The organism is Achromobacter spanius, from assembly GCF_002812705.1.
In the GTDB taxonomy this organism is placed as follows: Bacteria; Pseudomonadota; Gammaproteobacteria; order Burkholderiales; family Burkholderiaceae_B; genus Achromobacter; species Achromobacter spanius.
In genome coordinates, this window is sequence record NZ_CP025030.1 from 5015474 (window position 1) to 5071195 (window position 55722).

At 65.6% G+C, this 55722-nt stretch carries 56 protein-coding genes (1 of these 56 running past the window's edge); 36 read left to right on the forward strand and 20 right to left on the reverse strand.

Annotated features, from left to right (window positions below; all coding sequences use genetic code 11):
- The 4 genes in view from CVS48_RS22595 to hpaI are tightly spaced (at most 20 nt apart) and all read left to right on the forward strand, a layout consistent with a single transcriptional unit that may run on beyond the window.
- Positions 1–425: the final stretch of a fumarylacetoacetate hydrolase family protein gene (locus tag CVS48_RS22595; protein WP_100856387.1), read on the forward strand. Its footprint begins 628 nt before the window's first position; 425 of the gene's 1053 nt are visible here — the last part of the coding sequence; its start codon lies off the left edge, out of view; the stop codon is at positions 423–425.
- Positions 426–435: 10 nt separating this feature from the next.
- Positions 436–1191 (forward strand): fumarylacetoacetate hydrolase family protein, encoded by a 756-nt coding sequence (locus CVS48_RS22600; protein ID WP_100856388.1) that lies wholly within the window; start codon positions 436–438, stop codon positions 1189–1191.
- A 20-nt stretch (positions 1192–1211) separates the two neighbouring features.
- Positions 1212–2015: a 2-oxo-hept-4-ene-1,7-dioate hydratase gene (gene hpaH, locus CVS48_RS22605; protein ID WP_100856389.1), complete on the forward strand. Its 804-nt coding sequence runs from the start codon at positions 1212–1214 to the stop codon at positions 2013–2015.
- Between the two features lie 15 nt (positions 2016–2030).
- The gene (gene hpaI / locus CVS48_RS22610) at positions 2031–2831 is read left to right on the forward strand and encodes a 4-hydroxy-2-oxoheptanedioate aldolase (RefSeq protein ID WP_100856390.1); all 801 of its coding nucleotides are present in this window, start codon (positions 2031–2033) and stop codon (positions 2829–2831) included.
- A 59-nt stretch (positions 2832–2890) separates the two neighbouring features.
- Here the strand turns inward: hpaI and CVS48_RS22615 are convergent, their stop codons facing one another.
- Positions 2891–3610, reverse strand: a complete 720-nt coding sequence (locus CVS48_RS22615) for an SDR family oxidoreductase (protein ID WP_100856391.1) — start codon at positions 3608–3610, stop codon at positions 2891–2893.
- Positions 3611–3784: 174 nt separating this feature from the next.
- Complete coding sequence (alr, locus tag CVS48_RS22620; protein ID WP_100856392.1) at positions 3785–4912, reverse strand: alanine racemase; 1128 nt, start codon at positions 4910–4912, stop codon at positions 3785–3787.
- A 128-nt stretch (positions 4913–5040) separates the two neighbouring features.
- Between alr and hpnC the strand changes: the two genes are divergently transcribed.
- Genes hpnC through hpnE form a run of 3 tightly spaced genes read left to right on the forward strand, consistent with a single transcriptional unit; the run spans position 5041 to position 8070 of the window.
- Positions 5041–5871: a squalene synthase HpnC gene (gene hpnC, locus CVS48_RS22625; protein ID WP_100856393.1), complete on the forward strand. Its 831-nt coding sequence runs from the start codon at positions 5041–5043 to the stop codon at positions 5869–5871.
- 16 nt (positions 5872–5887) lie between these two features.
- Positions 5888–6751, forward strand: coding sequence for a presqualene diphosphate synthase HpnD (hpnD, locus tag CVS48_RS22630; RefSeq protein WP_100856394.1), 864 nt, complete (start codon positions 5888–5890; stop codon positions 6749–6751).
- Positions 6748–8070 (forward strand): hydroxysqualene dehydroxylase HpnE, encoded by a 1323-nt coding sequence (gene hpnE / locus CVS48_RS22635; RefSeq protein WP_100856395.1) that lies wholly within the window; start codon positions 6748–6750, stop codon positions 8068–8070. The genes hpnD and hpnE overlap by 4 nt, the downstream gene beginning before the upstream one ends.
- A gap of 71 nt (positions 8071–8141) precedes the next feature.
- On the opposite strand, the gene crcB is transcribed toward hpnE, so the two are convergent.
- Complete coding sequence (crcB, locus tag CVS48_RS22640) at positions 8142–8534, reverse strand: fluoride efflux transporter CrcB (protein ID WP_100856396.1); 393 nt, start codon at positions 8532–8534, stop codon at positions 8142–8144.
- Positions 8535–8778: 244 nt separating this feature from the next.
- Here crcB and CVS48_RS22645 point away from each other — a divergent pair, with 244 nt between their 5' ends.
- From CVS48_RS22645 to CVS48_RS22665, 5 genes are all read left to right on the forward strand, one after another.
- Entirely contained in the window at positions 8779–9405 is a 627-nt protein-coding gene (locus tag CVS48_RS22645; protein WP_100856397.1) for a PepSY-associated TM helix domain-containing protein, read from the forward strand.
- A 28-nt stretch (positions 9406–9433) separates the two neighbouring features.
- Positions 9434–9949, forward strand: a complete 516-nt coding sequence (locus tag CVS48_RS22650; protein ID WP_100856398.1) for a DUF2271 domain-containing protein — start codon at positions 9434–9436, stop codon at positions 9947–9949.
- Between the two features lie 31 nt (positions 9950–9980).
- On the forward strand, positions 9981–10781 hold the full coding sequence (locus CVS48_RS22655; protein ID WP_100856399.1) for a DUF4198 domain-containing protein: 801 nt from the start codon (positions 9981–9983) through the stop codon (positions 10779–10781).
- Positions 10782–10863: 82 nt separating this feature from the next.
- A complete protein-coding gene (locus CVS48_RS22660; protein WP_167401136.1) occupies positions 10864–11856 on the forward strand; it encodes an FAD:protein FMN transferase in 993 nt (330 codons plus the stop codon).
- 4 nt (positions 11857–11860) lie between these two features.
- Positions 11861–13234 carry a sulfite reductase subunit alpha gene (locus CVS48_RS22665; protein ID WP_100856401.1) on the forward strand — a complete coding sequence of 458 codons (1374 nt, stop codon included), beginning with the start codon at positions 11861–11863 and terminating at the stop codon, positions 13232–13234.
- A 33-nt stretch (positions 13235–13267) separates the two neighbouring features.
- Here the strand turns inward: CVS48_RS22665 and CVS48_RS22670 are convergent, their stop codons facing one another.
- Positions 13268–14227 carry a tripartite tricarboxylate transporter substrate binding protein BugE gene (locus CVS48_RS22670; protein WP_167401042.1) on the reverse strand — a complete coding sequence of 320 codons (960 nt, stop codon included), beginning with the start codon at positions 14225–14227 and terminating at the stop codon, positions 13268–13270.
- On the reverse strand, positions 14224–15699 hold the full coding sequence (locus CVS48_RS22675) for an N-acyl-D-amino-acid deacylase family protein (protein WP_197723142.1): 1476 nt from the start codon (positions 15697–15699) through the stop codon (positions 14224–14226). The genes CVS48_RS22670 and CVS48_RS22675 overlap by 4 nt, the downstream gene beginning before the upstream one ends.
- An 89-nt stretch (positions 15700–15788) precedes the next feature.
- On the opposite strand from CVS48_RS22675, the gene CVS48_RS22680 reads away from it, so the two are divergent.
- On the forward strand, positions 15789–16778 hold the full coding sequence (locus tag CVS48_RS22680; RefSeq protein ID WP_100856403.1) for a LysR family transcriptional regulator: 990 nt from the start codon (positions 15789–15791) through the stop codon (positions 16776–16778).
- A 43-nt stretch (positions 16779–16821) separates the two neighbouring features.
- Here the strand turns inward: CVS48_RS22680 and CVS48_RS22685 are convergent, their stop codons facing one another.
- The gene (locus tag CVS48_RS22685; RefSeq protein WP_100856404.1) at positions 16822–17652 is read right to left on the reverse strand and encodes a phosphoenolpyruvate hydrolase family protein; all 831 of its coding nucleotides are present in this window, start codon (positions 17650–17652) and stop codon (positions 16822–16824) included.
- Between the two features lie 11 nt (positions 17653–17663).
- On the reverse strand, positions 17664–18884 hold the full coding sequence (locus tag CVS48_RS22690; RefSeq protein WP_100856405.1) for a Tm-1-like ATP-binding domain-containing protein: 1221 nt from the start codon (positions 18882–18884) through the stop codon (positions 17664–17666).
- A 177-nt stretch (positions 18885–19061) separates the two neighbouring features.
- Here CVS48_RS22690 and CVS48_RS22695 point away from each other — a divergent pair, with 177 nt between their 5' ends.
- Entirely contained in the window at positions 19062–19709 is a 648-nt protein-coding gene (locus tag CVS48_RS22695) for a TetR/AcrR family transcriptional regulator (RefSeq protein ID WP_100857809.1), read from the forward strand.
- Between the two features lie 161 nt (positions 19710–19870).
- Positions 19871–21514 carry a CehA/McbA family metallohydrolase domain-containing protein gene (locus tag CVS48_RS22700; protein ID WP_100856406.1) on the forward strand — a complete coding sequence of 548 codons (1644 nt, stop codon included), beginning with the start codon at positions 19871–19873 and terminating at the stop codon, positions 21512–21514.
- A gap of 121 nt (positions 21515–21635) precedes the next feature.
- Here CVS48_RS22700 and clpB read toward each other — a convergent pair whose 3' ends face one another.
- A complete protein-coding gene (gene clpB, locus CVS48_RS22705) occupies positions 21636–24242 on the reverse strand; it encodes an ATP-dependent chaperone ClpB (RefSeq protein WP_100856407.1) in 2607 nt (868 codons plus the stop codon).
- 149 nt (positions 24243–24391) lie between these two features.
- On the opposite strand from clpB, the gene CVS48_RS22710 reads away from it, so the two are divergent.
- From CVS48_RS22710 to CVS48_RS22740, 7 genes are all read left to right on the forward strand, one after another.
- A complete protein-coding gene (locus CVS48_RS22710) occupies positions 24392–24829 on the forward strand; it encodes a gamma-glutamylcyclotransferase family protein (protein ID WP_100857810.1) in 438 nt (145 codons plus the stop codon).
- Between the two features lie 98 nt (positions 24830–24927).
- Positions 24928–25656 carry a helix-turn-helix domain-containing protein gene (locus CVS48_RS22715; RefSeq protein WP_100856408.1) on the forward strand — a complete coding sequence of 243 codons (729 nt, stop codon included), beginning with the start codon at positions 24928–24930 and terminating at the stop codon, positions 25654–25656.
- A 14-nt stretch (positions 25657–25670) separates the two neighbouring features.
- Positions 25671–26873: a hypothetical protein gene (locus CVS48_RS22720; protein WP_100856409.1), complete on the forward strand. Its 1203-nt coding sequence runs from the start codon at positions 25671–25673 to the stop codon at positions 26871–26873.
- A gap of 67 nt (positions 26874–26940) precedes the next feature.
- Positions 26941–27414 carry an ArsR/SmtB family transcription factor gene (locus CVS48_RS22725; RefSeq protein ID WP_100856410.1) on the forward strand — a complete coding sequence of 158 codons (474 nt, stop codon included), beginning with the start codon at positions 26941–26943 and terminating at the stop codon, positions 27412–27414.
- The gene (locus CVS48_RS22730; RefSeq protein WP_100857811.1) at positions 27336–27764 is read left to right on the forward strand and encodes an SRPBCC family protein; all 429 of its coding nucleotides are present in this window, start codon (positions 27336–27338) and stop codon (positions 27762–27764) included. The genes CVS48_RS22725 and CVS48_RS22730 overlap by 79 nt, the downstream gene beginning before the upstream one ends.
- Before the next feature lie 78 nt (positions 27765–27842).
- Positions 27843–28541: a DUF899 domain-containing protein gene (locus CVS48_RS22735; protein ID WP_100856411.1), complete on the forward strand. Its 699-nt coding sequence runs from the start codon at positions 27843–27845 to the stop codon at positions 28539–28541.
- A 46-nt stretch (positions 28542–28587) separates the two neighbouring features.
- The gene (locus CVS48_RS22740; protein WP_100856412.1) at positions 28588–28944 is read left to right on the forward strand and encodes a hypothetical protein; all 357 of its coding nucleotides are present in this window, start codon (positions 28588–28590) and stop codon (positions 28942–28944) included.
- Positions 28945–29024: 80 nt separating this feature from the next.
- On the opposite strand, the gene CVS48_RS22745 is transcribed toward CVS48_RS22740, so the two are convergent.
- The 3 genes from CVS48_RS22745 to CVS48_RS22755 form a co-directional block, all read right to left on the reverse strand.
- The gene (locus CVS48_RS22745; RefSeq protein ID WP_100856413.1) at positions 29025–29357 is read right to left on the reverse strand and encodes a 2Fe-2S iron-sulfur cluster-binding protein; all 333 of its coding nucleotides are present in this window, start codon (positions 29355–29357) and stop codon (positions 29025–29027) included.
- A 25-nt stretch (positions 29358–29382) separates the two neighbouring features.
- Positions 29383–29979 (reverse strand): NUDIX domain-containing protein, encoded by a 597-nt coding sequence (locus CVS48_RS22750; protein WP_100856414.1) that lies wholly within the window; start codon positions 29977–29979, stop codon positions 29383–29385.
- A 109-nt stretch (positions 29980–30088) separates the two neighbouring features.
- Complete coding sequence (locus CVS48_RS22755) at positions 30089–31342, reverse strand: Hsp70 family protein (RefSeq protein ID WP_100856415.1); 1254 nt, start codon at positions 31340–31342, stop codon at positions 30089–30091.
- Positions 31343–31732: 390 nt separating this feature from the next.
- Here CVS48_RS22755 and vasI point away from each other — a divergent pair, with 390 nt between their 5' ends.
- Together vasI and CVS48_RS22765 are read left to right on the forward strand one after the other, a co-directional pair.
- On the forward strand, positions 31733–32353 hold the full coding sequence (vasI, locus tag CVS48_RS22760; protein ID WP_197723141.1) for a type VI secretion system-associated protein VasI: 621 nt from the start codon (positions 31733–31735) through the stop codon (positions 32351–32353).
- Positions 32350–34665, forward strand: a complete 2316-nt coding sequence (locus CVS48_RS22765; protein WP_197723140.1) for an ImcF-related family protein — start codon at positions 32350–32352, stop codon at positions 34663–34665. The genes vasI and CVS48_RS22765 overlap by 4 nt, the downstream gene beginning before the upstream one ends.
- 9 nt (positions 34666–34674) lie before the next feature.
- On the opposite strand, the gene CVS48_RS22770 is transcribed toward CVS48_RS22765, so the two are convergent.
- The gene (locus tag CVS48_RS22770; protein ID WP_100856416.1) at positions 34675–35013 is read right to left on the reverse strand and encodes a hypothetical protein; all 339 of its coding nucleotides are present in this window, start codon (positions 35011–35013) and stop codon (positions 34675–34677) included.
- Between the two features lie 210 nt (positions 35014–35223).
- On the reverse strand, positions 35224–35460 hold the full coding sequence (locus CVS48_RS22775) for a DUF3820 family protein (RefSeq protein ID WP_100856417.1): 237 nt from the start codon (positions 35458–35460) through the stop codon (positions 35224–35226).
- A 134-nt stretch (positions 35461–35594) separates the two neighbouring features.
- Between CVS48_RS22775 and CVS48_RS22780 the strand changes: the two genes are divergently transcribed.
- Both CVS48_RS22780 and CVS48_RS22785 read left to right on the forward strand, forming a co-directional pair.
- Positions 35595–36020 carry a copper resistance protein NlpE gene (locus CVS48_RS22780; protein ID WP_100856418.1) on the forward strand — a complete coding sequence of 142 codons (426 nt, stop codon included), beginning with the start codon at positions 35595–35597 and terminating at the stop codon, positions 36018–36020.
- 182 nt (positions 36021–36202) lie between these two features.
- Entirely contained in the window at positions 36203–36940 is a 738-nt protein-coding gene (locus CVS48_RS22785) for an ABC transporter substrate-binding protein (RefSeq protein ID WP_100856419.1), read from the forward strand.
- Between the two features lie 74 nt (positions 36941–37014).
- Here the strand turns inward: CVS48_RS22785 and CVS48_RS22790 are convergent, their stop codons facing one another.
- Both CVS48_RS22790 and fmdA read right to left on the reverse strand, forming a co-directional pair.
- Positions 37015–37347 (reverse strand): FmdB family zinc ribbon protein, encoded by a 333-nt coding sequence (locus CVS48_RS22790; protein WP_100856420.1) that lies wholly within the window; start codon positions 37345–37347, stop codon positions 37015–37017.
- Between the two features lie 11 nt (positions 37348–37358).
- Positions 37359–38588, reverse strand: coding sequence for a formamidase (gene fmdA / locus CVS48_RS22795; protein ID WP_100856421.1), 1230 nt, complete (start codon positions 38586–38588; stop codon positions 37359–37361).
- A gap of 235 nt (positions 38589–38823) precedes the next feature.
- Between fmdA and CVS48_RS22800 the strand changes: the two genes are divergently transcribed.
- A complete protein-coding gene (locus tag CVS48_RS22800) occupies positions 38824–39192 on the forward strand; it encodes a hypothetical protein (RefSeq protein WP_100856422.1) in 369 nt (122 codons plus the stop codon).
- Between the two features lie 61 nt (positions 39193–39253).
- Here the strand turns inward: CVS48_RS22800 and CVS48_RS22805 are convergent, their stop codons facing one another.
- Positions 39254–40741, reverse strand: coding sequence for an aminotransferase class V-fold PLP-dependent enzyme (locus CVS48_RS22805; protein ID WP_100857814.1), 1488 nt, complete (start codon positions 40739–40741; stop codon positions 39254–39256).
- Between the two features lie 92 nt (positions 40742–40833).
- Between CVS48_RS22805 and CVS48_RS22810 the strand changes: the two genes are divergently transcribed.
- The 9 genes from CVS48_RS22810 (at position 40834) to CVS48_RS22850 (ending at position 51448) form a co-directional block, all read left to right on the forward strand.
- Positions 40834–41319, forward strand: coding sequence for an Lrp/AsnC family transcriptional regulator (locus CVS48_RS22810; RefSeq protein ID WP_100856423.1), 486 nt, complete (start codon positions 40834–40836; stop codon positions 41317–41319).
- A 177-nt stretch (positions 41320–41496) separates the two neighbouring features.
- Positions 41497–43257 (forward strand): ABC-F family ATP-binding cassette domain-containing protein, encoded by a 1761-nt coding sequence (locus tag CVS48_RS22815; RefSeq protein ID WP_100856424.1) that lies wholly within the window; start codon positions 41497–41499, stop codon positions 43255–43257.
- A gap of 110 nt (positions 43258–43367) precedes the next feature.
- Positions 43368–43880 (forward strand): winged helix DNA-binding protein, encoded by a 513-nt coding sequence (locus CVS48_RS22820; protein WP_100856425.1) that lies wholly within the window; start codon positions 43368–43370, stop codon positions 43878–43880.
- Positions 43881–43889: 9 nt separating this feature from the next.
- The gene (locus tag CVS48_RS22825; protein WP_167401043.1) at positions 43890–45743 is read left to right on the forward strand and encodes an ABC transporter ATP-binding protein; all 1854 of its coding nucleotides are present in this window, start codon (positions 43890–43892) and stop codon (positions 45741–45743) included.
- Positions 45744–45797: 54 nt separating this feature from the next.
- Positions 45798–47330, forward strand: a complete 1533-nt coding sequence (locus CVS48_RS22830) for an ABC transporter substrate-binding protein (protein ID WP_100856426.1) — start codon at positions 45798–45800, stop codon at positions 47328–47330.
- Positions 47331–47376: 46 nt separating this feature from the next.
- Positions 47377–48300 carry an ABC transporter permease gene (locus CVS48_RS22835; RefSeq protein ID WP_100856427.1) on the forward strand — a complete coding sequence of 308 codons (924 nt, stop codon included), beginning with the start codon at positions 47377–47379 and terminating at the stop codon, positions 48298–48300.
- Between the two features lie 5 nt (positions 48301–48305).
- A complete protein-coding gene (locus tag CVS48_RS22840) occupies positions 48306–49172 on the forward strand; it encodes an ABC transporter permease (RefSeq protein ID WP_100856428.1) in 867 nt (288 codons plus the stop codon).
- Positions 49173–49244: 72 nt separating this feature from the next.
- Complete coding sequence (locus CVS48_RS22845) at positions 49245–50996, forward strand: M14 family metallopeptidase (protein WP_100856429.1); 1752 nt, start codon at positions 49245–49247, stop codon at positions 50994–50996.
- A 14-nt stretch (positions 50997–51010) separates the two neighbouring features.
- Positions 51011–51448 carry an acetyltransferase gene (locus tag CVS48_RS22850; protein WP_100856430.1) on the forward strand — a complete coding sequence of 146 codons (438 nt, stop codon included), beginning with the start codon at positions 51011–51013 and terminating at the stop codon, positions 51446–51448.
- Between the two features lie 281 nt (positions 51449–51729).
- On the opposite strand, the gene CVS48_RS22855 is transcribed toward CVS48_RS22850, so the two are convergent.
- The 4 genes from CVS48_RS22855 to CVS48_RS22870 form a co-directional block, all read right to left on the reverse strand.
- Positions 51730–51912, reverse strand: a complete 183-nt coding sequence (locus CVS48_RS22855; RefSeq protein WP_100856431.1) for an oxidoreductase-like domain-containing protein — start codon at positions 51910–51912, stop codon at positions 51730–51732.
- Between the two features lie 9 nt (positions 51913–51921).
- Entirely contained in the window at positions 51922–52497 is a 576-nt protein-coding gene (locus CVS48_RS22860) for a GNAT family N-acetyltransferase (RefSeq protein WP_100856432.1), read from the reverse strand.
- A 136-nt stretch (positions 52498–52633) separates the two neighbouring features.
- Positions 52634–54028, reverse strand: coding sequence for a lytic murein transglycosylase (locus tag CVS48_RS22865; RefSeq protein ID WP_242001187.1), 1395 nt, complete (start codon positions 54026–54028; stop codon positions 52634–52636).
- Between the two features lie 309 nt (positions 54029–54337).
- Positions 54338–55633, reverse strand: coding sequence for an MATE family efflux transporter (locus CVS48_RS22870; RefSeq protein ID WP_100857816.1), 1296 nt, complete (start codon positions 55631–55633; stop codon positions 54338–54340).
- Between the last annotated feature and the right edge of the window lie 89 nt (positions 55634–55722).

The following is a 55722-nucleotide window of genomic DNA, read 5'->3' on the forward strand; positions in this document are numbered from 1 at the left end:
GCCGCGCCACGCGCGTGAGCGAAGCCAGCGCGTTGGACCATGTGGCGGGCTACCGCGTCGTGGCGGACTTGTCCGTGCCGCATGCCAGTTACTTCCGCCCCGCGCTCAAACAGAAATGCCGCGACGGCTTTTGCCCCATGGGCGACACGCTGACGCCCGCCTCCGCAGTGGCGGACCCCGATGCGCTGGATATCGAAGTGAGCGTGGACGGCGTAGTGGTGCAACGCGCCAGCACGGCCGATCTGGTGCGCCCCGTGGCGCGGCTGATTGCCGACGTGACGCAGTTCATGAGCTTCGAGGCCGGCGACATGCTGCTGGTGGGCGCGCCCCACGACGCACCGCGTGTGCGAGCCGGGCAACGCTACGACATCCGCATCGTGCAGGTGGGCACGCTGGGCAACACCCTGGCCGCGGCCGCACTCTGAGGAATCCGCCATGAAACACGCACGCATCGCCTATGAAGGCGCCATCCACCGCGTCACCGAGGCGGACAGCGCCCCCGGCCACGTCCTGCTGCCGGATGGGCGCGTCCTGGCCGAAGACGCCGTCACCTGGTTGCCGCCCATCGAGCCCCGCACGACGTTCACGCTGGCCATCAACTACGCGGACCACGCCAAGGAACTGGCATTCAAGGCGCCCGAGGAACCGCTGGGTTTTTTGAAAGCCGCCAACACCTTCGTCGGCCATCGCGCACGCACGCTGCGCCCGGCCGACGTCGCGTTCATGCACTACGAATGCGAATTGGCGGTGGTCATCGGCAAGACGGCGCAGCGCGTCACGCGCGCCAACGCCTATGACTATGTGGCCGGCTACACCGTCGCCAACGACTACGCGCTGCGCGACTACCTTGAAAACTGGTATCGGCCGAACCTGCGCGTGAAAAGCCGTGACACCTGCACGCCGCTGGGGCCTTGGCTGGTGGATCGCGACGACGTGCCCGACCCCATGAACCTGAACCTGCGCACCACCGTCAACGGCGTTGAAACGCAGCGCGGCAACACGCGCGACATGGTGTTCGACGTGCCCGCGCTGATCGAGTATTTCAGCAGCTTCATGACCTTGTCGCCCGGTGACCTGATCCTGACCGGCACGCCGGACGGCATCGTCAACGTGATGCCCGGCGATGAAGTCGTGACTGAAATCGAAGGAATCGGAAGACTGGTCAATACCCTGGCCGCCTTCCCGTCGTAACACCCACTTCCGGACTCTCCATGCTAGACACCCAAACCGTACGCGCCATTGCCGCGCGCCTGCACGAAGCCGAGCGCACGCGCACGCAAATCCGCCAGATATCGCTGGACCATCCCGACATCAACATCGCCGACGCCTACGCCATCCAGCGCGCCTGGATGGACATCAAGCTGGCGGCGGGCCGCGTCAAGCGCGGCCACAAGATCGGCCTGACCTCGCGCGCCATGCAACAGTCATCGCAGATCGACGAGCCTGATTTCGGCATGCTGCTGGACGACATGTTCTTTGAAGACGGCGGCGCCATTCCGGCCGGCCGCTTCATCCTGCCGCGCCTGGAAGTGGAGCTGGCCTTCGTGCTGGGCAAGCGCTTGCAAGGCCCGAACGTGACGCTGTTCCAGGTGTATGACGCCGTTGAATACGTGATCCCCGCGCTGGAGATCATCGATGCGCGCTCGCACGGCATCGACCCCGACACCCAGCGGCCGCGCAAGGTGTTCGACACCATTGCCGACAACGCCGCCAACGCCGGCGTGGTGATGGGCGGACGGCCGGTGAAGATGGGCGACATCGACCTGCGCTGGGCCGGCGCGATCCTGTCGCGCAATGCCGTCATCGAAGAAACCGGCGTGGCCGCGGGCGTCTTGAATCACCCGGCCAATGGCGTAGTATGGCTGGCTAACAAGCTGGCCGCCCACGACGTGGCGCTTGAGGCGGGCGAGATCATTCTGTCGGGCTCGTTCACCCGCCCCGTGGCCGCCCGGCCGGGCGACACCTTCCACGTCGATTACGGCGTGCTGGGTTCCGTCAACTGTCATTTCAACTAACACGGCACGCCGTCCATGGACATCCTGACCAATACCTTCAAAGAAGCCCTGCGCAACCGCGAGCCCCAGATCGGCCTGTGGGCCGGACTGGCCAGCGCTTATACCTCTGAAATCATTGCGGGCGCCGGCTTCGACTGGCTGCTGATCGACGGCGAACATGCGCCGAACACCTTGCAGACCACGCTGTCGCAACTGCAATCGGTGGCGGCGTACCCGGTGGCGCCCGTGGTGCGGCCAGCCTGGAATGACCCGGTGCAGATCAAGCAGATTCTTGACACGGGCGCGCAGACCTTGCTGGTGCCCATGATCCAGTCGGCCGAGGAAGCCGCCGCCGCCGTGGCCGCGGTGCGCTATCCGCCCGCCGGCATCCGGGGCGTGGGCAGCGCGTTGGCGCGGTCGTCACGCTGGAACCGAATCCCCAACTACCTGGAACGCGCCAACGACCAGATGTGCGTGCTGGTGCAGATTGAAACCCCGGCCGGCATCGACGCGCTGGACGACATCCTGGCCGTGGACGGCGTGGATGGCGCCTTCATCGGCCCGGCCGATTTGTCAGCGGGCATGGGCTATCTGGCGCAACCGGACCACCCCGAAGTGCTGGCCACCATCGACCAGGCCATCGCGCGCATCGTGCGCTCCGGCAAGGCCGCCGGCATCTTGCACAGCGGCGTGGCGCAGGCCAAGCATTACCTGTCGCTGGGCGCAACGTTCGTGGCGGTCGGCGTGGACGCCGTGCTGCTGGCGCGCGCGGCGGAAAGGCTGGCGGGGGAATTCAAGGACGTGAAGAGCGTGACGGCCGGCAAGGGACCTTACTAAGGCAAAAAAAATGGCGCACCGTCAAAAACGTGCGCCATTTTGTTTTCGCCACTGTGCAATCAGGAGCGCCCGGCCAGGCTGCCGCCGCCGTCCACGCCCAGCACCTGCCCGGTGATGAACCCGGCATCGTCCGACAACAGGAAGGCAATGGCAGCCGCCACTTCGGCCGGCGTGCCCAAGCGCTTCATGGGCACCGAGGCCAGCGCGCGCTTTTCAGCTTCGCTACCCGCGGGGCGGGTGGCGCGGAACATTTCCGTTTCGATCGGGCCGGGTGCCACCGCGTTGGCGGTGACGCCGTATTCCGCCAGCTCAAGCGCCCAGGTGCGGGTGCAGCCCACCAGCGCATTCTTGGCGGCCGAATAGGCCGTGCGGTCAAGGCCGCCGTAGATGGCGCGGCTGACCACGTTCACGATGCGGCCGGCGCGGCGCACCTTCATCGATTCGATAAAGGCCTGCGTTACCTGCACCGCCACGCGCACGTTCAGGTCCAGCACGTTGTACAGCGTGGCCAGGTCGATTTCGCCCAGCGGCTGGGGCGACGCGATGCCCACGTTGTTGACGACCGCGTCCACGGGAAACTTGTCGCGGATTTCTCGCAAGACCTCTTCGGTGCGGCCGGCATCCGCCAGGTCACAGGGGTAGAGGTAGCCGGGAAAATCCACATCGTTGGTATTGCGCGCAATGCCAACCACATGACAGCCCATGTCGGACAGCCGCTGCGTGAGCGCCCAGCCTATGCCCTTGGTGGCGCCCGTTATGAGCACGCATTTGTCCTTCATGGATTGAAACCTCGTAGTCAGATTGCTCGGTCAAAAACGGGCGCGTGGGCGCCCGGTGTTCCAAGTAGACACCATCCTGAGATGGCTGTCTTGTAAATTGCGTAGCAATTCTTGCGCACCGGACAGCCACCGAAAAAGAGCGGCGGGTGGCGCGCGCGATGCGAAAAACGCCTGTCAGGCGTCGCGGCTGACAGGCACGCGCGGCGCCAGGGCGCACAGCAATTCGTAGCCGATGGTGCCGGCGGCCTGGGCCACTTCATCCACCGAGGGGCCGTCTTCGCCCCACAGCACGACGGGCGCGCCGACACCGGCGGCGGGAATCGGGTCCAGGTCGACGATCAGCATGTCCATCGACACGCGGCCAACCAGTTGGGTGCGAATGCCGGCCACGACGACAGGCGTGCCGGTGGTGGCGTGGCGCGGGTAGCCGTCGGCGTAACCGCAGGCCACGATGCCCACGCGCATGGCGCGTTCGGCACGGAAGATGGCGCCATAGCCCACCGAATCGCCCGCCTTGAGTTCTTGCACGGCGATGATCTCGGAACTGAGCGTCATGGCGGGGCGCAGGCCGAAGGACGCGGCCTCGGCGTCGGCGAAGGGCGAGGCGCCATACAGGCAGATGCCCGGGCGCACCCAATGCGTCTGCGTGGGCGAGCCCACCGCGATGTCGGCAAAACGCAGCGTGGCCGCGGAGTTGCAGACGCTGATGGCGCCAGGCATCTTATGCGTCACCGAATTAAACAGCGCCAATTGCTCGGTCACGCCCTGGGGGCCGTCCGCGCAGGCGAAGTGCGTCATCTTGCCTACCGACCCCAGCGTGCCCTGCTGCTGCAACAACATGGCGCGTTCATGCGCGGCGGGGTAGGACGCGGGGCTGAAGCCCAGCCGGTTCATGCCGCTGTTGAGCTTGAGCATGACGTCCACGCGCCGGGTGAAGCGGGCGCGCGCCAGCATGTCGAGTTGTTCCCGGTTATGCACCGTGGTGCTCAGGTGGTAGCGGTCGATCAGATCCAGGTCGGCGGGTTTGAAAAACCCTTCCAGCAGCAGGATCGGGCCGCCCCAGCCCGCCTCGCGGCAGCGCACGGCTTCGTCCAGGTCGAGCATGGCCAAGCCCTGCGCCTTGGAAAACCCCGTCACGGCCTGCTCGATGCCGTGGCCGTAGGCGTTGGCCTTGATGACCGCCCAGATCGACGGCGGCAGCCCCGACGCGGCCTGCGCGGTCTGTTCAAGGTGACGGTGCACGGTGGCAAGATTGTGCGCAAGCGCGGAAACGGAGACAGTGGCGGATATGGGGCGCGGCATGGTGTGAGATCCTGTGGCGCTTAAGTCTAACTGATCGCCGCTGGCATCGGCACGGCATCTCGCCCCGAAAGGCGACTACTCTAAAATGGTGCGAACCCGCTCCGGGGCCGCCCTCTGCACCACGACCCATGTCCATCGATCACTACGAGAACTTTCCCGTCGCCTCGCTGCTGCTGCCGCGCAGGCTGCGCGGCGCCGTGACCGATATCTACCGCTTCGCCCGCGCCGCGGACGATATCGCCGACGAAGGCAGCGCCACCGACGAAGAACGCCTGGCGCAATTGGCAGCCTATCGCACCGAGCTACACCGCATCGGCGCCGAACCGGGCAACACGCCCCCGCCGGGCCTGCCGCCGCTGGCCGACATCTTCACGCCGCTGGCGCGCACCATCGCCCGGCATCAACTGCCCATCACCCCGTTTTACGACCTGTTGTCCGCTTTCGAGCAGGACATCACCGTCAAGCGCTACGAAGACTACGCCACGCTTGCCGACTACTGCACCCGTTCGGCCAACCCGGTCGGCCGGCTGATGCTGCACCTGTTCGACGCATCCAGCCCGCGAGACGTGGCCGAAAGCGATGCCATCTGCACCGGTTTGCAACTGGTGAATTTCTGGCAGGATGTGCGGGTCGACTGGCACAAGCAGCGCGTCTACCTGCCCCAGGAAGACCTGCGCCGCCACGGCGTCACCGAAGACGACCTTGCCGCCTGCCGCCTGACGCCGCAGTGGCGCGAACTGATGGCGTTCCAGGTTGAACGCACGCGGGCACTGCTACACTTCGGCGCTCCGCTGGCACGCCGCCTGCCCGGCCGCATCGGCCTGGAGCTGCGCCTGGTGGTGCAAGGCGGGCTGCGCGTGCTGGAGCGTATCGAGGCGAGCAGCTACGATGTATTCATGAACCGCCCCGAATTGGGCGCCAAAGACTGGGCCATCATGCTGTGGCGCTCTATCAAGTAACAGGCCCTGCCTATCTATGACCCCTGACGAATATTGCCAGGAGAAAGCCGCCAAAAGCGGTTCCAGCTTCTACTACTCATTCCTGTTCCTGCCGCCCGAACGCCGCCGCGCGATCACGGCGCTTTACGCCTATTGCCGCGAAGTGGACGACGTGGTCGATGAATGCACCGACCCGTCGCTGGCCCGCATCAAGCTGGCCTGGTGGCGCACGCAGGTCGACCAGATGTTCGACGGCAAGCCCGACCACCCCGTCACGCGCGCGCTGCAACCGCACCTGGAAAGCTGTTCGATCACCCGCGAGCGCCTGCTGGCCGTGGTGGACGGCATGGAAATGGACCTGGACCAGACGCGCTACCTGGACTGGCCCAGCCTGCGCAAGTACTGCTGGCACGCGGCCGGCGTGGTGGGCGAGCTGTCCGCCGGCGTGTTCGGCTACAGCGACCCCAAGACGCTGGTCTATGCCGAAAAGCTGGGCCTGGCGTTTCAGATGACCAACATCATCCGCGACGTTGGCGACGATGCGCGCCGTGGCCGTATCTATATTCCGGTCAACGACATGCAGCAGTTCGAGGTCAAGGCGTCGGACATTCTGAATGGCGAATACTCCGACCGTTTCAGCGCCTTGATGAAGTTCCAGGCCGACCGCGCCCGCGAACTCTATCGCGAGGCCATGAGCAATCTGCCCGAAGCGGACCGCCGTTCGCAACGCCCGGGCCTGATGATGGCCGCGATCTACTACGCGCTGCTTGATGAAATTGAACGCGACAACTGGCAGGTGCTGCACCAGCGCATCTCGCTGACGCCGCTGCGCAAGCTGTGGCTGGCCTGGAAAACCTGGGTGGGCGGCGGACGCGGACTGGTCCGCCGGTTGGCGCGGTGAAGGCGGCGGTTATTGGTGCGGGCTGGGCCGGCTTGGCGGCCAGCATCGCCCTGCGTGAAGCCGGCGCCAAGGTCACGGTGTTTGAAGCCGGCCACACGCCCGGCGGCCGCGCCCGCCGCGTATTCCATGAATCGTTCGACGCCCCGCTGGACAACGGCCAGCACCTGCTGGCGGGCGCCTACCGGCAAACGCTGGCGCTGATGCGCCGCGTGGGCCGCAACCCCGACGCCCTGCTGATGCGCCGGCCGCTGCGGCTGGCCAGCCTGGACGGCCGCTTCCGCTTGTCCGCCCCCCGGCTGCCCGCGCCCTTGCACATGGCGGTTGCCATCCTGCGCGCACGCGGCCTGACCTGGGCCGACCGCTATGCCGCGCTGCGCCTGATGCGCGGCCTGAAAGCCATGTCGTGGTCGCCCCCGCGCGACTGGACCGTGCTGCAACTGCTGCACTATCACGCGCAATCCGATGTGTTGATCCGCCAGCTCTGGGAGCCGTTGTGCCTGGCCGCGCTGAACACCCCTTGCGCCACCGCCAGCGCCGCGCTGTTTGCGCGCGTGCTGCGCGATAGCCTGGCTGGCGCCCGCGAAGACAGCGACCTGCTGCTGCCCTGCACCGACCTGTCGGCGCTCTGGCCCGACGCCGCGGCGCGCCAGGTCACCATGCGCTATGGCAACACGGTGCGCCAACTGCATCCCTCGGCTGACGGCATCGTCGTCAACCAGGAACGCTTTGATGCCGCCGTGCTGGCCGTGCCGCCCACCTATGCCGCCCGGCTGCTGGACGCGCCTTTGCGCGAGGCCGGCGCCATCGGCTTGCTGGAAGCGCTGAAGGCATTCGACTACCTGCCGATCGCGACCCTGAACGTGCGCCTGGCCGACCCCTGGCGCTTGCCGGAACCCATGATGATGCTGCGCGAGGAAGCCGCGCGCGGGCACGTCGGGCAGTGGGTGTTCGACCGCGCGCAATTGGCGGGCGACACCAGGGCCGGCGAACTTGCCGTGGTGGCCAGCGCCGCCACCCGCATCGCGGAACGCAACCGCCGGCAGGTCATCGAAGCGTTGATTGATCAAGTCGCAGAACAGGCGGCGCGCAACCCCGCGCGCCTGCCCGCCATGCCCGAAGTGACGGCCGCCGAACTCCTGATTGAAAAACGCGCCACCTTCGCCGCGGTGCCGGGCTTGACGCGCCCGCTGAACACCACGCCCTGGCCCACCTTGGCGTTGGCGGGCGACTGGACCGATACGGGCTACCCCGGTGTGTTGGAAGGCGCGGTGCAAAGCGGCCTGCAAGCGGCTCGTGTATTGAATCCCCGCGCGGATTGAGTCGCGGCGGAGGCGCAGGACGGGGCGGACACACTCCCGCCGCGTTTTTCCTCCGCGCCTTTCCTATCCTTTCAACGCAATAAATGCACGGTGGCGATGCCCGCCGCCGTCAACGCCAGCGACCCCACCAGGCTGATGCCCGCATAGCTCAACGCGGTGCCATAGGCGCCGCGCTCCAGCATGGACACGGTCTCGGCCGAGAACGTGGAGAACGTGGTCAAGCCGCCCATGAAACCGGTGATGGCGCCCAGCCGAATCCAGGCCGGCCATTCCGGGTGGCCCGCCACCAGCGCCAGCGCCACGCCCACGAAATAGCCGCCCGCCAAATTCACGGTGAACGTGCCCCAGGGCCAGGACTCCACGTTCAACCACATGCTGACCAGCCAGCGCGTCCACGCGCCCAGCATGGCGCCCAGGCCGACGGCCAGGAAGTTCAGCGGAATCAAGGTTTGGTAAATGGACATGGGCGTCGGGGCGTCCGGCAGAGTCGAACGCCAAGCAAAAGACCAGCAGCAGCATAACCCGCGCTTCCTCAAATCTGGCTGAAAAACTCAGGTTCTTCGCCGCTGTTCGGCCCTTGATCCCCCAGGGGTTTCGCGACCCCGCCACGTCGTAATCGATTGAAATTTCCTTGCTCGCGCCGCCCTGCCTTTTATAAGAGTAATTCTCATTAAATGTTAGAATCCGCCGCTTCAAACCGAATCCCGCATGGACAGTCAACCCACTCCGAAGCGCCGGGCCTACTGGCTCAAGACCTTGCATCAATGGCACTGGATCAGCTCCGCGCTATGCCTGCTGGGCATGCTGCTGTTTGCCATTACCGGCCTTACGCTGAACAACGCTTCGCACATTGAATCGAAGGCGGTGGTGACCAGCCGCCAGGCGCATTTGCCCGAAGCCGTGCTCAAGCAGTTGACGGTGCCATCCGGGCAGAAGAAGGCGCCCTTGCCGCCCCCCGTGGCGCAATGGCTGGACGACACGTTCGATGCCGGCGCGGCGGGCAAAGCCGCCGAATGGTCGGCCGACGAGGTCTATCTGTCTTTGCCCCGCGCGGGCGGCGACGCCTGGTTGTCCATCGACCTGGCCAGCGGCGACGTCGAATACGAACGCACCGATCGCGGCTGGGTTTCCTACCTGAACGATTTGCACAAGGGCCGCAATACCGGCCTTGCCTGGAGTTGGTTCCTGGACATCTTCGCCGTTGCCTGTCTGGTCTTTTCGCTGACCGGGCTGGTGCTGTTGAAGATGCATGCCGGCAACCGTGGCGCGACCTGGCCCATGGTGGGGTTGGGCGTCGTGATCCCCGTCGTCCTGGCGCTGCTCTTCATCCACTGATTCCTTCGATCCGCCCCTGGAGATTTCCATGCGCAAACTGTTGTTGTCGGCCCTGCTGGCCGGCGCCATCGCCCGAACGGCCAATGCGGCCGACATCGGCCTGTCCATCGAGGTGCCGCGCCTGGATGTGGCCGAATACCACCGCCCCTACGTGGCGATCTGGATCGAAAACGCCGACCAGAGCGTGGCCGCCGACCTGGCCGTCTGGTACGACGTGGCCAAGAAGAACAACGAAGGCACCGAGTGGCTCAAGGACATGCGCCAGTGGTGGCGTCGCAGCGGCCGCAACCAGCAGTTTCCGGTGGATGGCGTCAGCGGCGCGACCAAGCCCGTGGGCAAGCATGCGCTGAACTTCGACGCATCCTCCAAGCCGCTGGCCTCGCTCAAGCCCGGCCAATACGCCGTGGTGGTGGAAGCGGCGCGCGAAGTTGGCGGCCGCGAATTGCTGCGCATTCCTTTCCAGTGGCCGCCGCAAAAGGCGGAGCAACTGAGCGCGCAAGGCGAACACGAACTGGGCGCCATCGCGCTCAACCTCAAACCCTGATGCCCACCCCTTGCCCTCAAGGAACACGAACATGAAATCCGCCGCCAAACTGGCCGCCGCCCTGGCGCTGTGCCTGCCTTTCGCCGCCCACGCGCATGATGTGTGGATGGTGCCGTCATCGACCGTGCTGTCGGGCACCGATAGCTGGATCACCGTTGACGCCGCCGTCGGCAACGACAAGTTCTATTTCAACCACGCGCCACTGCGCCTGGACGGCCTGGCCGTCATCGCGCCGGACGGCAGCGCCGCCGACGCCGAGAACATCAATCGCGGCAAGCTGCGCAGCACCTTCGACCTGCAACTGAAGCAAAGCGGCACCTACCGCGTTGCGGTCGTCAACGACGGCGTGTTCGCGCGCTGGAAGGAAGACGGCAAGAACAAGCGCTACTTCGGCAAGGTAGAAGGCATGGCGCAAGCCGTGCCCGCCAACGCGCAAGAGCTTGAGGTATCGCAAAGCCTGGGCCGCGTGGAAACCTTCGTCACGGCGGGCAAGCCCAGCACCGTCAAGCCGGTGGGTCGCGGCCTGGAACTGGCGCCTGTCACCCACCCGAACGACTTGTTCACGGACGAAGCGGCCACCTTCCAGATGCTCTTGGACGGCCAGCCCGCCGCCAACCTGGAAGTGAACGTCGTGCCCGGCGGCAGCCGCTATCGCGACAAGGTCGGTGAAATCAAGCTCAGCACCGACAAGGACGGCAAGTTCTCGGTCAAGTGGCCGCAGCCCGGCTTGTACTGGATTGAAGCCGGCATGGAAGACGCCAAGGTCAGCGTGCCGCAGGCGAAGAAGCGCCGCCTGTCCTACGCCGGCACCGTCGAAGTGCTGCAACCCTGAGCAGGACGATCGCGTGCCGGTTGCTCCGTCCTATGCGCCTGGGGGCACGACGCCCCCCGTCGTGCGCGTGACCTATGGCGCCATGCCCACGCCGCTGCCCGCCCTGGCGGCATTGGCGGGCGCGACCATGGGCACCACCTGGTCAGCGCGCATGGCCTTGCCCGCCGGGTGCCGCGAGGACGCAGCGCGGCGCGCCATCCAGGCCGCGTTGGACGAGGTGGTGGCGCAGATGAGCACCTGGGAATCGGTGTCCGACATCACGCGCTTCAACCAGGCCGCGTCCGGCTGGCTGGCACTGCCGGATGGATTCTTCCATGTGCTGCGCCATGCCATGCTGTTGGCCGAGGACAGCGGCGGCGCCTACGACCCCACGGTGGGTCCGCTGGTGAATGCCTGGGGCTTTGGTCCGCACCAGCGCGCCTTCGAACCGCCCTCGCCCGCCGCCATCGACACCGCCCGCGCGCGCTGCGGCTGGCAGCGCGTGCGGCTGGATACCGCGCGGCAGGCGGCGTATCAGCCGGGCGGCGCGTATCTGGACCTGTCGTCCATTGCCAAGGGCTATGGCGTCGACCGCGCCGCGCTGGCGTTGGACGCGCTGGGCATTACGCAGTACCTGGTGGAAGTGGGCGGAGAATTGCGCGCACGCGGCAAGCGGCCCGACGGCCAGCCCTGGCGCGTGGCGATTGAAGTGCCCGATGCCAGCGACGACCACGCGCTGGCCTTGCCGCTGCAAGACCACAGCATCGCCACGTCGGGTGACTATCGGCGCCACGCCGGCAACGGCGACGCGCGCTATGCCCACACCATCGACCCGCGCACCGGGCGGCCGGTACGCAATAACGTGGCGTCGGTATCGGTGCTGCACCCCGAATGCATGCAGGCCGACGCGCTGGCCACCGTGTTGACGGTGCTGGGCGAAACGGACGGCCTGGCCTATGCCCGCCGCCACAACCTGGCGGCCTTGTTCATCCTGCGCGACGCCCACGACTACCGCGTCGTTGCGACTCCGGCATTCGAGGCGTTGGTCCAGACCCTGCCCCCGCGCCCGCCCCAAGCTCTGGCCCAAGCGCGCTGATCCAATGAGCCCTACCCGCCTGATCGCAGCCGCTGGCGTCATCACGATATGGCTGCTGCTGTGCCTGCGGGCATGGCGCCGTGCACAGCAACACAAGGCGCGGCAGGCCCAGGCGCTGCAAGCCCTGAACGCCCCCGCCGCCGACGATGCGCTGCTGGTCGCTTACGCAAGCCAGACGGGCTATGCCGAAACCTTGGCGGCGCAAACCGCCGAATCCCTGCGCGCGGGCGGCTTGACGGTGCGCGTGGCCGAGCTTGGTCAGTTGGACCTGGCCCGCCTGTCCGGCTACCGCCGCATGCTGTTCGTGGTCAGCACCTATGGCGAAGGCGATCCGCCCGACTCGGCCGCCGCGTTCGCCAGCCAGATGCAGACCCGGCACACACGCGCACTGGCCGGAGCGCAAACCGCCGTGCTGGCGTTGGGTGACAGCGAATACGCGCAGTTCTGCGGCTTTGGGCATCAGCTTGATGACTGGCTGCATGCGCAAGGCGCCACACCGCTGTTCGACCTGGTGGAAGTGGACAACGACGACCCCGCCGCGCTGCGCCACTGGCAACATCATCTGGGCCTGCTGGCGGGACGAAACGACCTGCCCGATTGGCAGGCCCCGGTCTACGAACCTTGGCGGCTGGCGGCACGCACGCTGCTGAATCCCGGCAGCCAGGGCAACCCGTGCTACCTGCTGACGCTTGCGCCGCCAACCGGCCAGCCCGCGCACTGGCAGGCCGGCGATATCGCGGAAATTGGTCCGCGCCTGGAGCGCGGCGGGCCGCTGCAAACGCACCGCGAATATTCCATTGCGTCGCTGCCGCAAGACGGCGCCATCGATCTGCTGGTGCGCCAGATGCGCAGCGCGGATGGCGGCCTGGGCGTGGGTAGCGGCTGGTTGACCCATGTGGCCCAGGTCGGCGAGCAGATTGACCTGCGCGTGCGAAGCAATCGCAACTTTCGTGCGCCCGACGATGCGCGCCCGATGATCCTGGTGGGCAACGGCACCGGGCTGGCCGGGCTGCGCGCGCTGATCAAGGCGCGGCGCGCGGCGGGCCACCGTCGCAACTGGCTGATATTCGGCGAGCGCAACGCCGCGCATGACGACTTCTGCCGAGACGACATCAGCGCCTGGCGCGAAGACGGCACGCTGGAACGGGTGGACACGGTCTATTCGCGTGACCAGCCCCAACGCCGGTACGTGCAGCACGTGTTGCGCGAAGAAGCGGACAGCGTGCGGCAATGGGTGTCGGCGGGCGCCGCGATCTATGTCTGCGGCAGCCTGCAAGGCATGGCCGCGGGCGTGGACGCCGCGCTGGAAGACATTCTGGGTGCGGAGCCCCTACAGGCGCTGCTACACGCCGGCCGTTACCGGCGCGACGTGTACTAGGCACGCTTTGGTACGTGCCCCGACCCGCGTTGCTTATTGCAGCTTGATCTGCGCGCGGTCGATCACCGTCTTCCAGCGATCGCGTTCGGTACGGATCTGCTCGCCGAATTCGGCCGGGGTATTGCCCAGCGGAAACGCGCCCGTCTCTTCCATCTTCGCGGCCGTGGCCGGGTCCCGCATGGCTTGCGCGAAGGCCTGCGCCAACTTGTCGCGCACGTCGGCCGGCATGCCCGCCGGACCCACCACGCCGTACCAGGCGGTAACGTCGTAGTCCTTGTAGCCTTGCTCGGCAAACGTCGGCACATCCGGCAGGCGCGGGTTGCGCTGCGCACCCGTGATGGCCAGCGCGTGCAGATGCTTGCTCTTGATGTAGGGCAGCGACGACGGGAAGTTGTCGAAGATCACCGGCACCACGCCGCCCACCGTGTCGGTCAGCGCAGGCGCCGATCCTCGGTACGAAATGCTGTTCATCTTGCCGCCGATCAGTTGCATGAACCAGATCATGCCCAGGTCATTCACGCCGCCCGCACCGGCATTGGCGTAGCCGTCCTTGTTCGGATTGGCGCGCACATGTTCGACGAATTCGGCCAGGGTCTTCGCCGGGTATTTCGGGTTGACGCTAAGGATGTTGGGGCTGGTGACCAGGTTGCTGATAGGCGTGAAGTCCTTGACCGGGTCATACCCCAGCTTGGGAAACAGGTGCGGCGCGGTGCCGTGGGTGCTGACGGTGGCCAGCCCCACGGTGTAGCCGTCCGGCTTGGCGCGCGCTGTGGCGGTCATGCCGATGGTGCCGGACGCGCCCGTGCGGTTTTCCACCACGATCTGCTGGCCCAGGATCTCGCCCGCCTTCGCCGCCGCCACCCGCCCGACGATGTCGGTGGGGCCGCCGGCCGGAAACGGCACGATCAAGGTGATGGGATGGTCCGGAAAGGCGGCGTGGGCGGCAGGCAGCACGGCGGCCAGCGCCATGGCAATCAGAGTCTTGCGCATCATGATGGGTTGATCTCCTTGGGGGTGTTGTTGTGAGCGGCCTCGCGCCGCAATATCTTGCCGGGCCGTGTCATGCCCGGCGTGGCGGGAAACACCTGCCGGCCATTGACCAGCACGTGTTCAACGCCAATGGATGGCAGCGTGGGCGCGTCCCAGGTGGCGCGGTCGGCCACGGTGTCCGCGTCGAACACCACGATGTCCGCCCAGGCCCCGACGCTGAGTTGGCCGCGTCCGGCCAGGCCGAACACGCGCGCGGGCAAGGCCGTCATCTTGGCCACGGCCGCTTCCAGCGTCAGCAGTTGGGCTTCGCGCACATAGCGGCCCAGCACGCGCGTAAAGCTGCCCCACAGGCGGGGGTGCGGGTGCGCGTCGTTGGGCAGGCCGTCCGAACCGACCATGCAGCAATCGTGTTTGAAAATGCGCTGCACCTCGGCCTCGTCCATCGCGAAATAGATGGCGCCGGCAGGACAAAGGCGCTGCGCGGCTTCGGTCTTGTCGCAACCCCAGCGCGCGGCGATATCGGCCAGCGTTTCGCCGCTGCATTCGGGATGCGGCACCGACCACGTGATGCGGATGTCGTCGATGCTGTCCGCGCGCTCGGGAATCAGGATCGTTGAGCTGCCCGGATACGGATAGATGTCCAGCGCCACGTCGATACCCTCGGCGCGTGCGCGGTCGATGTTGGCCAGCGTGGCGCGGCTTTTGCCCCAGTTGCGCGGCATCATGCATTTGTGATGCGACAGCACCGTGGCGCAACCCGTATTGCGGCCCACGGACAGCACTTCGTCCACGGCGGCCTCGACCTCGTCGCCCTCGTTGCGGATGTGGCTGGTGTGCAGCGCGCCGTGGGCCGCGGCCACACGTGCCAGGCCGTCCAGTTCCGCTTGCTCGGCCACGCCACCCGGCTGGTAGGCCAGGCCCGTGCTGAATCCCACCGCGCCCGCGGCCAGGGCATCGGCCAGCATGCGCTGCATGGCGTCCTGCTCGGCCGGGGTGGGCGCGGCGGTGGGGTCGCGCATGGCGGCCAGGCGCAGGTTGGCGTGGCCGACCAGCGCCGCCACGTTGATCATGGGCTGCTGCGCGCGCAAGGTGTCGAAATAGGCGTGCATGTCGGCGAACAAGGGCGTTTCGCCCAGCAGCGCCAGCGCCGCCGCCGTGTTGCCGGGCAAGGGCGCGGGCGCGCCGCTGACCCCGCAATTGCCGACCACCACCGACGTGATGCCCTGACTGGTCTTCCATTCCAGGCCCGGCTTTTCCACGAACATCAGGTCATCGTGGCCGTGCGAATCAATGAAGCCCGGCGCCACGATCTTGCCGTGCGCGGCCACCCGTCGCGCGGCGCTTGCGCCAGACAGGTCGCCGATGGCCGCGATACGTTCGCCCGCCACGCCCACGTCCGCGCGCCGCCTTGGGCCGCCCAAGCCATCGATGACCCAGCCGCCTTCAATGATCAGATCCAACTGTTCCTGCCGCATGATTGTCCCGCCTGGATGAAGCCCCTAGTATCGTCGGCGCGATCAATCTGGAAAAATTGTTTTTATTGATCTATCTATCGTGATTTGAAATGAATCGCCTACCCAAGCACGTCACCCTGAAGCACCTGACCGCGTTCGTCGCGGTGGCGCAGGAATCCAGCTTCACGCACGCGGCCAAGCGCTTGTTCCAGACCCAGTCGTCCGTGACCAGCCTGGTGCGGCAACTGGAAGACGCCTTGGCCACCCAGCTTTTTGCGCGCACCAGCCGGCGCGTGCTGCTGACCGCGGCGGGCGAAGAATTCCTGCCGCGCGTGATGCGCTTGCTGGCGGATTTTGATGGCGTGATCGAAGACGTGGTGCGCTTTGGCGCGCTGGAGCGCGGGCGCGTGGGCGTGGCGGCGGCGCCATCGGCCATCACGCAGATCATCGCGCCCGCCGCCACGGCCTTCGCGGCGCAATACCCCGCCGTGCGCCTTTACCTCAGCGACGACAACTCCGGCCGCATCCAGCGCAAGGTGGCCGCCCGCGAGGTGGACTTCGGCCTGACCAGCCGCTGGGCCGATGCGCCGGGGCTACGCTTTGACCCCTTGCTGGAAGATCGATTCGGCGTGCTGTACCGCGCCGATGACGACAGCTTGCGCCCGGGGCGTGACGGCACCATGCGGTGGTCGGACCTGGCGGGGCGCAAGCTGGTGGGAGTGGTGGACGAAACCGGCATCATGGCGCTGCTGCGCGCCCGCGCCGACCTGCCGATCGAGGCGGGCGCGCCGTTCTATGAAGCGTCCAGCACCACGTCGCAAGCGGCGCTGGTCAAAGCGGGGTTAGGCGTGGCCCTGCTGCCCGCGCTGGCCGCTGAACGGGTGCGGGAACCCGGGCTGGACTATGCGCTGCTGGCGCGCCCGACGGTCGTGCGTACGGTGTGCATCATCCGGCACAAGGAATATCCGTTAAGCCCGGCAAGCCAGGCGCTGATCCGCGCCATCCATGATTACCTGCGCACGGCGACGCTGCCCGCCGGCTGCAAGCGGGTGCGAGCCAGTCCCGCCAGGCCGAAGCCGGAGCCGGGTCTTGGTCAATAGGCTGAATCCACCGCATGAATCAACAGCGTGAATCCCCCCCGAATCAAAAACTCAGATTCTTGAACTCGCGCGTGGCGGCGGTCAGCGCCTGTTCGGTGGGCAGGCGTTCCATGGAACTGGCGCCGTAGAAGCCGTGGCAATGCTTGCAGGCGCGCAGCACGTGGGCGGCGTCCTCGGGCGTGGCGATGGGGCCGCCATGGCACAGCACGATGATGTCGGGCCGCACCGCCAGCGCGGCGGCGGCGATGCGGTCGATGGCCGCCACGCAGCCGTCCAGCGTCTGCGCGGTTTCCGCCCCGATGGAGCCGCCCGTGGTCAGGCCCATATGCGCCACGATGATGTCCGCGCCCGCCTGCGCCATGGCCACCGCGTCGTCCTCGTTGAACACGTAGGGCGTGGTCAGCATGCCCTTCTGGTGCGCCAGGCGGATCATGTCGACCTCCAGCGCGTAGCCCATGCCGGTTTCTTCGAGATTGGCGCGGAAGGTGCCGTCGATGAGACCCACCGTGGGAAAGTTCTGCACGCCCGAGAAGCCTTGGCGCTTCAGGTCGTCCAGGAATACATCGAAGTCGCAGAACGGATCCGTGCCGTTCACGCCCGCCAGCACCGGCGTCTGCTTCACCACGGGCAGCACTTCGCGGCCCATGTCGACCACGATCTCGTTGGCGTTGCCATAGGCCAGCAGGCCCGCCAGCGAACCCCGGCCCGCCATGCGGTAACGGCCCGAGTTATAGATGACGATCAGGTCGATACCGCCCGCTTCCTCGCACTTGGCCGACAAGCCCGTGCCCGCGCCGCCGCCCACGATGGGCGTGCGCGCGCGCACCATGGCGCGAAACTTTTCCAGCAGTTCATTACGGTCAAAACGCGGCATGGCGGCGATCCTTAGCGGGTAGCGATTTCAAGAAATTGGTCGACCGCTGTCTGGGCGAACAAGGGGTCGTTGATATGGCAGGGCACGCGCACCAGGCGGCGGTCCGGCGTCTGCACCACGTGCTTTTCCAGCGCGGCGAACAGCGCGGCATCCGCCTCGGGGTCCCAGAATGCCTGGCCGGGTGCGTCCAGCGCCGACACGCCGCCTTCCGGTATCAAAAAGCGCACCGGCCCGTTGCATTGGTTCAGCTTCGCGGCAATCCATTCGCCCTGCCGCGTGTTCTCTTCGGCCGTGGTGCGCATCAGCGTCACCTGCGGGTTATGCGGGTAGAACGTGCGGCCCTGATAGCGTTCGGGCACGGTGTCCATGCCGCCGAAGTTCACCATGTCCAAGGCGCCGCACGAGCCGACATACGGCGCGCCGGTGCGGGCCACGGCGCCCAGGCGGTCTTCGGTGCAGGCCAGCACACCGCCAAACAGGAAGTCGCAGACTTCGGTCGTGGTCAGGTCCAGCACTCCGGCAAGCAAGCCGCTGTCCAACAGCTTTTCCATCGACTGTCCGCCCGTGCCCGTGGCGTGAAACACCAGGCAGTCGTAACGCGCGTCCAGCAGCGGCGTCACCTGCTGCACGCAAGCGGTCGTGACGCCGAACATGGTGATGCCCACGGCGGGGCGGCTGTCGTCGTCGCCGGCGGAGGCATTGGCGGCGGCCATGCGGTGCGCCCCCGCGATGGCGCCCGCCGCGTTGGCCAGCACGCGGCGTGATATGCGGTTCAGGCCGGCCACGTCCGTCACGGAATACATCATGGCGATATCCGACGGGCCGACATAGGGCGCGACATTGCCCGAGGCCATCGTCGACACCATCACCTTGGGCGTGCCTATCGGCAGCGCGCGCATGGCGGGCGTGATCAACGCCGTGCCGCCCGAGCCGCCCAGGCCCAACATGGCGCCGATGCCCGCGTGGCTGGCCACGTAGCGTTCAAAGGCCAGCGCCATGGCCGCGATGGCCGTGCCCCGGTCGCCGGTGAACACGGCGTCCACCCCACCCGGGTGGCTGGCCGCCACGTCGCGCGCCTGGATCTGCGCCGTGCTGGCGGCGCCTGTGGTGGACACGTCCACCGACACCACGTCCAGCCCTTCGCGCTTGAGCAGGTTCACCACGTACTCGGCTTCCTGGCCCTTGGTGTCATAGGTGGCGGCAACAAAGACCTGCTGATTTGAATGCGTCATGGCTCCTCCGTGGGCGGCTACACTCGGTGCGCGCCTCGATATGTGAGGCCTAAATGTAAGGTCCCGATGAAGGTCCAAACAGGCCTGTAGAATCAAGAAATGAGACGAAAGAATCATACTGAGACACCAGTCTCACGTCAAACCTCGCCCCCTGTCCGCCCGCCCTCGGCAGCGCGCCTGATCGCGCCCGCGAGCCCGCAGGCGGCAGCAAGCGGCGAGCCGCCGCACGGCCCGCGCGCGCGCATGCGCAAAACCTTGCTGGACGCCGCCCAGCAGTTGATGGCGCAAGGCATCACGCCATCGGTCGCCGAACTGGCCGAACACGCCCAGGTGTCGCGCGCCACGGCGTATCGCTACTTTCCCAGCCAGAGCGCGTTGATCGCGGCGGTGGTGGACGAAAGCCTGGGCCCCATCCTGGCTTGGGATTCCGACGCGCCCGACGCCGCCACCCGCGTCGACGAGCTGCTGCGGTTTGCCTACCCCCGGCTGGCCTCGCACGAGGCGCCCTTGCGCGCGGCCATCATGGTGTCGTTACAGCAGCACGCCGAAGCCAACGCGGGCAAGCCCGCCGCCGACCCCAGGCTGGTGCGTGGCCACCGGGTCGACATCCTGAAGCGCGCCATCGCGCCCTTGGCAAGCGAGCTGACGCCGGCGCAGCAAGACCGCGTGGCGCAAGCGCTGTCGCTGGTTTATGGCACCGAAGTGTTCCTGGTCTTGAAAGACATCTGGCATCTGGACCTGCCCGCCGTCACGGACGTGGTGCGCTGGACCGCCAACGCCATCATCCAGCAAGCGCTGGCCGAGGCGAGCACGCCGCGTCGGTAGCGACTGCGCGTCGCCGCTGCCCATAGCCCCTGCACACCGCAACGGCGCACCATCACCGCGAAAGGCAGACGCCTTGCTGTCACGGCCGCGTCACCCGCCACGGGCATAGTTCGGCGTTTTGCGGCCTGCCTTCGCGGGCCGCGCGACGTTGGAGTGTGTCCATGCAGTTCGAAGTATCCCGCTTGCGCCGGGCCATCATGCCCTTGTCCCTGGCTTGCGTCACCCTGTTGAGCGCCTGCGGTAACGATGACGATAATGAAGCCGCCGTCGCCCCCACGCCTCCGGTCGTCACGGAGCCGGCCCCCACGCCCGTCGAAACCGGCGCCTGGACCACGGGTGACCTGCACGTGCACACCTACCAATCGGACGACGCGCAAGTCAGCCTGGAAAGCGCGCTGGACCAGGCGTTTGACCGCTACAAGCTGGACTGGGCCGCGCTCTCGAACCACCTGCGGTTGTCGAACCGCGACCATACCGGCACGACGTTGGCCGGCGGCGCCATTCCGTTTTCCACCGGCATGGCCTTGTATGAAGTGCCCTTCATCAAGACCGCGCAGGCAGCCGGCCGTTATGCCGGCAAGATCATTTTCTCGTCCTTCGAATGGGACATGCCGACGCATGACCACGTCAACATCGGCATCGGCACGGATGACCCGCTGTCGGACAAGTCGCTCACGGCCGTGGCCGAATTCGAGTACCTGTTCACCAACCGCGCCCCCGCCCTGTTCGACCCCTTGCTGGTGTCGCGCCTGTCTGGCGAAACCCGCGCCTACACCACGCATGCGGATTCGCTGGCGGCGCTGAAGTGGCTGCGCGACAAGCATCCCGACAGCTACATGCTGTTGAATCACCCGTCGCGGTACGCAGGCAAGTACACCGTGGCGCAATTACGCGAGATGAATGACCTGGCGCCCAATGTCTTCTTCGCCATCGAAGGCATGGTGGGCAACCAGATGGAACCCGACCGCGGCGGCTACGCCGAGGCCTATACCGCCGGTTTCCTGCCCAACCGCACCTATGGCGGCGTGGACTACCTGGTGGCGCATCTGGGCGGCACGTGGGACGCGCTGCTGGGCGAAGGCCGGCGCATCTGGACGGTGGCGGATTCCGACTTCCATTTCCGTACCGCCTCGGGCCTGTATAGCTCGGGCTATGCGCCCGGCGAATACGCCAAGACGCACGTCTGGAAAGACGGCGACAACATGGCGGCGGTGGTGGCCGGCCTGAAAAGCGGCCGCGTGTTCGGTGTGTTCGGCGACCTGATCGATGCCCTGGACTTCCAGGCGCAAGGCGCGGCCGGCACCGTGCACATGGGCGGCGAACTGCAAGCCACGAAGGGCGAAAAGGTGGAAGTCACCATCCGCTTTCGCAGCCCGGACAGCAACAACTATGAATACCCGATCGAAAGCGGCAACCCCACCTACGTCAAGCCCACCGTCAACCACGTGGACCTGATCGTGGGTGACGTGGGCGCGCGCGCCGCCGCCGGCACGCCCGATTACGACGCCGACACTAACCCGACCACCCGCGTGCTGGCCCGCTTCACGCGCGCCGACTGGACGGTGGACGCCGACGGCTACAACGTCATCAAGACCACGGTGACCGCGGACAAGAGCCAGTATCTGCGCCTGCGCGGCACCAACCTGGGCGTGGACGTGGCCGGCGAAACCGCCGCAGGCGAACCGCTGCCTGACGCCAAGGTGGACCTGGCCGATAACGTCGCGCGCTTCAACGCCATCAACGCGCGCAACTACAACGACCTGTGGTTCTATTCGAACCCGGTGTTCGTGACGGTCGCGCAGTGAAGTAGCCTCCGTCGGTGAACCCCGCCGGTAAGCCCCCTCGGTAAACCCGGCGCGCCGAACACGGCACAAAAAAAGCCTGGCATCTTTCAATGCCAGGCTTTTTGCTTACTGCAGGTTTTGCTTACTGCAAGGTTCGGGTGAAGATGAATTCACCGTCTTGCCAATCCACCGGCACCACATCGCGTGGCCCGAACTTGCCTTCCAGGATCATGCGCGCCACCGGGTTTTCGATCTGCTGCTGGATCGCGCGCTTCAAGGGGCGTGCGCCAAACACCGGATCGAAGCCGGAGCGGGCCAGTTCGGCCACTGCGGGCTCGGTGACCTCAAGCCGCATTTCCTGCTTTTCCAGCCGCGCGGCCAGGCGGCGCAACTGGATGCGGGCGATGGACTCGATGTGCTGCGCTTCCAGCCCGTGGAACACCACCACTTCGTCGATACGGTTCAGGAATTCGGGACGCAGGGTTTCCTTGAGTTCGCCCCACACCACTTCCTTGACCACGTCGTAAGGCTGGCCCGCCAGGCTCTGGATGTGATGCGAGCCCAGGTTGGACGTCATCACGATCACCGTGTTGCGGAAGTCCACCGTGCGGCCCTGGCCGTCGGTCAGGCGACCGTCGTCCAGCACTTGCAGCAGCACGTTGAACACGTCCGGATGCGCCTTTTCGACTTCATCCAGCAGCACCACGCTGTACGGCTTGCGGCGCACGGCTTCGGTCAGGTAACCGCCCTCTTCGTAGCCCACGTATCCCGGCGGCGCGCCGATCAGCCGCGCCACCGAATGCTTCTCCATGAATTCGCTCATGTCGATGCGGATCATGTGGTCTTCGGAGTCGAACATGAATTCGGCCAGCGCGCGCGTCAGCTCGGTCTTGCCCACGCCGGTGGGGCCCAGGAACAGGAACGAACCGTAGGGCCGCGACGGGTCCGCCAGACCCGCGCGCGAACGCCGAATGGCGTCGGACACCAGGCGCACGGCCTCGTCCTGGCCCACCACGCGCTTGTGCAGGAATTCCTCCATCTGCAGCAGCTTCTCGCGTTCGCCCTGCATCATCTTGGACACCGGAATACCGGTGGCGCGAGACACCACTTCGGCGATCTCTTCCGCGCCCACCCGGGTGCGCAACAGACGCGGGCGGCTACCGTCGCCCTCGGCGTTTTCAGCGGCCTGCGCGGCGCCCACTTCGGCGGCCTTCAGGCGCGACTCCAGGTCCGGCAGCTTGCCGTATTGCAGTTCGGCCAGCTTGTCGAATTGACCCTTGCGTTGCAGTTCCGCCATTTCGGCGCGCACGCTGTCGATCTCTTCCTTGATGGCCTGGGTGCCTTGCACGGCGGCCTTCTCGGCCTTCCAGATTTCCTCGAAGTCGTTGTATTCGCGTTGCAGCTTTTCCAGCTCGTCTTCAATGACGCCCAGGCGGCGCTTGGAGGCGTCGTCGGTTTCCTTCTTGACGGCCTCGCGCTCGATCTTCAACTGGATGATGCGACGGTCCAGCTTGTCCATCACTTCCGGCTTGGAATCGATTTCCATGCGGATGCGCGCACCGGCTTCATCGATCAGGTCGATGGCCTTGTCGGGCAGGAAGCGGTCGGTGATGTAGCGGTGCGACAGTTCTGCCGCCGCGACGATGGCCGGGTCGGTGATTTCAACGCCGTGGTGGATTTCATAGCGTTCCTGCAAGCCGCGCAGGATGGCGATGGTGGATTCCACATCGGGTTCGTCGACCAGCACCTTCTGGAAGCGGCGTTCAAGGGCCGCGTCTTTCTCGATGTACTTGCGGTATTCGTCCAGCGTGGTCGCGCCGATGCAATGCAGCTCGCCGCGCGCAAGCGCCGGCTTGAGCATGTTGCCCGCGTCCAGCGCGCCCTCGGCCTTGCCCGCGCCCACCATGGTGTGCAGTTCGTCGATGAAGACGATGTTGCTGCCGTCGTCCTGGCCCAGCTCTTTCAGCACGGCCTTCAGGCGTTCTTCGAATTCGCCACGGAACTTGGCGCCGGCCAGGAGCGCGGCCAGGTCCAGCGACAGCACGCGCTTGCCGCGCAGGGTCTCGGGCACTTCGTCGTTGACGATGCGCTGCGCCAGGCCTTCGACGATGGCGGTCTTGCCCACGCCGGGTTCACCGATCAGGACCGGGTTGTTCTTGGTGCGGCGCTGCAGGATCTGGATGGTGCGGCGGATTTCGTCGTCGCGGCCGATGACCGGGTCCAGCTTGCCCTGCCGGGCGCGCTCGGTCAGGTCCAGGGTGTACTTGGACAAGGCCTCGCGGTTGGACTCGCCTTCGGCGCCCGAGACGTTTTCGCCGCCGCGCACGGCGTCGACCGCGGCTTCCAGGGCTTTCTTCTGCAAGCCCGCTTCACGCAGGATGCGGCCGGCCTCGCCTTTGTCGTCGGCCAGCGCCAGCAGGAACAATTCGCTGGCGATATAGGTGTCACCCCGGCGCGCGGCTTCCTTGTCGGTGCGGGTCAGCACCGCGTTCAAGTCGCGGCCAACCTGCACGTTGTCGTCGCCCTGCACTTGCGGCAAGGACTTCATGGCGGCTTCCAGCGCGGGCTGCAGGCGGTTGACCGCCACGCCGGCGCGCGCCAGCAGGCTGCCTGCGCCGCTGTCCGGATCGGACAGCAATGCCGACAGCACGTGCACGGGCTCGATATAGGGATGATCGTTACGGGCGGCCAGACTTTGAGCGTCGGCCAGGGCTTGCTGGAACTTGGTGGTTAGTTTGTCGAATCGCATAATGGTCGTTTGGCTTGTTGGAGAGCCTGACCGATACGTGCCGGCTGGCTCGATATCCTGAATATGCGGCCGGATGAGAGAATTTCAACACCTGCCGCCCCATGGTTTGCTTCGACGTGCTGGGCTTCGACGGCTTGAAGAACCGATTTATGAGCATATACGTTTTTATCTACGGCACCCTACGCGCAGGCGAAATCAATGATCTGGCGCAAGCCGCCGCGCGGCGCGGCCTGCCCGCGGCCCAATGGGTGGCACGTGCCACGGTGCCCGGCATGCTGGTGGATTTCGGCCAGTGGCCGGGGCTGATCCCCGTGGCTGACGGGCGCCGGGTGCGGGGCGACGTCTATCGCGTGGACCCGGCCCTGATCGCCCTGATGGACGAAATCGAGGAATACGTCCCCGGGCAGCCCTGCTGCTTTGTGCGCCGCGAGATCACCGCGCGGCTGGAAGCGCCCGTTGATGGTGCTCTCGACCTGCCCTGCCAGTACTATCCGATTGATCCGGCGCACCGGGCGTTGGCCGTCGACATTGCGCAAGACGACTGGATCGCCTACCGGCAAGCGCGGCCGGCGCCCACCGGCCCGTAAGACACCCGTAGTAACAACCGACTACAATGGATTTTGTCTTCACGCTTGTACACCCGTGCGCGCCTTCCCGGCGCGCCGGGCACTATAAAGGTCATCGTATGCAAAAACGGGTTCCCGTTGCCCCGGATGCCGCCCACTGTTCCACGTGTATGTTGGGTCACGTGTGTGTGCCCGTGGGCATGGCCGCCGCCGAAGTGGAAAAGCTGGACGAGCTGGTGCAAGAGCGCGTGCGCCTTGAAAAGGGCAAGATGCTGTATTCGCTGGACCACCCGCTTGACGCTGTATACGGCGTGCGCTTTGGCAGCATCAAGACGCAACTGGAAGACGCCACCGGCCAGATCCAGATCACCGGCTTCCACCTGCCCGGCGAAATCGTCGGCATGGACGGCATGCTGGAAGGCAAGCACGTGTCGGCGGCCGTGGCGCTGGAAGACTCCGAGGTTTGCGTCATCCGCCTGAACGAAGTGGACCGCGTGGCCGCGCACCTGCCCTCGTTGCAACAACAGTTCCGCCGCCTGATGAGCCGTGAAATCACGCGCTCGCATCAAATGCTGGCGTCGCTGGGTTCGATGCGTTCGGAACAGCGCCTGGCGGCTTTCCTGCTGAACCTGTCGCAGCGCTATGCCTCGCTGGGCTATTCGTCGACCGAGTTCGTATTGCGCATGAGCCGCGAAGAAATCGGCAATTTCCTGGGCCTCACCCTTGAGACCGTCAGCCGATTGTTCTCTCGTTTCGCGCGCGAAGGCCTGATCAAGATCAATCAGCGCGAGGTCCGCATCCTGGACCTGCCCGCCCTGAAGCAACTGCTGGGCCAAGAAAGCTGCTGAACGCCCCTCGCGCCATGCGTTGCGCGCCCGCTCCTTCCTTGTCCCACGTTACGCGCCTGGCCCGTGGGCGTCGGCTGGGCGCGGCCGTGGCGCTGACTGCGATGCTGGCCGCGATACAGACCCCCGCGGCCGTGCATGCCCAGACGCCGCTCCCCCCGCCCTACGACTACGACGAGCCCGTCCCCACGCCCCAGCGCGCCGCGCCCTTGCGGTGGCAAACCGTTGAACTGGGCAAGCCGGGCCACCGCTACAAGATGCCGGTCTACGCCAATCGCAACCTGGCCAAGGATGACCTGCGCGACATCAAGCAAATCGTGATCGTCGTGCACGGTGTCAAGCGGGATGCCGACAGCTACTACGAGACCGTCGCGCAACTGCTCACGCACAATCCGGACCGGGCGCGCAACACGCTGATCCTGGCGCCGCGCTTCTCGGGCTCGATCGATTCCGGGTTCGGCGGCATGGCCGCATGGCGTAAAGCCGACTGGGAAGACGGAGGCGAAAGCGTCAAGGCCAGCGGCCGGCCCGCCCCGGTCACGTCCTTCCAGGTGCTGGACGACCTGCTTGGCAGCCTGGACGATCGCAAGCGCCTGCCCACGCTGGCCGGCATTGTGCTGGCCGGCCATTCGGCCGGCGCGCAGTTGGTGCACCGCTACGCCATCCTGAACAATCTCGACGGCACGCTGCGGCGCGACGGCCTGTCGCTGCGCTACGTGGTCGCCAACCCCTCGTCCTACCTGTACCTGAGCAACGAGCGGCCCCGCGCCGACGGCAAGGGCTACGCCCGTTACGAACGCGGCATCTGCCCCACCTACAACCAGTACAAGTACGGCACCGACAAGCTGCCCGCCTACGCGGGCGACACCGACGACAGCCGGCTGTTCGTGCGCTATGCCGCGCGCGAGGTCATCTACCTGTTGGGCGGCGCGGACAACAACCCCGAACACCGGCTGCTGGACAAGACCTGCGGCGCCGAGGCGCAGGGCGCCACCCGCCTGGCACGTGGCACCGGCTACGTGCAGTACGAACATGTGTTGGCCGCACGCGGCGCCAAGCCCGTGCCGCTGCATCACAGCAGCTTTGAGGTGGGCGGCGTGGGGCACGACAGCAAGCGCATGTTCGGCTCGGTCTGCGGCGCCCAGGCGCTATTGGGTTTCGGCGCCCAGACGGGCGAGCGCGCAGCCGCCTGCGACATCATCAAGCCGCGCGGTAAATAAGAACCTAGGGAAATTCCTGACGGCGTCGGCTTGACGCCGGCGTTGTGGCGGGCCGATACTTAACCTTATGGTTAACTTAAACGACGACACGCTGGATAGCGTTTTCTCTGCCCTGGCCGACGGCACCCGCCGCCGCGTGCTGGCGGACCTGGAACAGGGCACCGCGACGGTCAGCGAACTGGCGCGTCCCCACGCCATGTCGCTGCCGGCCTTCCTGAAGCACTTGCGCGTGCTGGAAGACGCGGGCCTGATCGCACGCGCCAAGGACGGCCGCGTGGTCAGTTGCACCTTATCGCCCCAGCCCATGCAGGCGGCATCCGACTGGCTGACGCGTTACGAGAAGTTCTGGACCGGCCAATTCGATTCGCTGGCCCGCTACCTGTATCACGACGAGGAGATCCACCCATGTCCACCGCCCCCAGCAACACCCCCGCCCCCGGCCCCGCCCAGGGCAACACCCCCATCGAGCTCCGGCTCACCCGACGCTTCACCGCCACCGCCGACCGGCTCTGGCGCGCGTGGACCGACCCGCAAGCGCTGATGAAATGGTTTGGCCCCGCCGGCACCCAGCGCGTGCTGCAGGCCGACACCGACGTGCGTGTGGGCGGCGCCTATCAGGTGGGCTTTGTGACCGAAGACGGCCAGGCGCATTACGCCAGCGGGGAATACCAGGAGGTCGAGCCGCAACGCCGCCTGGTGTTCACCTGGGCATGGCGCGATACGCCGGACGACACCTCGCTGATCACCCTTGAATTCACCCCCGTGCAGGGCGGCACCGAGCTGGCCTTCCTGCAAACCCCCTTTGTCGACCAAGCCACCCGAGACGGCCACGAAACCGGCTGGGCGGGCGCCATGGACCGGCTCGCGGATCACCTCGCAAGCCCGGTCTGACTTGCCGATTGCCCCACAGGCGGGTCGCAAGGCCCGCCCCGCTGCGGGTCTCAGCGCCCGCCACTCAGGAGACGCACCATGCACACCGACCACGCCGTTGTATCCCGCCCGGAATGGGAAGCTGCCCGCGCAGCCCTGCTGGTCCGCGAGAAAGCCCTGACGCGCAGCCAGGACGCGCTCGCGCGCGACCGGCTCGCCCTGCCCTGGATGCGCGTCGAAAAGCGCTACCAGTTTCAAGGCGAGCAAGGGCCGCTGGGCCTGGCCGACCTGTTTGGCGGCAACAGCCAGTTGATCATCTATCACTTCATGTATGCGCCCGAATGGGACGAAGGCTGCGTGGGGTGCTCATTCCTGGCCGACCACCTGGACGCCGCGCTCGTGCACCTGCGCCATCACGACGTGACGGTGGTGGCGGTATCGCGCGCGCCGCTGGCCAAATTGAACGCGTTCAAGCGGCGCATGGGCTGGCGCTTTACCTGGCTGTCTTCCGAAGGTTGCGACTTCAACGGCGACATGCACGCCTCCGTGCCCAACGCCGACGGCAGCATGGAAGACCGGCCTGGCGCCAGCGCTTTTTTTCGCGATCCGGACGGCAACATCTTCCTGACGTATTCCGCCTTTGAACGTGGCGTGGAAAGGTTGGCGGGCGCCTATAACTATCTGGACTTCGCCGCGTTTGGCCGCAATGAAAACGGCCCGAACTTCGACGTGACCGATTGGGTGCGCCATCATGACCGGTACGACCACGCAAACGCCAACTGCCACGTCTGCGGCTAAACGGCTGCGCGCGATAACCGGCCCATGGCTTGCCTGTGTAGCGGCCATGCTGATCGGCCTGCTGGCCGACACCCGCCACACGCCCGCCGCCTTGCTGGCCAGCGAATGCGGCGCGCCGGGCGGCTTGCTGGACATGGCGTGGCGGCACGCGGTGCTGATGCCCGTGACCAGCACCGCCATGGCGCTGGCCGCCCTGGCGCCCTGGCCCGCAGCGCCCCCGTTGACCGAGCGTGTGCTCTGCGCCGGGCTCATGGCCGTGGGCATGATTTTGGGTGCAAGGTTGGGCGTGGTGACGGCGCTGGGCTTGGGCGCGCCGATATTTGCCGGCCTGGTGCTGGGCATGGCGGCCGGGATGGCGGCCGCGCTCTTGCCCTTGGCGCTGCTTGGCCGGGCCCGCGATTAGCGGTGCGCGTAGTGGCCCAAGTAGTGGCTCAGGTAATGGCTCAGGTAATGGCCCAAGTAGGCGCGCATCTAGTGACGCTCTTAGCGACGCGCCCCGGTCAGCGCACGCTCCACCGGCGCGGCGGGTTCTATCGGTGCGGCTAGCGGCGCCTGGATCGTCAGCGCGGACGTGGCCTGCGCCACGCAGGGCAAGATCCAGCCTTCTTCCTTTTCATCCCGCGACAGCCCCGGCCATTCAACGGCATACGTCACGGAACCCTCCAGCATCAAGCACATACAGGCGCGGCAGGTCCCGTTGCGGCAAGAACTGGGCAGCTTGATCCCGGCGGCCTGCGCCGCAAGCAGCACCGAACTGCCGGCGTCCGCGTCATAACGCAGGCCGGCCGGTTCGATCAGAATGGAAAATGCGGCCATGACGACGACGGGTCCAGGCGACGCCTTAGGCGGCGTTGTCCTGCCAGTCCAGCTTCCAGGCGCCGGACAGCACATTCTGCATCCACAGCACGCAGGTCAGCGTCTTGGCGTCGGTAACTTCGCCCTTGCTGCATGCAGCAAGAAGCTCGGCGGGGTCCGCGCTGATCACGTCCAGGAACTCGTCCTGATCCAACTGCCGCGGCCCGGCGCGCAAACCGCGCGCGAAGAAGATGTGGATGATCTCGGTGGAATAGGCGATGGCCAGGTGCAGGGCGCCGGCGTGCGCCCACTGGTCGGCGGTGTAGCCGGTTTCTTCAAGCAATTCGCGCTTGCCGCACACCAGCGGGTCTTCGCCCGGATCCAGCTTGCCCGCCGGAAACTCCGTCATGACGCGCCCGATGGGATAGCGAAACTGGCGTTCAAGCAACACCCTGCCGTCGTCCAGCAACGGGATCACCACGACAGCGCCCGGATGCACGATGTATTCACGCGTTGCGGTGTTGCCGTTGGGCAGGCTGACGGTGTCGCGGCGAACCTTCAGGAAACTGCCTTCAAACGGCGCTTCGCGGGTCACCAGCGTTTCAACAAGATGCGTATCGCTTTCAGCGGAGGGGCGGGTCATGACGGCGTCTTAGTCTCTTGAAACAGGCGGGCGGCGAGCCGCCCCGGGGCAAGCCATGCAGCTTACCACCGCCGCCCGACGCCGCACGGCCGCTTGCCCGGCCGGAGGCTCAATCGAACTTGCGTTTGGCGTCCAGCGCCAGGCCGGCGCCAATGCTGCCAAACAAATCGCCTTCCACGCTACGCGCGCCCGGCACCAGCGCCGACACGGTCTCGCGCAAGCGCGGCACGCGGCTGGAGCCGCCCGTGAAGAACACCGTGTCTACATCCGCGGTGGCCACGCCCGCATCGCGCAGCAACGCGCCCACCGTGGTCTCGACCTTTTCGATCAAGCGGCCCACGCAGGCATCGAACGACGGGCGTGTCACGTCCACCGCCAATTCCGGCGCAATCCGCGACAGGTCGATGCGTGCCAACGGGTTTTCCGACAGCGCGATCTTGGCCTCTTCCACCTGCACCGCCACCCAGTGGCCGGCGCGCTGCTTCACCAGGTTCAGCAACAGGTCGATCTTGTCGCGGTCGCCGGCTTCGGCGCGAATATACGCAAAGTGCTCCGCGGCCTTGCGGGTGTACGCCTGGTTGATGGTGTGCCAGCAAGCCAGGTTGCCGTATTGGGTTGACGGCACATCCTTGCCGCTGCGCAACTGGCTGCCCAAGCCCAGCAGCGGCATGACGTGTGCCAGGCTCAACTGCTTGTCGAAGTCCACCCCACCGATGTGTACCCCGCCGTAAGCCAGGATGTCGTCGCGACGATCTGCCTTGGCGGCGCGGCCCGGCCCCAGACGGATCAAGGAAAAGTCCGAGGTACCCCCGCCGATGTCGATGACCAGCACCAGCTCTTCGCGATCAATCTGCGATTCATAGTCGAAGGCGGCAGCCAAGGGTTCGAACTGGAATTCGATGTCGGTGAACCCCACGCTGCGCGCGATTTCGCCCAGCGTGTCTTGCGCGGTCTGGTCGGCCGCCGTGTTGTCGTCGACGAAGAACACCGGCCGGCCCAGCACCGCCCGCGTGAAATCGCGCCCTGCGGCAGTTTCGGCGCGCCGCTTCAGTTCGGCGATGAAGCGGGTCAACAGCACGCGAAACGGAATCGAACGCCCTTGGACTTCGGTGGACCCATCGATCAACGAACTGCCCAGCAGGCTCTTCATCGACCGCATCAAGCGCCCGTCATAACCCGCCAGATAGTCGGAAATCGCGGCGCGGCCATAGCTGACCTCCGCGTCTTCATCGTGGAAAAAAATGGCCGACGGCAAGGTGGTCTTGCCGTCTTCCAGGGCGAGAAGCGCGCGCTGGTCGGGGCGGCTCCAGCCTACGGTGGAGTTGGACGTGCCGAAGTCGACGCCGCATGCGGTGGAGATCATGGAGATTTCTGGGGCTGAAAGCAAAACGGCGGACAAGTGTACTCGCTTCGCCGGGGCGGGGGCGTCATGCGCGGTTCCAGGGCATCCGGCCCCTTCTACGAAGCGTGTTGCCGCAGACGGCTTGCCGAGCCGTCGCAATAGGACGAATTCGAAAATAGAAAAACAATCATCAACGCGCGCAATGACGCTTGGAATTTGCCGCCATTCACGCCGCTTTCTGATTCTTCCTATGGATAAAAACGAAGTGGCATGGTCTCGTTGTTGATTACCACTTTGTTCAAAAGTGTGCGATTCATGATCGCTGGATGCCTCTCAAATCCTGAGCATCTTCAAAAACATGTTGGCGCGCCGCTGTCAGGCGTGAAATCTGCACGGGGAGGAACACTCTGCATGAAACCCACAGCTACCCTGCTTATGCTGTTGATGGCCGCGCCGGCCGGCCACGCCGCGCTGGCCGCCGATACCCCTTTGCGCCACTGCACACAGCTCATCTCCAACGTCGAGCGGCTGGCATGCTTTGACGCGGCCACGGGAACACCGCCATCGGCGCGCGCGTCGGACGTCATCCGGCAGAACGAATCGACACGGCCTGAGGGCGACTCGACGTTCCTGCTGACCGACTCGAACGAGCCTCCTGCCGGGCAACAGCGCGTGGTGATTTCCGCGCCGGCGCTGAACACGCAACCTCCCATCTATCTGGCCATCACCTGCCTGTCCAACATTTCGCGCTTGCAGTTGCAGGCGGATCGGCCCTTCGAGCGCCACCAGATGACCGTCCAGCTTTATATGGATGATCGGCCCTTGTCCGCCGCCCGCCCGTGGCGCGTGCTGGCCGAAGGCAACGTGGCCGACGCCGGACGAGGCCTGGTCGCCATTGACCAGTTGCGGCCCTTCGTGGCGGGCCAGCGCCTGCGGGTGGAGAGCGACTACGCGTTGTTCAACGGCTTGACCTTCAACGCCACCGGCTTGCAAGCGCTGTTGTCGCGCCAACGCGAGGCGTGTCACTGGTGACCCATCGCGTCATGCGCAACATGGAAGGCTTGCAGGCGCCGTGGCGGCGCACACTGATGGTGCGCTTCGGCGTCGCCGCGCTGGGATGCCTGCTGATGGCCGCTGGCTGGTATCACGCCCATCGCGTGAACCGCCAGACAGCGATGCCGGTGCAGGAGATGAACCGCGAATTCAGCGTCAGCAAGATCAACGGCAACGACTCATCCGGCCGCACGCTCTTGCAGCCGCTGGATCAGCTTCGCAGCGCCGTCGCCGTGGTCGGAGACTACCGCAAGGCTTGGCCCGTCCTCTCGGAACTGGGCCTGTATCAAGGCCGCAAGATCGGGGCGACCGTGGACGACGCTTACGTGCAGTGGTTGTCCAGGCGCTTTCTACCGGAACTGGCAAACGGCGTCATGAACGCCATCAATGGCGCGCCTTCCGGCAGCAACCAGCAACTGGCGGCGCTGCGCGTCTACCGCATGATCGAAGACCGTCAGAACCGCCGCCCCCCCATTGTGGAAGACTGGATGAAGCAACAATGGCAGGCAGCCTTTCCCGGCCAACGATGGGTGCAGAACGCGCTGATGCGCCATCTGGACTACGCCATGAAGCATGCCGACGCCGAACTGCCCCGCAACCTGGCCCGCATTGCCGAGGTGCAGCAGCGCCTGCGGCAGATACCCATGCCGCAGCGCGTCTACATGACCCTGCGCGAGCAGGCCGGCAAGATCCTGCACTCGCCGCTCGACCTGCGCAATGAAGTCGGCCCCGCATTCGACATCGTCTACAAGAATCCCGCCGCAACGACGGGGCCGCACCGAGCATCAACCAGCATCGATCCCTTGTTGACGGCAGCCGGTTATCACGGCTATTTCACGGCGCACGGCACGGACTACATCGACCTCGCAATGATCGACCGCTGGACGCTGGGCGAGCGACACCGAATTGATTTCTCGGACGCCGACAAACAGGTGCTGGCCGAACGGGTGCGCGCGCTGTACCGCAGCGATTACATCGATACCTGGCAACGCGGCCTGAACCAGCTTGAGGTCGTTGACTTCAACGACCTGGGCCAGGCCGTGACCGTGTTGGGCAGTGTGATCGGCCCCGCGGCGCCGCTGCGCCGGCTGGTCGAGACGGTGCGCGACAACGCCGGCTCCGAGGCCGCCATCGCGCGGCCCTTCGCGCCCTTGGCGGACCTGTTGGTGGCCAAGGGCGACAAGCCGTCCTACCTGGACGAAAGCATGGCCGCCATCAGCCGTGTCCACGACACCCTGAAGACCGTGCACGACAGCCCCGAACCCGGCAAGGCCGCGCTTGCGGTGGTGCTGGACCGTTTTGCGCTCAAGGGCGCGGACCCGATCGGGAACCTGCAGCGCGTGGCCGTCGGCTTGCCCGAGCCCTTGAACCGGCAGGTGAAGAAGCTGGCCGACGAATCGTCGCAAGTGCTGTTGATCGAAGCCCTGAAAGAGCTTGAGCGGCGCTGGGAGACGGACGTGTACCGCTACTACCAGGAACGCCTGGCCGGACGCTATCCCTTCAACCCGAATAGTCGCATCGACGCATCGCTTGAGGATTTCACCGCGTTGTTCGGGCCGCAAGGCAGGCTGGCGCAGTTCAAGGAGCAATACCTGAAACTGTTCTTCGACGACAACCTCGAGGCCCTGTATTCAGAGCGCCGGGGTGGCTATCTGGTACGGATGGATGTGCTGGCGCAGCTTGAGGCCGCCGACCGCATCCGCGACGCCTTCTTCAACAGCCGGGGCGCGCTGGGCGTGCAGTTCAGTATCCAGCCCCTGGGGCTGACCTCCAGCCGCCGCAGCAGCGTTCTTAGCGTGGAAGGCCAGTTGATCAGTTACAGCCATGGCGCCAGCAACAGCGTGGGGCTGATCTGGCCGAATAGCCTAGGCGACTCCACGGAAAGCCGCATCACACTGGTCAGCGCGGCCGGCACCAGCAGCGGGCTGGCGTATCGCGGGTCGTGGTCGATGTTTCGTTTGCTGAGCCAGGCGCGGCTGGATAGCGCGACGGCCAATAGCGTCGATTTGAGTTTCTCGGCAAACGACGGCGCCATGCGCTACCGGATCACCGCCGAAAAGGCCAACAACCCGTTCACGCAAGCCAGCTTCGACGGCTTTGCGCTGCCCGACACCTTGCTGGCCGAGGCGTCCAAACCCTCGCCGCCCAAGCCCGCGCCGGTTGCGGCGCCACGGGCTCGCCCGAAAACGCCTGCCTCGAAGAGCCCGCCCCGATCGCCCCCGAAGGCCGGCGCGGCGGCGCCCAGGCTGGCTGATGAGCCAAACGTCTTGCCGCACCATGCGCCCGCCTGACGCGCCGCGCTACTGCTGGCGGCGCTGCTCCAGCTCTTTCAGGCACTGCGCCACGCCGGCCTGCATCTGCGCGTTGGACACGGCGGCGCGGTCGGATACTTCGCGGCAGCGCACATATTCAGCTTGGCTTTCCGCCGAATCCCGGATCACCACGGGGCCGGTTCCTGGCGCGGGGGTAACCGTCATGCGCAGGGTCGACGGCGGCGACTGGCTGCCATCCTTGGACGGCTGGCTGGGAAACTGCATTTCCTGCGTGGCCGGCGCGGCATTCTGTGCATGCGAGACGCTCACGGCTCCCAAGGCGCACGCCGCGGCAAGCAGGCAAGCCGGAACGGAATATTTCTTCATAAAGACCTCTCTCTTGAATGGGCAGGCGCCCCGGGGCGGCGGGCTTTCCGCGCTGGGCATCCGGAACAGCAAAGCGTGGGATGCCCCCAGGGGCGCGCCGCTTATCGTAGCGCCGCCCGCCGCCACCCGGCGTGCCAAGACGCTACCGGCGACGGCAGAGATGTTTCTCGCGGTTTCTTGCGGCCTTCCGACGCGGCCAAGCCCGGCTTGCTATCGCTTTGGCGCCGCGCCCGAGCGCGCAGCGCGCAGCGGCGCCAACAAGGACGACAGGCCGTTGTGGTCCAGTTCATGCATCAACGCCAGGAGGCGGCCGAGTTCGCCGGGGGGAAAGCCCTTGCGCGCGAACCACGCCAGGTACGGGCCGGGCAGATCGGCGATCAGGCGTCCCTTGTACTTGCCGAACGGCATGTCGCGAGTCACCAACAGATTGAGCAGTTCGGGATCCATGGCGCGCAGTCTACCTCAGCCCCCTACCAGAGCGCCGCCTGCATGCCAAGACCACGCTGCGCACCTTACATCCCGTTTCAGCACACCCTATTTACTGTCCGTATCGTGAACCCGTTTACCCACAGGAGCTCGCCATGATGAAAACCACCCTGACCTGCACCCTGAGCCTTGCCTTGCTTGCCGGCTGCGCCCCCTTTTCGTCGCCTGACGCTCGCGACACGCCGGCCGATGGCCACACCGCGCGCAACGCGCTGGACTGGCCGGGCAGCTACGAAGGCACCCTGCCCTGCGCCGATTGCCCCGGCATCAAGACGCGGCTGACCTTGATGAAGGGCGACCGCTATGAACGCCAGACCCAGTATCTGGACCGCGAGCCGCAGCCCGAGATCGTTACCGGCACGTTCAGTTGGGAATCAGACGGCAGCACCATCCGGCTGGACGCCTCGGGCGATAGCCAGCGCTACTTCGTCGCCGAGAACCAGGTGATCATGCTGTACCGCGACGGCACCCGCCCCACCGGCCCGCTGGCCCCGCACTACGTCCTGCGCCGCGCGCAGTAAGCTGAGCAATCAGGCCTGCAATACAGCGCGGGGCTGGGCGCGGCATCGCGCAAACGCCTGGGTGTTACCCGTCTCCGCCAGCGCCTTGGTACTGCCTGTCCTTTTCCAGCGATTCCGTTCCGGCTATTCTTCTTGATGCGAACCGCGCGCCAGCCCATCGGCGCCCCACCCTCAAGGAAGCCATGAAGACCGACCACGAGTTGCTTTCCGCCTTTGCCCCGAACGGTACGCTGCGCGCGTCCATCAATCTGGGCAACCCCATCCTGGCGAACACCGACCCGGCCACCGGCCAGCCTGGCGGCGTGTCGGTGGATCTGGCCACGGAACTGGCGCGGCGCCTGGACGTGAAGCTGGATCTGGTGGTGTTCAAGTCAGCCGGCGAATCCGTCAACGCCGTGGCTACGGAACAGGCGGACGTGGGCTTTTTTGCCATTGACCCGCTGCGCGGCGAGCAGATCGCCTTCACCGCCCCCTATGTCGTCATCGAAGGGGCTTACCTGGTGCGCCAGGACTCGCCTGTCACCGCCATGGAGCAGGTCGACCGCGACGGCGTGCGCGTAGTGGTCGGCAAAGGCAGCGCGTACGACTTGTACCTGACGCGCGAGCTGAAGCACGCGGAAATCTTCCGCGCCCCGACCTCGCCCGCCGTGGTCGACACGTTCTTGCAGGAAAACCTGGAAGTGGCGGCGGGCGTGAAGCAACAGCTTGAAGCCGACGCCGCGCGCCTGGGCGGGCTGCGGCTGTTGGACGGCCACTTCATGCTGATCCGCCAGGCCATGGGCGTACCCAAGAGCCGTGGCGACAAGGCCAGCGCGTATTTGGCCGCCTTTGTCGAAGCCATGAAGAAATCGGGGTTCGTCGCTGAGGCCCTGACGCGCCACAAGATTCAAGGCGCTGCGGTGGCGCCAGCCCAAGCCTGAAGCCAGCCACGCGCAAACAAAAAGCGCCGGCCGATGTTGCAATCGGCCGGCGCTTCGTTCATCACGCAAACACCTCAATGGCTGACCATCCAGGGCCTTGCGCCCGCGAATGATTTCGCTCCATCAGCGCTGGTGCGCGTCTTGCCCGATGCGCGCCCGCCTCCACAACAACCGCAGTTCATGCCATGCCCCGACCGCGAACTGCGCGGCTCGTTCGCGCTGCGTTCGTTCACGGCACGTGCGCGGTTCACGGCGGACGACAGTGCGGAGATCGCCGGCGCCCCGCTGATGATGCGGCCCGACGCGGCGCCGCATTGCGGGCAGGCCGCCGGATCGCGCCACTGCGCCAGCGGCCGCAGGGCGGCAAAATCGCCGCACCCGCCGCAGGAATAGTCATACATGGGCATCGCGGCTCTCCTTAGCGATCGCGCGAGAGCGGCATGTCCACCCCGCCCTGGATATGCTTGACGGGCCCTGACGCCGAGGGCTGAATGTCGAAGTCGAAGATCTCGGTGGGCAGCCACAGCGTGGCGCAGGAATTGGGAATGTCGACCACCCCGCTGATATGGCCCTGCACCGGCGCGCAGCCCAATAGCGAATACGCCTGCGCGCCCGAATAGCCGAACTTCTTCAGGTATTCGATGGCGTTCAGACACGCCTGCCGATAAGCCACGTTCACGTCCAGGTAGTGCTGCTTGCCTTCTTCGTCCACCGAGATGCCTTCGAAGATCAGGTAGTCCTTGTAGGCGGGGGTGATGGGGCTGGGCTTGAAGATGGGATTCTTGATGGCGTATTTTTCCATGCCACCCTTGATGAGCGACACGCGCATATGCACCCAGCCCGCCATTTCAATGGCGCCGCAGAAGGTGATTTCGCCATCGCCTTGAGAGAAGTGCAGATCCCCCACCGACAGGCCGCCACCCTGCACGTAGACCGGAAAGAACACGCGGGCCCCGCGCGACAGGTCCTTGATGTCGCAGTTGCCGCCGTGCTCGCGGGGCGGCACCGTACGTGCACCTTCGGCCGCTGCGCGATCACGGTCTGCGCCTTGCAGGGCACCCATGTGAGCCGTCTTGGGCGCGGGCGGATTGGCCAGCGGCGGCACACGGTTGGGGTTGGTGTCGATCAGCGCCTGTTCGCGCCGGTTCCACGTGTCCAGCAGCTTTTTGTCGGGCAGGCAGCCGATCAGGCCGGGATGGATCAGGCCGGCGAAATTCACGCCGGGAATATGGCGCGACGACGTGAACATGCCGTGGAAATCCCAAATGGATTTCTGCGCATGCGGGAAATGTTCGGTCAGGAAACCGCCACCGTTGTTGCGGCTGAAAAAGCCATTGAACCCCCACAGGCTGTCGGGCTTGGCGCCGATGTCCAGCAGGTCAACCACCAGCAAGTCACCGGGCTCCGCGCCTTCCACGCCCACCGGGCCGGAAAGAAAATGCACGGTCGAAAGGTCTACGTCGCGCACATCGTCGGCGCTGTCGTCGTTCTTGATTGCGCCGCCCGTCCAGTCATAGGTTTCCAGTACGAAATCGTCGCCGGGCTTGACCCACACGGCCATCGGAATATCCGGATGCCAACGGTTGTGGATGTGCTTGTTTTCGTAAGGGGACTGGTCCAGATCGACCTTGATGAGGGGTGTGGTCATTCTCTTTCATCTCCAACGTGACGTGTTGATAAAACAGAACTTCAGCCGGAAGGCAGGCGCCCGATTCCGTTGCGGCTCGGGTCTTTTGAATCAGAAAGCCGTGGTCGATGGTAGACCGGTTCCCGCGAATCACCATACTGGTTTTCCATGCAGTGGCAGGCGTGCGGCGCAACAGAATCTCGAGCGCTTTTCGCACCAGTTATGATGCACGCCACGCCACACCAAGGTTTTTCGCATGGCAGCAAAGCACCGTCGGCCACTGGCCATTTTTTTGATCTTCGCGGCTTGCGCCGCCGCACCGGCGCGCGCCGATAGCGACTGTGTTGCCCGCATCGATGCGGCAGAGGCCAGCTTGAAGCGCAAGCAAGACGCGCAGCGCACGCACGAAGCGGCCAACAATCTGGAGCTGAACCGGGATCTTTGCCAGGGCCGCCTGGATCTGCTGGATGCGCGCTACGCGCTCAGCGATGATTTTGAAGCGTGCCGCCGCCAGGGCGCCGCGTTTTCGAACGCCGTCGTGCGCAGGCTGACCCAGGCGTCCGAGGAACTTGCCGACATGAAGGCCGCCTGGATCCGGACGTGCGCCAGGCAGATGCAAGACTGAGGGCTGAAGCCTCGCGCTTGGCGTCGCCACGCCGTGAATCAGCGCGGCGAGGCCTTTGGCATCAGATGGACATTTCCATCTCGCTGTGTTGCGGGAAGAAGATGGCGCGGCTGGGATCGAAGCCGTAGCGCGTTTCGAATTGGCAGGCGTCATTCGCCAGCGCCAGGACCGACTCAAGAATGAAGTCGGCCTTCTCATCCGACAGCAACACGCTGAAATTCAACCTGACAAAGCCGGGCTTTTCGATTTCGCGGCCATCCAGAATGGCTTGGCGCATCTGCCGCGACTGGGCGGGGTCGATGTCCAACAGCCGGTGCACGTACGGCCCCGCGCACGCGCAGCCTCCACGCGCCTGGATGCCGAAGCGGTCGCTGAGCAGGCGGGTCACCAATTGCTGATGCACGAACCCGCCCTGGGCATTGCGCACGCGGAACGAAAAGATGGGCAAACGATTGGCGCTAAGCGAGCCCAGCAATTCCAACTGGCCCGCGCCCTGCCAAGCGGCCAGCGCGCGCTGCACGAAGTGGGCGTTGCGCTGGCGCATGAAATCGGCGCCCAGCGCGTCCTTCACCAACAAGACCAGCGCGGCGCGGATGTCGCCCACCACGTTCGGCGTACCCGCTTCTTCGCGCGATTCCAGGCTGCCGCTGTAATCATGGCCCTCGGGTGACACGAACTTGACGGTGCCGCCGCCCGGCCAGGTCGGCGTGGTGTCGAGCACCGCGTCGCGCCGCACGATCAGCACGCCCGATGCGCCCGGCCCGCCGATGAACTTGTGCGGTGAAAAGACAATGGCGTCGATCTGCGCGTCCGTGGCGGGCGACATCTGGATGGGCAGGTAAGGCGCGCCGCCCGCGTAGTCCCACAGCATTTTCGCGCCGGCCGCCTTGACCTGCCGGGTGATGCCGGCCACGTCCGCCACGATGCCGGTCACGTTGGACGCGGCCGACAAGGCGCAGATCACCAGCGTGCCGGCGGGCGCGGCCAGCGCCGCGTCCAACGCCGCCAGGTCGGGGCCACCTTGCGCGCTTTCAGGCACTTCGACGATGTCCGCGCCGCATTCGCGCCACGGCAAGATATTCGAATGATGTTCGTACGGGCCGATGATTACGCGAACCGGCTTGCCCGCCGCCACCGCCGCATCCACGCCGAACAGGTGGACCAGGCGGTTGATGCCCGCCGTTGCGCCGGAGCCCGCAAAAATCACCGCATGCGCGTCGCTGGCGCCGCAGCAGCGGGCGATTGCGGCGCGGGCCTCGCGGCGCAAGCGCGTGATGAAGCCACCGCAGTAAGACGCTTCGGTGTGGGAATTGGCGTAGTACGGCAGCACCTGTTCCAGGACGAAGCGCTCGACCTGTATCAGGGCGCGGCCTGATGCGACGTAGTCGGCGTAGACCAGGGGCTTGCGGCCAAAGGGGCCGTCGATGAATGCGTCTTTGCCGATCAGGCCGTCGGCAAGCGCGGCGGCGATATCGCCGGTTTTCAGGCTGTCTTGAAACTGCTGCAACGGTCCTGCGGTGTCGGAGGCCGTGGCGGTAAGCGTAGTCATGATGGTCTTCCAATTGATCCGAAATATCATACGATGGAAGCCAACAACGAACATCACCGTAATTTTGCGTAAATCTGCTAAATATGGGTCATATGAACGGTCAACTGGAAAAAATAGACAAGCTTGATCTAAGCATCATCTCTTGCCTGCAAAAAGACGGTTCGCTGTCGCAGCGCGAGCTGGCCGATCGGGTGGGCCTTTCGCAAAATGCATGCTGGCGCCGGCTTCAACGCCTGAATGCCTGCGGCATCATTCGCGGCACCCGGGCCGAAGTCAGCTTGGTCGCGCTGGGGCTGGACCTGACCGTGTTCGTCATGATCCGCACCAGCCACCACGCCAAGGCCTGGGCCGACGGCTTCCGCCAGCACGTTGAACGCCTGCCCGAAGTGACGGAGTTCTATCGCATCGGCGGCGACTGGGATTACCTGATCAAGGTCGTCTGTCGAGGCATGGCCGGCTATGACCGCTTCTATCAGAAGCTGATCACCGATTTTGAACTGTCGACCGTGACGGGTTTCTTCAGCATGGAAGCCATTATCGAAAACCGTCCGCCGGATCTTCGGCTGCTGGAAACCTGAGCTAGCCCGTCCGACTGCCGGCCCACCGCGACAGGCGGGAACTTTGACGACCGATTCAGTTCGAACCCCTTCGCCCTCACCATGGAGACCCGCAAGGCCATGATTCTTTAAGCCCTCCTTCTGATCCCTCTTTGCCGCCCGCCGCGCAAAGCGTTTCATTATTTCGGAGAGCTATCCATGGCCCGGTCTTCCAGCGCGCCGCCTTCGACGCAATCCCCGACGCATCCGTCCCGCGTCACGTCCCCCTTCGTCGCATCTCCTTCTGTCACGTCCCCCGCGCTCGGTTCCGCCTTCCTCAGCTTGCAGCACGTCACCTTGGCGCTGCCCGACGGCCGCGTGCTGCTTGACGACGTCAGCCACGAGTTCACCACCGCGCGCCATGGCCTTATCGGCCGCAACGGCGCGGGGAAATCGGTGCTGCTAAGGGTGATGCTTGGCGCGCTGGCCCCGCAGTCAGGCCGTGTCGTGCGCCACGGGCGCATGGCCCATGTGCCGCAGACGCCAAGCTACTGCCCCGACACCACGCTGGCCGATGTCGCCGGCCTGGGCGCCGTCGTCCGCGCCCTGTCCAACATCGAAGCGGGCAGCACCGATCGCGCCGATTTCGATCTGGCCGAAGGCCATTGGCTGATCCATCAGGATTGGGCGCGGATGCTTGCCGGCGCCGGCCTGCCGGACTGGCCGCTGACGCACCCCGCCCACGTGGCCAGCGGCGGTGAATTGACCCGCGTGACCCTGGCAGGCGCGCTGCTGCAAGGCGCCGACGGCCTGCTGCTGGACGAACCCACCAACCACCTGGACGCCCGTGCACGCGATTGGCTGATCGAAAAAATCAGCGCATGGCGCGGCGCGCTGATTGTCGTCAGCCACGACCGCCGCCTGCTGGATGTCATGGCCAATATCGTTGAACTCAACGGCGGCGCGCTAAGCGGGCACGCCGGCAACTACAGTGCCTGGCGCGCCCAGCGGGACAGGCAGGATGCTGCCGCCGACGCCGCCCTGGAGCACGCCCGCAACGAACGCGCGGCCGGCTTGCGCGCGTTGCGGCAACAGCACGATGCGCAGCAGCAACGCAGCGCGCGCAATAGCCGCAATGCCCGCGAGTCCAATCAGGCGGCCATCCTGCTTAGCGCCAAAAAGGCCAATGCCCAAGCCCATGCCGGGCGCGACCGGTTGCGCCGCCTGCAAGCGGGCGCCGCGCTGGAAGACGCCGTCAGGCTGGCCGCCTTGCGGGCGCCCCCAACGCCGGGCGTGGCCTTGGCCTTGCCCGACACCACGGTGCCCGCCGGACGGCGCGTCCTGCATCTGGAAGCCGCCCGGCTTCCCTTTCCGGAACAGGCGCAACCGATCAGCTTGAGCCTGGCCGGCCCTTTTCGGCTGGCGATCCAAGGGCCCAATGGCTGCGGCAAAAGCACGTTGCTGGCGATGCTGGCGGGCGATCTGCCGGCCCGTTCCGGCCGCTGCGATGTGCGCGTACCCACCGCCATGCTGGACCAACGCGCTGGCGCATTGCCCGCACATGCATCGCTACTGCAAACCTTGGACGCCCTGGGCGCGCCGCTGTCGCAGGGCGAACTGCGCAGCCGCCTGGCCCTGCTGGGCCTGGGACCGGCTCTGGTCCAGGCGCCCGCCGCCACCTTGAGCGGCGGCGAACGCATCAAGGCCGCGCTGGCCGCCGCGCTATGGCGCAAGCAGCCCGCCCAATTGCTGCTGCTGGACGAACCCACCAACCATCTGGACATGGCGTCGGCCCAGGCGCTGGAAGACGCGCTGGCGCAATACCCCGGCGCCATGGTGGTGGTGTCGCACGATGCCGTGTTCCTGGAACGGATCGAGCCCACGCATTGGTTGACGTCCAACGACGATGGCACCTGGTCACTGCGGGAAAGCACGCCCGATACGGATCGTTCAACGGCGGCAATCACTGGCACGCCGTAACGCGATCCGATTGCTTTATTACCCAGGGTTATCCCGAATGCCTCCATAACAACAAATCGTCAATAATTCGCCAACGTTTTGTCATCGAACCGTCCCCACACACGCCTGTCATGTCTGCATCCATCCGGGACGCCATCGTTTCTTCCGCCCATCTCGCTACCTCTGCCCCGCAGTTGTCCGAGGTGGAGTTCGGCCTGATCATCGCGTCCCACGCGTTCAATCGCTGGATGGTGCGCTGCATGGCTTGCGCCGGCCTGCCTGACCTGACTTCCTTGGACATCCTGGTGCTGAACCACGTGTTTCACCGAGGACGCGGCAAGAAGCTGGCCGACATCTGCTTCACGCTGAACGTCGAAGACACCCACCTGGTGAACTACTCGCTGAAAAAGCTGGAGCGGCTGGGTGTGGTGCAAAGCGCCAAGACGGGCAAGGAAGTGATCTACACCACCACCGACGCCGGCGCTGCCGCCATTGCGCGCTACGCCGAAGTGCGCGAGCAATGCCTCGTCAAATCGTTCATCGACTCCCCCGCGGCGGACGAGGCCAGCCACCAATTGGCCAACACCCTGCGCGCCCTCTCGGGCCTGTACGACCAAGCCGCCCGCGCCGCCACCTCGCTGTGAGAATCCACGTTGTCTAGCACCACCGCTTCTTCTACCGCCCCGCTGTTGTCCGTGCGCGGCGTATCGGTTGACTTCAATACCGACAACGGCGTGTTCCGCGCTGTCGACGGCCTGGACTTCGACGTCAAGCCGGGCAGGACGCTGGCCATCGTGGGCGAGTCCGGGTCGGGCAAGTCGGTAACGTCCATGGCCATCATGCGCCTGACGGATTACTCCAACGGCCGCGTCGCCACGGGCCAGATCCTGTTTCGCGACAACGATGGCCGCGAAACCGACCTGACCCAGGCCACCGACGAGCAGATGCGCGCCATACGTGGCAACGACATCGCCATGATCTTCCAGGAACCGATGACGTCGCTGAACCCGGTGTTCACCATTGGCGACCAGATCGTGGAAGCCATCATGCTGCACCAGCAACTGTCGCGCTCGGCCGCGCGCCAGTCGGCCCGCAAGCTGCTTGAAAAAGTGCGCCTGCCGGACGCCGAACAACTGCTGGACCGCTATCCGCACCAGTTGTCGGGCGGCATGCGCCAGCGCGTGATGATCGCGATGGCACTGTCATGCCAGCCGCGCCTGTTGATCGCCGACGAACCCACCACCGCGCTGGACGTCACCATCCAGGCGCAGATTTTGAACACCATTCGCGAATTGCAACGCGACCTGGGCACCGCCGTCATCTTCATCACGCACGACATGGGCGTGGTGGCCGAGATGGCCGACGACGTGGTCGTGATGCTGCGCGGCAAGAAGGTCGAGCAAGGCACTGTTGATGAGATCTTCAACGCGCCCAAGCATCCGTACACGCGCGCGCTGCTGGCCGCCGTGCCGCGCCTGGGCAGCCTGACCGGCCGCGACCTGCCGCTGCGCACGCCGCAAACCGTGCTGGACGGAGACACCCTGCGCGAAGTGGGCGAAACCCGCGAACAAGACACCGCCAGCTACGACGAACCCGTGCTGCGCGTGGAAAAACTGACCACCCGCTTTGACGTCGGCCACAACCTGTTCGGCCGCGTCACGCATCGCGTGCATGCGGTGGAAGAAGTCAGCTTTGATGTCTACCCCGGCGAAACGCTGGCGCTGGTGGGCGAATCGGGCAGCGGCAAGTCCACCATCGGCAAGACCTTGCAGCAACTGGTGGCGCCGACCTCGGGCGCGGTGCGCTACAACGGCCAGGACATTTTTTCGATGGACGCCGCCGGCCGCCAGCGCCTGCGCCAGGAAATCCAGTACATCTTCCAGGATCCGTACGCATCGCTGGACCCGCGCAAGACCGTAGCCTTCAGCATCGCCGAACCGATCCGCACGCACGGCCTGTTGCATGGCGAAGACGCCATCGCCCGCCGCGTGGGCGAACTGCTTGAGCAAGTGGGCTTGAAGCCCGAGCACGCCACGCGCTATCCGCATGAATTCTCGGGCGGCCAGCGCCAGCGCGTGTGCATCGCGCGCGCCTTGGCCAGCAACCCCAAGCTGATCATTGCCGATGAATCCGTCTCCGCGCTGGACGTGTCCATTCAAGCGCAGATCCTGAACCTGCTGATGGATCTGCAAAAAGACCGTGGCTTGTCGTACCTGTTCATCACGCACGACATGGCGGTGGTGGAAAAGGTGAGCCATCGCGTGGCGGTGCTGTACCTGGGCCAGATCGTGGAACTGGGTACGCGCCGGCAGATCTTCGAATCGCCGCAGCATGCCTACACGCGCAAGCTGCTGGCCGCCGTGCCGGTGGCCGAGCCCGGCCGCCATATTGATACCTCGCTGATCGAAGGTGAAATTCCCAGCCCGGTACGCCGCGTCGGCGACGAACCGGCCATCATTCCGCTGACTGAATTCGCGCCCGGCCATCAAGTGGCCCGCGCGGCGTAGCAGCAGCCCCCTTTTTTTCTCGGTGTGATCCGAGTTCCCGTCCCTGGAGCGACCATGCAATTTTTCCGCACCACTTTCACCGCCACCGCCCTGACCCTGGCGTTGGGCGGCGCACTGCCCGCCGTCCTGTCGACCGCGCATGCCGCGGGCACGCTCAGCGTGGCCATCAACCAGGACCCGGGTAGCTGGGACCCCATCGACACCTTCGTGACCTTCTGGGGTTCGGTGGGCGGCAACCTGTACGACGGCCTGACGATGCGCGGCGCCGACCTGAAGCTGCAACCGGGCCTGGCCACCAGCTGGGAATACCTGGACGAGAACAAGCGCCTGCGCTTCAAGCTGCGCGAAGGCGTCAAGTTCCACAACGGCGAACCCTTCAACGCCGAAGCCGTGAAGTTCACGTTTGAACGCCTGCTGGGCGCGGAAGGCGCCAAGGGCCCGCAAAAGTCCAACTACGACTCCATCGGCGAGATCAAGGTGGTGGACGAATACACCGTCGATTTCATCCTGAAGCAGCCTGACCCCGTGCTGCTGACCAAGCTGGCCGGCTACGGCGCCATGATCGTGCCGCCCAAGTACATCAAGGAAAAGGGCGAGGACTACTTCAACACGAACCCGGTCGGCACCGGCCCGTTCAAGTTTGAAAGCTACCAGCCCAAGGTCAACGTGACGCTGGCGCGCAACGACGAGTACTGGGGCGGCAGGCCCAAGCTGGACAAGGTTGTGTACCGCTTCATCAGCGAACCCGGCACGCAAGTGGCCGAGCTGCAAGCCGGCCGCATCGACATCGCCACGCTGATCCCGCTGGGCCTGATCGACACCGTGAAGAAGTCCGGCAACGCCGACGTCATCTCGACGGGCGGCCCGGTCGCCTACGCGCTGCGCTACAAAACCACGGGCGGCATCACCCAGAACCGCGACGTGCGCCGTGCGCTGATCATGGCGGTGGACCGCGAGGCCATCGTCAAGCAGTTGCTGCTGGGCCAGGCCAAGGTCATCGCCAGCTTCCAGGGCCCGCAATCGTTCGGCTACAACCCCGAGCAAAAGCCCCTGCCCTTCAACCCCGCCGAAGCCAAGAAGCTGCTGGCAGCCGCTGGCGTGAAGCCGGGCGCCACCGTGCAGATCGACGTGCGCGGCAGCGATTCGAACTTCCGCGAAGTGGCCCAGGCCGTGTCTGGCTACCTGCAAGGCGTGGGCGTGCGCGCCACCATCAAGCCGTATGAAACCGGCGTGCTGCTGAACGACATCATCCCGGGCGGCAAGACGGGCGAGATGTGGCAAAACCAATGGGGCGGCTGGACGTATGACTACGACAACACCGCGTACCTGATGTATCACACGGGCCAGAAGTGGAACCCGTATGACAAGGACGCCAAGCTCAACGGCATGCTGGAAGCGCAACGCACCGTCTATGACGTGAAGAAGCGCGAAGCCATGCTGCAGGAAATTGCCGCGTACGTGGCCGACCAGGCGCTGGAAATGCCGCTGTACAGCCTGAACACGATCGTCGGCGTGAACAAGCGCGTGAAGAACCTTGAAGTCCCGGGCGACATCCGCTTCCGTTTCCTCAACGCGACCGTCGAGTAAGCATCAACCCAACGATCCGCCCCGGTGAAAACCGGGGCGGCGCCTCATGACCGGATTTCTCATCAAACGCGTGTTGCAGGCGGTCTTCGTGATCGTCGCCGTGACACTGCTGGTTTCCTATGCCGTGCGCTTGACCGGCGACCCCGCGCTGATGCTCAGCCAGGGTTCGGGCAGCGTCACCGAACAAGACCTGGCCAACATCCGCCAGGCGCTGGGGCTGAACCGCCCCTTCCACGAGCAATACCTGTCGTACATGCAGGGCCTGTTGCACGGCGATTTCGGCCGCAGCTTCATGGGCGGCACGTCGGTTGCCAAGCTGATCGGCGACGCCCTGCCCGCCACGCTGATGCTGGCGTTTACGTCATTGATCGTGTCGATTCTGATTTCGTTGCCGCTGGGCATCCAGGCTGCGATCAAGCGCGGCAAGTCCACGGACCAGGCCATCCGCATCCTGTCGCTGGTGGGGCTGTCGTTTCCCAACTTCTGGCTGGCGCTGATGCTGGTGCTGCTGTTGTCGATCACCTTTCCGCTGCTGCCGCCTTCGGGCTGGAGCGGGCCAGCCAGCCTGGTGCTGCCGTCCTTGACGATGGCCATCATTCTTAGCGCCACCAACATCCGCCTGGTGCGCACCACCATGCTGGAAACGCTGTCGGCGCAATACATCATGGTGGCGCGCAGCAAGGGCCTGAAAGAGCGCGTGGTGCTGTACAAGCACGCGCTGCGCAACTGCGCGATTCCGCTCATCACGTATCTGGGCCTGCAATTCGGCGGCCTGATCGGCGGCATCGTCGTGATTGAAATGGTCTTCAACTGGCCTGGACTGGGCACGCTGGCCTTCGACGCCATTTCCGGCCGCGACTATCCGGTGCTGCAAGGCACGGTCACCGTGCTGGCCGCCGTCATCGTCCTGGTCAACCTGATCGTCGACATTGCCTACGGCATCGTCGACCCCCGTATCCGCACGCGCTAAGCCTTATGCAGACAACCACACCCCCCGCCGCGCCCCAGGCCTTCAAGCCGCGCAGCCGCTACCGTTCGCTGGAATTCGTGCTGGGCGCCATCCTGACGGGCGTCATGATCCTGCTGGTGCTGACGTCCGGCTGGCTGTTTCCCGACGGCGGCGAATCCATGGACCTGGCCTCGCGTTTGATGGCGCCGTTCACGTCGGCCGCGCATCCCTTCGGCACCGACCCCTTGGGCCGCGACGTGCTGGCCCGCGTGATCGTGGGCGGCAAGATCTCGCTGATGGTGGGCTTTGCCTCCGTCATCGGCGGCGCGCTGCTGGGCATCATCATGGGCCTGATCGCCGGCTACTACCGTGGCTTCTGGGACATGGTCGTCATGCGCTTTGCCGACGTGCAACTGGCGCTGCCGTTCATCCTGGTGGCCATCACGTTCATCGCCATCCTGGGTGGCGGCCTGTTCAACGTGATCTTCTTCATGATCGTGTCGCAGTGGGTGCAGTATGCGCGGCTGGTGCGCGCCCAGGTGCTGGCGCTGCGCGAGCGCGAGTTCGTGCTGGCCGCCCGCGCCTTTGGAGTGCGCGACCTGGCCATGATCCGCCATCACATCGTGCCCAACCTGCTGGGTCCGCTGGTCATCCTGATGACCTTGAACGTGGCCAACAACATCCTGCTGGAAAGCAGCCTGACCTTCCTGGGCTTGGGCGTGGATCCGATGATTCCCAGTTGGGGCGGCATGCTGGCCGATGGCCGCACTTACATGCAGACCGCATGGTGGGTCAGCGTCTTCCCCGGCCTGGCGATCATGCTGACCGTGCTGGGGCTTAATCTGTTGGGAGATTGGTTGCGAGACCGCCTGGACCCGACCGGAAAGGTGTAAAAGATCAGATGCCCCGCAAGGGGCATTTTTCTCTTTGCCGGATGCCGCAAGAACCCCGAAGGAATACGACGCATGTCTTTGCTTGAAAAATCATTTGACCGCACGCTGGACGCCTGGACCCATTCCTATCTGGCGCCCGTCTGGCGCGGCGCGGTGGTGGAAGGCTGGCTGTTTGAAGGTGTTGACGCGCGCCGTGCGGCAGAGGCGCGGCTGGCGCAGGCCGGCGTCACCGCGCGCTTTCGCAGCGCCTACAAGCCGCTGCTGCATTACTTCCTGGAAGAAGTCAATCGCGAAGGCCTGGTGTCGGTGCTGGTGCGCTATCCGCTGCACGAACACGCGCTGCCCAAGCGCTTTACGCTGGAAGCCTATCCGCTGGTCGCGTTGCTGGAAGGCGTGCGCGTCGTGATGCAGGAAGGCGGGTCCGATCTGCACCACGATCTGCACTACGACGTCACCCTGAGCTACGCCGATGGCCGCACGGTCGAGTCCCGCGTTTTCGCGCCCAACGTGCTGGGCGCGGCGCAAGATGGCACGCCCGAACTATCGCCCACGGGCTGGCTGCGCGTGCGTGATGCCGACGGGGCGGTGCAGACCGACGGCGCCCAAGCCACCGAATACCAGCAAGTGTTCCGCAGCATCGTGGACACCGTGCGCAACCATGCCTGGGGCGCGCACGAACCGTATTTCGACCGTCTGGAAATCCGGGTGGACCTGCCCGGCATGGACTTCGCGCTGCCGGTGGACGAAGAAATCGTCAGCACTTTTGAAGCCCTGCACGAAGACGTTTACTTCACGCTGCTGGAACATTTTCAGCACCACTCCGGCCGGCCGTCGGGCGACCGGGGCTTGCAGCCCGGCCAGATCATTCCCGACATCCGCCGCCATGACGGCGCGGCGCGTGTGCAAATTTCGCTTGAACCGTTTGCCCCGGTCGCTCCGGTTACGCCCGCCCTGCCCGATGCGCCGCTGGCGCAACGTCGCGAACCACTGACGGCCGCCCAGATTGCCGGCTGTGTGGCGGCGTTTGGCGGCGACACCTTTCAGGCGGTATCGCGCCAGGGGCGCCCGGTGCTGGGCACCTATGTGCGCGGACCCGGGCCGGCCGTCTTCATCTCGGGCGCGCAGCACGCCAATGAAACGTCCGGCATTGTCGGCGCGCTGCGCGCGGCGCAAACGTTGGCCGAACGCGGCAACGCGCACTTTGCGCTGGTCGCCGCCGAAAACCCCGATGGCTACGCCCTGTTCAACCGCCTGCGCGAACATCATCCGCGCCACATGCTGCACGCCTCGCGCTACAGCGCGCTGGGCGACGACATCGCCTACCGCGAACATGCACCGTTCTTTGAACGCGACGCGCGTCATCAGGCGCAGGCAATCAGCGGCGCGCAGTTGCACATCAACCTGCACGGCTACCCCGCGCATGAGTGGACGCGCCCCCTGTCCGGCTATCTGCCGCGCAACTTCGAGCTGTGGACCATTCCCAAGGGATTTTTCCTGGTGTTGCGCCATCATCCGGGCTGGCGCGCGCGCGCGCACCGGCTGATCGAAGGGGTCACCGCGCGCCTGGCCGCCAACGTGACCGGGCTGGTGGAATTCAACGCCCGCCAACTGGAACTCTTTCACGCACACGCGCTGGAAACCGGCTTCGAGGTCATGAACGGCATTCCGGTACAGATCACGGAGACGGATCGCGAGGATTTGCCCATGGCCTTGATTTCCGAGTTTCCGGATGAAACCGTCTACGGCGACCGCTTTGTCTTCGCGCATACTGTGCAAATGGAAACCGTCCTGGCCGCGACCGACCTGTATCGCTCGGGACTGTAAACACCAACAAGAACATGAATATCCGAGAACGCAACCACGGCGACGACCTGGCCTTGGCGGACATCTGGCTCCGCTCGGTCCGCGCCACGCATTCCTTCCTGACGGAAAAGGAAATCCAGGCGATGTACCCGCAGGTCCTCAACACCTATCTGCCATCGGTGCGGGTGTGGGTCTGTGAGGACGGCGACGGCGAGATCGCCGGCTTCATGGGGCTGTCAGGCAACAAAGTCGAAATGCTGTTCGTAGACGCCAGCAAACGGGGCAAAGGCGCCGGCCGCCGCCTGCTGAATTTCGCGCGCTCGCTGCACGGCACCCTGCTGGTGGACGTGAATGAACAGAATCCGCAAGCACACGGTTTTTACAAACATTACGGTTTCGTCGACACCGGCCGCTCCGCCCACGACGACGCCGGCCGCCCGTTTCCGATCGTGCATATGAAGCTGGCGGGTTGAGGGAAGCGATTGCGATGGGCTGCTTGATGGGTTTGCGCGTTGAAGGTCTGCTTTCTTCTATTTACCCGTGCGCGCTACACCCATCCTACGGCCTTCCGCGTGCCAATCGTAGGATGGGTGTAGCGCGAAAGACTGGCCAATAGAACGCGACTGCATAACGCGCGTAACCCATCGAACAGCGGCGCCATCCAATCGATCGCGATCATTGAGATGGGCTGCTTGATGGGTTTGCGCGCTGGGCATCTGCTTTCTTCTATTTACCCGTGCGCGCCACACCCATCCTACGTGCCTTCCGCTTCATGCCTTATTCGCCACGCTTTCATGGCCTGGCGGTACTTGTCCATGGCTTCGTCGTACATGTCGTACACGCACGGGATGCAGCCGCTGTTGCAGCATTCTTCCGGCGCGGGGCGTTCGGGGGGGACGGGCTGGGGATCGTCGTCGGGAATCGGGGTGGTGCTCATAGCCGAATGTTAACGCCGGGGCTGTCGCGTGTAGTCGGTGGCACTTTGACGCGCCTGCCAATCCGCGCGACGGATCTCGTAGCGCACCTTGACATTGGTGCCGTTGCCCGCCGCTTCGCCGACATAACGCATGCCGCTCTTTTCCAGCACGCGGCGTGACGCCGTATTGGATTGGATCGCCACCGCGCACAGCGCGTCGACCGGCAGCAGTTTGAAGCCCAACGAGATCAGCGCCGCTGAAATCTCCACGGCATAGCCACGGCCCCAGCATTCCGGCGCAAACGCATAGGCAAGCTCAATGGCGCCCTGCTCATCAGACACCGTGTACTTCAAGCCCGCGCGTCCGGCCAGCGTGCCCGTTTCCCGATCTTCCAGCACATACATGCCGTAGCCGTGGTCCAACCAATGAGCCTCGTTTTGCGCCAGATACAGCCGGCTGGCGGCGGCGTCGCGCGTGCCGCCCATCGTGGCCATCACGTCGGGATTGGTGTGCATCTGCTCGATAAACGGCAGATGCGCCTGGCTCATGCGCTGGGCACGCAACCGAGGGGTCAGGAATACGTCAGGGAAACCAGCGGACGGCATGACATTCTTTACGAAGATAGGGCGGGGATCCATCATAGCGGTGCTTGGCAGCCTATGGCATCCACCGCCCCATCAATGGCGAATGCCGCGCCGTTCAGACGCCAGCATTCGCCTCGCCCTGATGCGGGCGGCAGCCTTACTTGGACGGGCGGGCGCGCAAGGCGTCGGGCTTGTCGGCCTTGAGCGCGTCCAGGATCCGCTTGCCTACCCGACCATCTTGCGGCAGGCCACGGCGCTCTTGTTCGGCGCGCACGGCATCGCGGGTTTTGGCGCCGGGGATGCCGTCCGCTTCGCCCACATCGTAGCCACGTCCGTAAAGCGCCTCTTGCAATTCCTTGATCTCGGCGCGAGACAGGCCAGGGTCATCGGTAGGCCAGGCCGTGATGATGCCCGGACGGCCCTGCAAGCGGTTCAGCAACAACGACACCGCCAGGCCGTAACGGCGCGACTGGTTGTAGTGCAGGATGGCGTCGAAGTTGACTGTAGCCAGAAACACCGGCCCCTTGGCGCCGGTGGGCGCAAACAGATAGGCCTTTTCATCGTTGCCAGACGGCAGCTTCAGGACCGAACCATCACCCTGCTTCAACCCGGCTTGCGCCCATTGCGCAATGGTGCGGCGGTCTTGCGAACCCACGTATTCCGCGTCGGGTTCAGGCGGGATCGAAGCAGCCACGTCAGCCGGCACGCGCACTTCCACCACGGCGGGCAGGCCGTGCGTCCACTTGGCGCGGCGCTTGCGCAGGTGGTTGGCGGTGGAGGCCAGCGCGTCGGGCAGCGAATGGTAGAGGTCGATGCGGCCATCGCCATCACCGTCTGCCGCCAGTTCATAGAAAGACGTCGGGATGAACTGCGTCATGCCGAACGCACCGCTCCAGGAACCCACGAAGCTATCGGCCGGCACGGTCCCGTCGCGCAGCAGCCGCACCGACGCGTAAGCGTTCTTTTCCCACAGGGTCTTGTTCTCGGTGCAGGCGCGCGTCAACCAGGCGTTCAGCACATCGGTCTTGCCGATCTGCCGGCCGTAGTTGGTTTCGATACCAAAGATGGCGACCAGCGTCGCGGGGTCCACCTGGTATTGCTGCCCGATGGCGGACAGTTGCGGCCCCACCTTCTTCATCACGGCCAGGCCGTCGTTGACGCGCTCATCGTCCACGGTCTTGGCGATGTAGTCCCACCAGCTTTCGCGCCCTTCCGGCTGGCCCTTGGCCGACGCAACGGTCGTGGGCAGCAGCTTGGCGTTGGCGGTGTACTTGTCCCAATCGGCGACGGTCAAGCCATTGGCGGTGGCGCCGTTGCGCAACTTGGCGATACACGCCTTGGTGTCAAGCTCGGTCGGAATGATGACGGTGGGGGCTGCGGCAGCAGGTGCGGCGGTGGCTGCGGGTGTGGCAGCGGCGGCTGGCGTTGCAGACCCCGCGGAAGGCGCCGTTGCCGGCGCCGGCGCGGCTGCTGCCGGGGTAGCAGCGGGGGCCGCCGTCTTTGCCGCTTCCTGCGCGGCGACCACATCGTCAAAGCTGCGCTTGGGCGTCAAAGCCGGTTGCGGCTGTGCCGGCGCGGGCGTTGTCTGCGCGCGCGATCCGGTGGCGGACGCGGGCGATTGTGCCTGGGCGGCGCCCGCGGCCGCGGCCGTGAGGCAAGCCGCAAGCACAACACGGGAAAGGGTATCGATTCGAGGGCGTGATGAAGGCTGACGCATGGTAATCCTGAAAAATCGAAGTCAGCCAGGATCGTACCGCGACGGGCGGTTGAAATCGAACGCGCAGCTTGGCGCAATATTGGCGCGCCCCATCGCCGCCCCCTGGGCCGCGCCTCTGCGCGCCAATCTACTATCCCGGCCTCACTACGCGGAGCGACCCGTGCCGGACTCACCCGGCGGGCCGCGCAGTACGCGCAGGCAGAGGCTCATCGCGATCACGCTGAACAGCGCAAAGCCCAGCGTCTGCCCCAGCAGCACGCCTTCGGCGCCGCCGTAATGGGCGCCCAACCACACGAACGGCAAGGTCCCCACGGTAGCCCGCAACCATCCGATGACCGTGGAGTAAGTGGCGTATCCCAGGTTGTTGAACACGGCAATCGCCACGAAGAACAGGCTGTTCACCGCCCACGCGAAGCTGCCGAATCGGCAAAAGAAGATGATCAGGTCGCGCCCCGGTCCGGCCACCTGGAACATGTCGGCCACCCAGGGGGCAGCCAGCGCCAGCACCATGGCAGCGGCAAAGCCGTACAGCAAGGCCCAGCGCGAAGTCAGCCACACCGTTTGTTTCACGCGGTCCCATTGGCCCGAGCCCAGGTTCTGCCCAAGAATGGGACCAATCGCACCGGGCAGCACGAAGTACAGGGAATACGCCAGTTGCAGCACCCGGTCCACCACCGTTGCCCCCGCCATGACACTGGGGCCAAAGGTGGCATAGGTGGATACCGTGAAGATCACGGCCGCCGGCGTCGCCAATGCGGTCAGCGCGGCGGGCAATGCAATCTTGCCGATGGCAGCCAGATCAGCCAGCAGCGCTTGCCGAGCGGGCCACGCCACCAGGCGATGTTTGCCGAACACCAGCCAGGCGCCCAGCACCACCGTCGCCACCCGCCCCACCCCACCCGCCCAGGCAATGCCTTCCATGCCGCCGTCCAGGATGAAGATGACAATGGGGTCCAGCACCGCCACCGTCGCGGTGCCGGCCAGCAACACCCACATGGACTGCCGGCCGCGTCCGGACGCCCGCAGCAGGTTGGACAGCATCATGCCCACGCCCATCACAATCGCGAACGGCGTCGTGATCAACACATACGACAAGAGGTGCTCGCGCACGTCCTGGGCCAGCCCGATCGCTGCCGTGAACGGACCGATCGCCGTCAGGAAGATGGCACCGGCAGCCAGCGCGGCGCCTGCCATCAGGATCAACGATGCGCCCGACAACGTGCGTGCGCGCGCCATGTTCCCCGCGCCCAATGCGCGCGACACCAACGCGGCGCCGCCCACGGTCACGCCGATGCAGACCGAGGTAATGGTGAACTGCGTCATCGACCCAAAGCCCACCGCGCCCAGCACCGCTTCGTCTTGCAGCGTCCCCAGGTACAGCAACGACAAGAACTCCACGGCAAACACGGCCAGCATGCTGGCCCACCCGGTCAGGACCATTTCAAGCACATGCGGTCCCAGCGGCCCGGACACGAACCGGGCGCGCGTGCCGTCGGGGGGTGAGGCGGCGGGTGTCGAGGAGGATCGGG

Bases quoted from the DNA above. Each gene is read 5' to 3' on its own strand.
- CVS48_RS22835 (WP_100856427.1), top strand. From the start codon at position 47,377: ATGACCGGATTTCTCATCAAACGCGTGTTGCAGGCGGTCTTCGTGATC.
- hpaI (WP_100856390.1), top strand. From the start codon at position 2,031: ATGGACATCCTGACCAATACCTTCAAAGAAGCCCTGCGCAACCGCGAG.
- CVS48_RS22660 (WP_167401136.1), top strand. From the start codon at position 10,864: ATGCCCACGCCGCTGCCCGCCCTGGCGGCATTGGCGGGCGCGACCATG.
- CVS48_RS22810 (WP_100856423.1), top strand. From the start codon at position 40,834: ATGAACGGTCAACTGGAAAAAATAGACAAGCTTGATCTAAGCATCATC.
- CVS48_RS22680 (WP_100856403.1), top strand. From the start codon at position 15,789: ATGAATCGCCTACCCAAGCACGTCACCCTGAAGCACCTGACCGCGTTC.
- CVS48_RS22770 (WP_100856416.1), bottom strand. From the start codon at position 35,013: ATGAAGAAATATTCCGTTCCGGCTTGCCTGCTTGCCGCGGCGTGCGCC.
- CVS48_RS22850 (WP_100856430.1), top strand. From the start codon at position 51,011: ATGAATATCCGAGAACGCAACCACGGCGACGACCTGGCCTTGGCGGAC.
- CVS48_RS22685 (WP_100856404.1), bottom strand. From the start codon at position 17,652: ATGCCGCGTTTTGACCGTAATGAACTGCTGGAAAAGTTTCGCGCCATG.
- CVS48_RS22745 (WP_100856413.1), bottom strand. From the start codon at position 29,357: ATGGCCGCATTTTCCATTCTGATCGAACCGGCCGGCCTGCGTTATGAC.
- CVS48_RS22650 (WP_100856398.1), top strand. From the start codon at position 9,434: ATGCGCAAACTGTTGTTGTCGGCCCTGCTGGCCGGCGCCATCGCCCGA.
- hpaH (WP_100856389.1), top strand. From the start codon at position 1,212: ATGCTAGACACCCAAACCGTACGCGCCATTGCCGCGCGCCTGCACGAA.
- fmdA (WP_100856421.1), bottom strand. From the start codon at position 38,588: ATGACCACACCCCTCATCAAGGTCGATCTGGACCAGTCCCCTTACGAA.
- CVS48_RS22805 (WP_100857814.1), bottom strand. From the start codon at position 40,741: ATGACTACGCTTACCGCCACGGCCTCCGACACCGCAGGACCGTTGCAG.
- CVS48_RS22800 (WP_100856422.1), top strand. From the start codon at position 38,824: ATGGCAGCAAAGCACCGTCGGCCACTGGCCATTTTTTTGATCTTCGCG.
- CVS48_RS22780 (WP_100856418.1), top strand. From the start codon at position 35,595: ATGATGAAAACCACCCTGACCTGCACCCTGAGCCTTGCCTTGCTTGCC.
- CVS48_RS22700 (WP_100856406.1), top strand. From the start codon at position 19,871: ATGCAGTTCGAAGTATCCCGCTTGCGCCGGGCCATCATGCCCTTGTCC.
- CVS48_RS22790 (WP_100856420.1), bottom strand. From the start codon at position 37,347: ATGCCCATGTATGACTATTCCTGCGGCGGGTGCGGCGATTTTGCCGCC.
- CVS48_RS22735 (WP_100856411.1), top strand. From the start codon at position 27,843: ATGCACACCGACCACGCCGTTGTATCCCGCCCGGAATGGGAAGCTGCC.
- CVS48_RS22645 (WP_100856397.1), top strand. From the start codon at position 8,779: ATGGACAGTCAACCCACTCCGAAGCGCCGGGCCTACTGGCTCAAGACC.
- CVS48_RS22870 (WP_100857816.1), bottom strand. From the start codon at position 55,633: ATGGTCCTGACCGGGTGGGCCAGCATGCTGGCCGTGTTTGCCGTGGAG.
- CVS48_RS22855 (WP_100856431.1), bottom strand. From the start codon at position 51,912: ATGAGCACCACCCCGATTCCCGACGACGATCCCCAGCCCGTCCCCCCC.
- CVS48_RS22775 (WP_100856417.1), bottom strand. From the start codon at position 35,460: ATGGATCCCGAACTGCTCAATCTGTTGGTGACTCGCGACATGCCGTTC.
- CVS48_RS22840 (WP_100856428.1), top strand. From the start codon at position 48,306: ATGCAGACAACCACACCCCCCGCCGCGCCCCAGGCCTTCAAGCCGCGC.
- CVS48_RS22715 (WP_100856408.1), top strand. From the start codon at position 24,928: ATGCAAAAACGGGTTCCCGTTGCCCCGGATGCCGCCCACTGTTCCACG.
- CVS48_RS22655 (WP_100856399.1), top strand. From the start codon at position 9,981: ATGAAATCCGCCGCCAAACTGGCCGCCGCCCTGGCGCTGTGCCTGCCT.
- CVS48_RS22690 (WP_100856405.1), bottom strand. From the start codon at position 18,884: ATGACGCATTCAAATCAGCAGGTCTTTGTTGCCGCCACCTATGACACC.
- CVS48_RS22600 (WP_100856388.1), top strand. From the start codon at position 436: ATGAAACACGCACGCATCGCCTATGAAGGCGCCATCCACCGCGTCACC.
- CVS48_RS22755 (WP_100856415.1), bottom strand. From the start codon at position 31,342: ATGATCTCCACCGCATGCGGCGTCGACTTCGGCACGTCCAACTCCACC.
- clpB (WP_100856407.1), bottom strand. From the start codon at position 24,242: ATGCGATTCGACAAACTAACCACCAAGTTCCAGCAAGCCCTGGCCGAC.
- CVS48_RS22815 (WP_100856424.1), top strand. From the start codon at position 41,497: ATGGCCCGGTCTTCCAGCGCGCCGCCTTCGACGCAATCCCCGACGCAT.
- CVS48_RS22785 (WP_100856419.1), top strand. From the start codon at position 36,203: ATGAAGACCGACCACGAGTTGCTTTCCGCCTTTGCCCCGAACGGTACG.
- CVS48_RS22740 (WP_100856412.1), top strand. From the start codon at position 28,588: ATGCTGATCGGCCTGCTGGCCGACACCCGCCACACGCCCGCCGCCTTG.
- crcB (WP_100856396.1), bottom strand. From the start codon at position 8,534: ATGTCCATTTACCAAACCTTGATTCCGCTGAACTTCCTGGCCGTCGGC.
- CVS48_RS22860 (WP_100856432.1), bottom strand. From the start codon at position 52,497: ATGCCGTCCGCTGGTTTCCCTGACGTATTCCTGACCCCTCGGTTGCGT.
- alr (WP_100856392.1), bottom strand. From the start codon at position 4,912: ATGCCGCGCCCCATATCCGCCACTGTCTCCGTTTCCGCGCTTGCGCAC.
- CVS48_RS22710 (WP_100857810.1), top strand. From the start codon at position 24,392: ATGAGCATATACGTTTTTATCTACGGCACCCTACGCGCAGGCGAAATC.
- hpnD (WP_100856394.1), top strand. From the start codon at position 5,888: ATGACCCCTGACGAATATTGCCAGGAGAAAGCCGCCAAAAGCGGTTCC.
- CVS48_RS22830 (WP_100856426.1), top strand. From the start codon at position 45,798: ATGCAATTTTTCCGCACCACTTTCACCGCCACCGCCCTGACCCTGGCG.
- CVS48_RS22670 (WP_167401042.1), bottom strand. From the start codon at position 14,227: ATGATGCGCAAGACTCTGATTGCCATGGCGCTGGCCGCCGTGCTGCCT.
- vasI (WP_197723141.1), top strand. From the start codon at position 31,733: ATGAAACCCACAGCTACCCTGCTTATGCTGTTGATGGCCGCGCCGGCC.
- CVS48_RS22750 (WP_100856414.1), bottom strand. From the start codon at position 29,979: ATGACCCGCCCCTCCGCTGAAAGCGATACGCATCTTGTTGAAACGCTG.
- hpnC (WP_100856393.1), top strand. From the start codon at position 5,041: ATGTCCATCGATCACTACGAGAACTTTCCCGTCGCCTCGCTGCTGCTG.
- CVS48_RS22725 (WP_100856410.1), top strand. From the start codon at position 26,941: ATGGTTAACTTAAACGACGACACGCTGGATAGCGTTTTCTCTGCCCTG.
- CVS48_RS22675 (WP_197723142.1), bottom strand. From the start codon at position 15,699: ATGCGGCAGGAACAGTTGGATCTGATCATTGAAGGCGGCTGGGTCATC.
- CVS48_RS22845 (WP_100856429.1), top strand. From the start codon at position 49,245: ATGTCTTTGCTTGAAAAATCATTTGACCGCACGCTGGACGCCTGGACC.
- CVS48_RS22615 (WP_100856391.1), bottom strand. From the start codon at position 3,610: ATGAAGGACAAATGCGTGCTCATAACGGGCGCCACCAAGGGCATAGGC.
- CVS48_RS22665 (WP_100856401.1), top strand. From the start codon at position 11,861: ATGAGCCCTACCCGCCTGATCGCAGCCGCTGGCGTCATCACGATATGG.
- CVS48_RS22720 (WP_100856409.1), top strand. From the start codon at position 25,671: ATGCGTTGCGCGCCCGCTCCTTCCTTGTCCCACGTTACGCGCCTGGCC.
- CVS48_RS22820 (WP_100856425.1), top strand. From the start codon at position 43,368: ATGTCTGCATCCATCCGGGACGCCATCGTTTCTTCCGCCCATCTCGCT.